The 55,734-nt window shown below is 71.7% G+C and carries 50 protein-coding genes and 2 riboswitches (1 of these 52 only partly in view); of the genes, 26 read left to right on the forward strand and 24 right to left on the reverse strand.

Going from position 1 to position 55,734, the window contains the following annotated elements:
- From V4F39_RS26435 to V4F39_RS26465, 7 genes are all read right to left on the reverse strand, one after another.
- Window positions 1–564 (reverse strand): T6SS effector phospholipase Tle3 domain-containing protein (locus tag V4F39_RS26435; protein WP_425606893.1); only part of this gene is annotated, 564 nt, incomplete at its 3' end.
- Window positions 561–1,277: a T6SS immunity protein Tli3 family protein gene (locus tag V4F39_RS26440; RefSeq protein WP_332293236.1), complete on the reverse strand. Its 717-nt coding sequence runs from the start codon at window positions 1,275–1,277 to the stop codon at window positions 561–563. The genes V4F39_RS26435 and V4F39_RS26440, both read right to left, overlap by 4 nt.
- Window positions 1,274–1,984, reverse strand: coding sequence for a T6SS immunity protein Tli3 family protein (locus V4F39_RS26445; protein ID WP_332293237.1), 711 nt, complete (start codon window positions 1,982–1,984; stop codon window positions 1,274–1,276). The genes V4F39_RS26440 and V4F39_RS26445 overlap by 4 nt, the downstream gene beginning before the upstream one ends.
- A complete protein-coding gene (locus V4F39_RS26450; RefSeq protein ID WP_332293238.1) occupies window positions 1,981–2,694 on the reverse strand; it encodes a T6SS immunity protein Tli3 family protein in 714 nt (237 codons plus the stop codon). The genes V4F39_RS26445 and V4F39_RS26450 overlap by 4 nt, the downstream gene beginning before the upstream one ends.
- 3 nt (window positions 2,695–2,697) lie before the next feature.
- Window positions 2,698–5,265: a type VI secretion system Vgr family protein gene (locus tag V4F39_RS26455; RefSeq protein WP_332293239.1), complete on the reverse strand. Its 2,568-nt coding sequence runs from the start codon at window positions 5,263–5,265 to the stop codon at window positions 2,698–2,700.
- 161 nt (window positions 5,266–5,426) lie between these two features.
- Window positions 5,427–6,818 (reverse strand): L-serine ammonia-lyase, encoded by a 1,392-nt coding sequence (locus tag V4F39_RS26460; protein WP_332293240.1) that lies wholly within the window; start codon window positions 6,816–6,818, stop codon window positions 5,427–5,429.
- A 53-nt stretch (window positions 6,819–6,871) separates the two neighbouring features.
- Window positions 6,872–8,161: a carbohydrate porin gene (locus V4F39_RS26465; protein WP_332293241.1), complete on the reverse strand. Its 1,290-nt coding sequence runs from the start codon at window positions 8,159–8,161 to the stop codon at window positions 6,872–6,874.
- 134 nt (window positions 8,162–8,295) lie between these two features.
- On the opposite strand from V4F39_RS26465, the gene V4F39_RS26470 reads away from it, so the two are divergent.
- Both V4F39_RS26470 and V4F39_RS26475 read left to right on the forward strand, forming a co-directional pair.
- Window positions 8,296–8,961, forward strand: a complete 666-nt coding sequence (locus tag V4F39_RS26470) for a response regulator transcription factor (RefSeq protein WP_332293242.1) — start codon at window positions 8,296–8,298, stop codon at window positions 8,959–8,961.
- Window positions 8,958–10,325 carry an ATP-binding protein gene (locus V4F39_RS26475; protein ID WP_332293243.1) on the forward strand — a complete coding sequence of 456 codons (1,368 nt, stop codon included), beginning with the start codon at window positions 8,958–8,960 and terminating at the stop codon, window positions 10,323–10,325. The genes V4F39_RS26470 and V4F39_RS26475 overlap by 4 nt, the downstream gene beginning before the upstream one ends.
- Window positions 10,326–10,337: 12 nt before the next feature.
- Here the strand turns inward: V4F39_RS26475 and V4F39_RS26480 are convergent, their stop codons facing one another.
- From V4F39_RS26480 to gcvT, 4 genes are all read right to left on the reverse strand, one after another.
- Entirely contained in the window at window positions 10,338–11,186 is an 849-nt protein-coding gene (locus tag V4F39_RS26480; protein ID WP_332293244.1) for a MipA/OmpV family protein, read from the reverse strand.
- Between the two features lie 116 nt (window positions 11,187–11,302).
- On the reverse strand, window positions 11,303–14,191 hold the full coding sequence (gene gcvP, locus V4F39_RS26485) for an aminomethyl-transferring glycine dehydrogenase (RefSeq protein ID WP_332293245.1): 2,889 nt from the start codon (window positions 14,189–14,191) through the stop codon (window positions 11,303–11,305).
- 18 nt (window positions 14,192–14,209) lie between these two features.
- Window positions 14,210–14,584: a glycine cleavage system protein GcvH gene (gene gcvH, locus V4F39_RS26490; protein WP_332293246.1), complete on the reverse strand. Its 375-nt coding sequence runs from the start codon at window positions 14,582–14,584 to the stop codon at window positions 14,210–14,212.
- Window positions 14,585–14,639: 55 nt separating this feature from the next.
- Entirely contained in the window at window positions 14,640–15,752 is a 1,113-nt protein-coding gene (gene gcvT / locus V4F39_RS26495) for a glycine cleavage system aminomethyltransferase GcvT (protein ID WP_332293247.1), read from the reverse strand.
- A 72-nt stretch (window positions 15,753–15,824) separates the two neighbouring features.
- Window positions 15,825–15,938: riboswitch (glycine riboswitch) on the reverse strand.
- 9 nt (window positions 15,939–15,947) lie between these two features.
- Window positions 15,948–16,050, reverse strand: a riboswitch (glycine riboswitch).
- Between the two features lie 101 nt (window positions 16,051–16,151).
- On the opposite strand from gcvT, the gene V4F39_RS26500 reads away from it, so the two are divergent.
- Both V4F39_RS26500 and V4F39_RS26505 read left to right on the forward strand, forming a co-directional pair.
- Window positions 16,152–17,798, forward strand: coding sequence for an acyl-CoA synthetase (locus tag V4F39_RS26500; RefSeq protein ID WP_332293248.1), 1,647 nt, complete (start codon window positions 16,152–16,154; stop codon window positions 17,796–17,798).
- Window positions 17,799–17,836: 38 nt separating this feature from the next.
- Window positions 17,837–18,622, forward strand: coding sequence for an enoyl-CoA hydratase (locus V4F39_RS26505; protein ID WP_332293249.1), 786 nt, complete (start codon window positions 17,837–17,839; stop codon window positions 18,620–18,622).
- A gap of 7 nt (window positions 18,623–18,629) precedes the next feature.
- On the opposite strand, the gene V4F39_RS26510 is transcribed toward V4F39_RS26505, so the two are convergent.
- Window positions 18,630–18,797 (reverse strand): hypothetical protein, encoded by a 168-nt coding sequence (locus tag V4F39_RS26510; RefSeq protein WP_332293250.1) that lies wholly within the window; start codon window positions 18,795–18,797, stop codon window positions 18,630–18,632.
- A 72-nt stretch (window positions 18,798–18,869) separates the two neighbouring features.
- Between V4F39_RS26510 and V4F39_RS26515 the strand changes: the two genes are divergently transcribed.
- Complete coding sequence (locus tag V4F39_RS26515; protein ID WP_332293251.1) at window positions 18,870–19,505, forward strand: nucleoside/nucleotide kinase family protein; 636 nt, start codon at window positions 18,870–18,872, stop codon at window positions 19,503–19,505.
- 32 nt (window positions 19,506–19,537) lie between these two features.
- Here the strand turns inward: V4F39_RS26515 and V4F39_RS26520 are convergent, their stop codons facing one another.
- From V4F39_RS26520 to V4F39_RS26530, 3 genes are read right to left on the reverse strand one after another with little or no spacing between them, the layout of a single operon-like run.
- Window positions 19,538–21,013: a GTPase gene (locus V4F39_RS26520; protein WP_332293252.1), complete on the reverse strand. Its 1,476-nt coding sequence runs from the start codon at window positions 21,011–21,013 to the stop codon at window positions 19,538–19,540.
- A gap of 10 nt (window positions 21,014–21,023) precedes the next feature.
- On the reverse strand, window positions 21,024–22,400 hold the full coding sequence (locus V4F39_RS26525; protein ID WP_332293253.1) for a DUF2868 domain-containing protein: 1,377 nt from the start codon (window positions 22,398–22,400) through the stop codon (window positions 21,024–21,026).
- Window positions 22,401–22,415: 15 nt separating this feature from the next.
- Window positions 22,416–24,101, reverse strand: coding sequence for an electron transfer flavoprotein-ubiquinone oxidoreductase (locus V4F39_RS26530; protein ID WP_332293254.1), 1,686 nt, complete (start codon window positions 24,099–24,101; stop codon window positions 22,416–22,418).
- Between the two features lie 168 nt (window positions 24,102–24,269).
- Between V4F39_RS26530 and V4F39_RS26535 the strand changes: the two genes are divergently transcribed.
- The 11 genes from V4F39_RS26535 to V4F39_RS26585 all read left to right on the forward strand — a co-directional run bounded on the left by V4F39_RS26535 (window position 24,270) and on the right by V4F39_RS26585 (window position 34,298).
- Window positions 24,270–25,052, forward strand: coding sequence for an SDR family oxidoreductase (locus tag V4F39_RS26535; protein WP_332293255.1), 783 nt, complete (start codon window positions 24,270–24,272; stop codon window positions 25,050–25,052).
- Between the two features lie 4 nt (window positions 25,053–25,056).
- Complete coding sequence (locus V4F39_RS26540; RefSeq protein WP_332293256.1) at window positions 25,057–25,704, forward strand: YceH family protein; 648 nt, start codon at window positions 25,057–25,059, stop codon at window positions 25,702–25,704.
- A gap of 36 nt (window positions 25,705–25,740) precedes the next feature.
- On the forward strand, window positions 25,741–26,649 hold the full coding sequence (locus V4F39_RS26545) for a LysR family transcriptional regulator (protein ID WP_332293257.1): 909 nt from the start codon (window positions 25,741–25,743) through the stop codon (window positions 26,647–26,649).
- Window positions 26,650–26,781: 132 nt separating this feature from the next.
- Window positions 26,782–28,053, forward strand: a complete 1,272-nt coding sequence (locus V4F39_RS26550; protein WP_332293258.1) for an SLC13 family permease — start codon at window positions 26,782–26,784, stop codon at window positions 28,051–28,053.
- 35 nt (window positions 28,054–28,088) lie between these two features.
- Complete coding sequence (gene mdcA / locus V4F39_RS26555; RefSeq protein WP_332293259.1) at window positions 28,089–29,771, forward strand: malonate decarboxylase subunit alpha; 1,683 nt, start codon at window positions 28,089–28,091, stop codon at window positions 29,769–29,771.
- Window positions 29,772–29,893: 122 nt separating this feature from the next.
- Window positions 29,894–30,226, forward strand: a complete 333-nt coding sequence (gene mdcC, locus V4F39_RS26560; RefSeq protein WP_332293260.1) for a malonate decarboxylase acyl carrier protein — start codon at window positions 29,894–29,896, stop codon at window positions 30,224–30,226.
- Complete coding sequence (locus tag V4F39_RS26565) at window positions 30,223–31,104, forward strand: biotin-independent malonate decarboxylase subunit beta (RefSeq protein WP_332293261.1); 882 nt, start codon at window positions 30,223–30,225, stop codon at window positions 31,102–31,104. The genes mdcC and V4F39_RS26565 overlap by 4 nt, the downstream gene beginning before the upstream one ends.
- 11 nt (window positions 31,105–31,115) lie before the next feature.
- On the forward strand, window positions 31,116–31,817 hold the full coding sequence (locus V4F39_RS26570) for a biotin-independent malonate decarboxylase subunit gamma (protein WP_332293262.1): 702 nt from the start codon (window positions 31,116–31,118) through the stop codon (window positions 31,815–31,817).
- An 11-nt stretch (window positions 31,818–31,828) separates the two neighbouring features.
- On the forward strand, window positions 31,829–32,512 hold the full coding sequence (gene mdcG / locus V4F39_RS26575) for a malonate decarboxylase holo-[acyl-carrier-protein] synthase (RefSeq protein ID WP_332293263.1): 684 nt from the start codon (window positions 31,829–31,831) through the stop codon (window positions 32,510–32,512).
- On the forward strand, window positions 32,503–33,396 hold the full coding sequence (gene mdcB / locus V4F39_RS26580) for a triphosphoribosyl-dephospho-CoA synthase MdcB (protein ID WP_332293264.1): 894 nt from the start codon (window positions 32,503–32,505) through the stop codon (window positions 33,394–33,396). Before mdcG ends, mdcB begins: the two co-directional genes overlap by 10 nt.
- The gene (locus V4F39_RS26585; protein ID WP_332293265.1) at window positions 33,393–34,298 is read left to right on the forward strand and encodes an acyltransferase domain-containing protein; all 906 of its coding nucleotides are present in this window, start codon (window positions 33,393–33,395) and stop codon (window positions 34,296–34,298) included. Before mdcB ends, V4F39_RS26585 begins: the two co-directional genes overlap by 4 nt.
- Before the next feature lie 18 nt (window positions 34,299–34,316).
- Here the strand turns inward: V4F39_RS26585 and V4F39_RS26590 are convergent, their stop codons facing one another.
- Window positions 34,317–34,661, reverse strand: a complete 345-nt coding sequence (locus V4F39_RS26590) for a hypothetical protein (protein ID WP_332293266.1) — start codon at window positions 34,659–34,661, stop codon at window positions 34,317–34,319.
- 340 nt (window positions 34,662–35,001) lie between these two features.
- Here V4F39_RS26590 and V4F39_RS26595 point away from each other — a divergent pair, with 340 nt between their 5' ends.
- The 5 genes from V4F39_RS26595 to V4F39_RS26615 are packed head-to-tail and all read left to right on the forward strand — an operon-like array spanning window position 35,002 to window position 43,413.
- Window positions 35,002–36,318, forward strand: coding sequence for a surface lipoprotein assembly modifier (locus V4F39_RS26595; RefSeq protein WP_332293267.1), 1,317 nt, complete (start codon window positions 35,002–35,004; stop codon window positions 36,316–36,318).
- On the forward strand, window positions 36,315–38,183 hold the full coding sequence (locus V4F39_RS26600; protein WP_332293268.1) for a FecR family protein: 1,869 nt from the start codon (window positions 36,315–36,317) through the stop codon (window positions 38,181–38,183). The genes V4F39_RS26595 and V4F39_RS26600 overlap by 4 nt, the downstream gene beginning before the upstream one ends.
- Before the next feature lie 5 nt (window positions 38,184–38,188).
- Window positions 38,189–40,411 (forward strand): HD domain-containing phosphohydrolase, encoded by a 2,223-nt coding sequence (locus tag V4F39_RS26605; protein WP_332293269.1) that lies wholly within the window; start codon window positions 38,189–38,191, stop codon window positions 40,409–40,411.
- A 7-nt stretch (window positions 40,412–40,418) separates the two neighbouring features.
- The gene (locus V4F39_RS26610) at window positions 40,419–41,291 is read left to right on the forward strand and encodes an HD domain-containing protein (RefSeq protein ID WP_332293270.1); all 873 of its coding nucleotides are present in this window, start codon (window positions 40,419–40,421) and stop codon (window positions 41,289–41,291) included.
- A complete protein-coding gene (locus tag V4F39_RS26615) occupies window positions 41,278–43,413 on the forward strand; it encodes a CHASE2 domain-containing protein (protein ID WP_332293271.1) in 2,136 nt (711 codons plus the stop codon). The genes V4F39_RS26610 and V4F39_RS26615 overlap by 14 nt, the downstream gene beginning before the upstream one ends.
- 30 nt (window positions 43,414–43,443) lie before the next feature.
- On the opposite strand, the gene V4F39_RS26620 is transcribed toward V4F39_RS26615, so the two are convergent.
- Window positions 43,444–44,832, reverse strand: a complete 1,389-nt coding sequence (locus V4F39_RS26620) for an MFS transporter (protein WP_332293272.1) — start codon at window positions 44,830–44,832, stop codon at window positions 43,444–43,446.
- Window positions 44,833–44,978: 146 nt separating this feature from the next.
- Between V4F39_RS26620 and V4F39_RS26625 the strand changes: the two genes are divergently transcribed.
- On the forward strand, window positions 44,979–45,917 hold the full coding sequence (locus V4F39_RS26625; protein ID WP_332293273.1) for a LysR family transcriptional regulator: 939 nt from the start codon (window positions 44,979–44,981) through the stop codon (window positions 45,915–45,917).
- Here the strand turns inward: V4F39_RS26625 and V4F39_RS26630 are convergent.
- From V4F39_RS26630 to V4F39_RS26645, 4 genes are read right to left on the reverse strand one after another with little or no spacing between them, the layout of a single operon-like run.
- Window positions 45,904–46,209, reverse strand: a complete 306-nt coding sequence (locus V4F39_RS26630) for a hypothetical protein (RefSeq protein WP_332293274.1) — start codon at window positions 46,207–46,209, stop codon at window positions 45,904–45,906. The two genes, V4F39_RS26625 and V4F39_RS26630, sit on opposite strands and share 14 nt — an antisense overlap.
- On the reverse strand, window positions 46,206–48,806 hold the full coding sequence (locus V4F39_RS26635) for a cbb3-type cytochrome c oxidase subunit I (RefSeq protein WP_332293275.1): 2,601 nt from the start codon (window positions 48,804–48,806) through the stop codon (window positions 46,206–46,208). Before V4F39_RS26635 ends, V4F39_RS26630 begins: the two co-directional genes overlap by 4 nt.
- Window positions 48,803–49,786 carry a cytochrome c oxidase subunit II gene (locus tag V4F39_RS26640; RefSeq protein WP_332293276.1) on the reverse strand — a complete coding sequence of 328 codons (984 nt, stop codon included), beginning with the start codon at window positions 49,784–49,786 and terminating at the stop codon, window positions 48,803–48,805. The genes V4F39_RS26635 and V4F39_RS26640 overlap by 4 nt, the downstream gene beginning before the upstream one ends.
- Window positions 49,749–50,099, reverse strand: coding sequence for a c-type cytochrome (locus V4F39_RS26645; RefSeq protein ID WP_332293277.1), 351 nt, complete (start codon window positions 50,097–50,099; stop codon window positions 49,749–49,751). Before V4F39_RS26645 ends, V4F39_RS26640 begins: the two co-directional genes overlap by 38 nt.
- A gap of 37 nt (window positions 50,100–50,136) precedes the next feature.
- Here V4F39_RS26645 and V4F39_RS26650 point away from each other — a divergent pair, with 37 nt between their 5' ends.
- Window positions 50,137–50,823, forward strand: a complete 687-nt coding sequence (locus V4F39_RS26650; RefSeq protein WP_332293278.1) for a c-type cytochrome — start codon at window positions 50,137–50,139, stop codon at window positions 50,821–50,823.
- On the opposite strand, the gene V4F39_RS26655 is transcribed toward V4F39_RS26650, so the two are convergent.
- The 3 genes from V4F39_RS26655 to V4F39_RS26665 all read right to left on the reverse strand — a co-directional run bounded on the left by V4F39_RS26655 (window position 50,747) and on the right by V4F39_RS26665 (window position 52,807).
- Window positions 50,747–51,409 carry a cytochrome b gene (locus V4F39_RS26655; RefSeq protein WP_332293279.1) on the reverse strand — a complete coding sequence of 221 codons (663 nt, stop codon included), beginning with the start codon at window positions 51,407–51,409 and terminating at the stop codon, window positions 50,747–50,749. The genes V4F39_RS26650 and V4F39_RS26655 overlap by 77 nt on opposite strands.
- Window positions 51,406–52,170 carry a cytochrome c oxidase assembly protein gene (locus V4F39_RS26660; protein ID WP_332293280.1) on the reverse strand — a complete coding sequence of 255 codons (765 nt, stop codon included), beginning with the start codon at window positions 52,168–52,170 and terminating at the stop codon, window positions 51,406–51,408. The genes V4F39_RS26655 and V4F39_RS26660 overlap by 4 nt, the downstream gene beginning before the upstream one ends.
- 148 nt (window positions 52,171–52,318) lie before the next feature.
- The gene (locus tag V4F39_RS26665) at window positions 52,319–52,807 is read right to left on the reverse strand and encodes a GNAT family N-acetyltransferase (protein WP_332293281.1); all 489 of its coding nucleotides are present in this window, start codon (window positions 52,805–52,807) and stop codon (window positions 52,319–52,321) included.
- Between the two features lie 74 nt (window positions 52,808–52,881).
- Between V4F39_RS26665 and V4F39_RS26670 the strand changes: the two genes are divergently transcribed.
- The 3 genes from V4F39_RS26670 to V4F39_RS26680 form a co-directional block, all read left to right on the forward strand.
- Window positions 52,882–53,703 carry an AraC family transcriptional regulator gene (locus V4F39_RS26670; RefSeq protein ID WP_332293282.1) on the forward strand — a complete coding sequence of 274 codons (822 nt, stop codon included), beginning with the start codon at window positions 52,882–52,884 and terminating at the stop codon, window positions 53,701–53,703.
- 161 nt (window positions 53,704–53,864) lie between these two features.
- Complete coding sequence (locus tag V4F39_RS26675) at window positions 53,865–54,428, forward strand: PEP-CTERM sorting domain-containing protein (protein ID WP_332293283.1); 564 nt, start codon at window positions 53,865–53,867, stop codon at window positions 54,426–54,428.
- A 44-nt stretch (window positions 54,429–54,472) separates the two neighbouring features.
- On the forward strand, window positions 54,473–55,734 hold the 5' portion of the coding sequence (locus V4F39_RS26680; protein ID WP_332293284.1) for a PhoX family protein. Its footprint extends 229 nt past the window's final position; only the first 1,262 of its 1,491 coding nucleotides appear in the window; its start codon is at window positions 54,473–54,475; the stop codon falls past the right edge of the window.

Raw genomic sequence — 55,734 nt, forward strand, 5'->3', positions numbered from 1 at the left:
GCTGGTGCCGTTCTGGAACGGCCCGCCCCCCCAGGCATCGTCCTCGTCGAGCGCGACGGGGAAGCGGCGCAGCGCGGTGGTGCGCCGGGCCTTCGGGTCGGCCTCGTCGAGGTAGGACGGCTTGAGGAAGTCGCCCTGGGGGGCTTTGTAGCCCCAGTAGAAGCGGATGACGGGGGAGTGGAAGTTCGCGACGTAGGGGTCGGCGGCGGCGTCCTGAGTGGGGTCGAAGCGGGGGCGGTGGTTTTTGAGGACTTGGCTGCCCCCGCTGACGCTGGGGTACTCATACGGTCCGGGTTTGACGCTGCGCAGGGCGTAGCGTGTGCCATGCCGATCCAGCCTGTCATTGAGACCGCTGCACAGCAAGTCCTCTGCGGCGTTGTACCACTCGCCTTCGCTGTTGACCCCGTGCACGAAGATGATGGTGCACGGCGTCGGGTTATGCACGATGCAGGCCATCTGCCCCTGATCGGTGGTGCCGTAGCGTGTCGGGGAATACTTGTGCAGCAGCTCGACCGGGATCACCGCATCGGCCTTCTCGGCAAAACGGCGGATCGTCGGCTTCATGGCTGCCGTCCCGGCTGCTGTGGCTGCATCTCGCGCTCCCGCTTGACGGAGGGGCGCCAGGGCAGGTCGCCGCGGCAGACGAATTCGATGCTGCCCGCGCCGGCCTTGGACAGCTCGGCCTCCGCAATACGCTTCGCGATAACCGCTGAGTGTCCGGACGCCCGAACATCGACCAGCTCGAAACGGAGGTTGGACAGGACGACGACTTCGCGGCGGCCGTTGGTCGGATCGAAGTCGTAGCTTTCCCAGTCGCCGTACCAGCCGCTGTACAACGTCGAGCCGACCACGACGATGTCGCCGCTGGGTGGCACATTGAGCACTGCGAACGTCCGCCCCTGGTCCAGGGAGATCTTGACGGCCTTGTCGCTGCGCACGACGACGTAGGGCGAGTCGACCTTGAAGCGGTGACGCGGGTTGCCCTGGGTGTTGACGGAGAAGTAGGTGCGGATGCCCAGCTTCTCGTCGACGTAGTACAGCTCGCCCCGACAGCCGCCGACGACCTCGCCACTCGGATCGTTCTCGATGTAGCGGTGCTCGTCGAACCGGTAGACGATCTGCTTCGGTGCCCGCGGGAAGGTGTCCCAGTCCGGCAGGTTCTGCAGCTCGCCGTGGCCCAGCAAGGCACAGCCCTGCAACAGGGCGGCGATGAGCGCAAAGGCCAGCGCGACGCCTCGCCTGCGAGCTTGCAGATCGGCACTGCCACGAACGTTCATCGCCGCGCCCCTGGCTGCTGCATCTCGCGCTCCCGCTTGACGGAGGGGCGCCAGGGCAGGTCGTCGCGGCAGACGAATTCGATGCTGCCCGGACCGGCCTTGGACAGCTCGGCCTCCGCAATACGCTTCGCGACAGCCGCGGAGAGTCCGGACGCCCGAGCATCGACCAGCTCGAAACGGAGGTTGGTCAGGACGACGACTTCGCGGCGGCCGTTGGACGGATCGAACTCGTAGCTTTCCCAGTCGCCGTACCAGCCGCTGTACAACGTCGAGCCGACCACGACGATGTCGCCGCTGGGTGGCACATTGAGCACCGCAAACGTCCGCCCCTGGTCCAGGGAGATCTTGACGGCCTTGTCGCTGCGCACGACGACGTAGGGGGAGTCGACCTTGAAGCGGTGGCGCGGGTTGCCTTGGGTGTTGACCGAGAAGTAGGTGCGGATGCCCAGCGTCTCGTCGACGTAGTACAGCTCGCCCTGGCACGGGGAGACAAAGCCGCCAGCCGGATCGTTCTCGATGTAGCGGTGCTCGTCGAACCGGTAGACGACCTGCTTTGGCGCGCGGGGATGGGTGTCCCAGTCCGGCAGGTTCTGCAGCTCGCCGTGGACTAGCATGGCGCAGCCCTGCAACAGGGCGGCGATGAGCGCAAAGGCCAGCGCGACGCCTCGCCTGCGAGTTTGCAGTTCGGCAATGCCACGAACGTTCATCGCTGTCCTCCTGGCTGCTGCATCTCGCGCTCCCGCTTGACGGAGGGGCGCCAGGGCAAGTCGCCGCGGCAGATGAACTCGGCACTGCCTGGCCCAGGCTCCATGAGCTTGGCGGTGGCGATAGCCTTTGCTGCTTCCGGGCTGATCGACATGTTGCGCACGGTCTGCACAAAGTCGTAGGTGAGGCCCGGGGTGGGCGTCACCCGCTTGCTCAGAGGCTCGAAGTCGTAGACGTACCAGAGCCAACTGTTCAAGACATAGACCCTGGTGTTGATCACGACCGTGTCGCCGCCATACCCGACGCTCGCCAGCACGGCAAACGTCCTGCCCTGGTCGAAAGAGATCTTGAGGATCTTGTCGCTGCGCACGACGACGTAGGGGGAGTCGACCTTGAATCGGCCGCCAGGGTTGCCCTGGGTGTTGACGGAGAAGTAGGTGCGGATGCCCAGCGTCTTGTCGACGTAGTACAGCTCGCCCTGGCACGGAGAGACAAAGCCGCCAGCGGGATCGTTCTCGATGTAGCGGTGCTCGTCGAACCGGTAGACGACCTGCTTCGGCGCGCGGGGATGGGTGTCCCAGTCCGGCAGGTTCTGCAACTCGCCGTGGCCCAGCATGGCGCAGCCCTGCAACAAGGTGGCCATGAACGCGAAGGCCACGCCACGCCGGCGCGCTGGCGTTGCACGATCCCGAGGGGCCTCATCGGCAGGCATCGCTCACGTCTCCTTCTTCTTCATCCACCGCACGACGATCGGCATGGCACTGTCGATGTCGTCGATGTAGCCCGACCGCACCGTGCAGGCGCGGTCCTCGCCGCGCGGATCGACATAGGCGGGCCGGTCGTCCAAGAGGGTGGATCGCAAGCCGTCCATGACCGGCATGCGCTGCTTGTCGTTGACCCTCATCTTCCCGAAGTACCCCAACCCCCCAGCCACTCCCGCGTCCGTCGCCGGCTCCGCGGCCACCGCCCCCCCCGCCGCGCCGCCGTTGAACTCGATGCGCGCGCCTGCCCGCGTGCGGATCTCGCGGGCGTTGGTCCGGAAGCCCTCCGGCCCCACCTCCACGAAATACCGCCCTTCGCGGCTCTGCAGCCGCACCACGCCCTGCTTGCTTTCCAGGTGCACGTCCTGCGCGGCCCGCACGTTGAAGTCGCCGTCCTGCACGTGCACGGTGTGGTCGCCGCGGGACGTCACGTGCCGGATGCCGCCCTGCTCGGCGTGCAGCCTCAGCCCCTTCTTGGCTGTCAGGCCCAGCGGCTGCGTGCTGGCCAGCGCGATCGGGCCTTGTGCATGCCAGCCTTGGGTGCGCTCGCTGCCGAACGTGAGGGTGCCGCGCGCCGCCCACGCCAGCCCGGCCGGGCTGTGGTGCACCTGCAGCGGCGCCTGCAGCCGGCCGGCGGGCAGGCCTTGCAGGAGCTGCGTCGCCATCTGCAGGTCAGCCGCCTCCAGCCCCACCTGCTGCGCCGCCTGGCTGCGCCGCTCCGCCCACGGAAGGATGCGCTGCACGTGTTCCTTCGCCGCCAGCGCATCCGCCTGGTGCCCGCGGCCCTGCGGGTCGGCGTCGGGGTTCGCCGGCTCGGTCGTCAGCAACTGGCCGCCCGGGCTGCGCAGCGCCCCGCAGAGGTCGGTGCGCAGCTCGAAGCCCCGGCCGCGTTCGGCCCGCGCGTGGTTGACGACGTGGCCGAGGTGGAGCTGCGTCACGCCATGCTCGGTGGCGAGCTTGATGTGCTCCCGGCCGCTGGCGTCTTCCAGGCGCAGCTTGTTGTTGGCCCAGGTTCGCAGCACGTGGCGCGTGGCGTTGGCCGCGGTGACGGGGTTGGGGTGGCGGCTGTCGTGCGCCACGCCCAGCAGCACGGGGCGGTCGGGGTCGCCGTGCATGTGGGCGCCCAAGGCCTCGACGCCGGCGTGCACCGGAAAGTGCTGCCCGTAGTCCGCGCCGGCAAGGTCGCGCGCCAGGCGCAGCGGCGCCGAGCCCGTGCCGCCCGGGGCCTGGCGGTGTTCTGCATGGCGCCAGGCGAGGTAGCGGCCGTGCGCATCGAGCCTCGCATAGGGGTTGGCACCGTCGGTGGTGTCGACGCGCAGGTGCTGGAAGCCGGCGAGCGGCGGCGGCCCGTTGTGCGCAGGCCGCCAGGCCACCGGCTCCGGCTGGGCCTCGAACCGGTTGCGGTACGGCTGCACACGGTCGCCTTCATGGACGACGGCGACCACCACCCAGCGCCCCGCCAGGCCTTCGGGCACGCCCGGCGCGGGCTGCACGCCGAAACACTGGCCCGGCGACAGCGCGGTGAGGGTGGACGATGCGTGCAGCCGGTCGGCGCCCTGCCGCCCGTGTTCGCGGGCCTGCCGCGCGCGCAGCCCGGCTTCCTCCGCCGTCTTGAGGTGCAGGCCGTGCAGATGGACCGTGCCCCCCGACGCCTGCGGGCCTTCCGCAGCGGCCTGCAGCATCAGCGCTGGCAGGCGGTAGTTGCGGTCGGTGACCCGGGCTTCGGTGGGCACCACCCGGGCCACCCGCTCGAAGTCGGTGATCACCTGCTGCCATCCGGTGCCGGGCAGGCCGGCGTCGGGCGGCGTCGCCAGGCCGGCGGGCGCAACGAAGCGCACGGCGGACCAGTGCGGCGGCCGGGCCCAGCCGCCGGCGTCGTCGCCGACGACCATCACCTCGCGTTCGGGTGTCTGCTCGAAGCGGTACCACAGGCCTTCGGCCTGCAGCAGCCGGTGCACGAACACGAGATCGGATTCGCCGGACTGCTGGCGGTAGCGGCGCGCGGGCAGGGGCGTGCCCTGCACGAAGCGCACGTCGGCGGCAGTGAGCCCGTGCTCCGCCAGCACGGCGCGCACGGTGTCCTCGGTCGACTGGCGCTGGAAGTGGCGATGCCGGCCGCCGAGGCCGGCCCACCACAGGCGAGGCCGCAGCACGAGGCTCAGCGGCAGGGCGTCGGCGTTCGGGTGCGGGAGGGCGGGAGCGTCCAGCAGGGCCGACAGCGGATCGGCGGCGTCGTCGTCGGGCGCCCATCCGCCGAAGGCGGCCTCGGCCACCCGGCCGTGGAAGGGCTCGAAGCTGTGGGCCTGGGATTGCAGGAAGAACGTGGCGCGGCGGCCCACGGGCTCGCGCAGCGCTTGCAAAAGCGCGGGATCGGCCTGCAGCCACAGGCGCACGGTGTAGGGCGCGTCCAGCCGCGCCTCGATGCGGTGGCGCACGACGGCCAGCGTGCCCGGCGGCAGCCCTTCGAGATCGAGGCGGAACGGCGCCGCAAAGGCGCCCGCGGGGCGATCGGATAGCAACATGGCGGCGGCCCCGGCAGCAGGGCGGGTCGGATCGGCAAGGGCGAGGTACTGCCTGGCGACGGACTGCTACTGCGATCGAGGCCGCGCCGCCAAACCCGGAGGCGGGGGGCGCTGTTTCGAGTGGGTTGAGCTTGCACAGGCCCGCTGTGCCGGTCAAGTGGTCAGCACTCGACGATGTTCACCGCCAGCCCGCCGCGGGCGGTTTCCTTGTACTTGGTCTGCATGTCGGCGCCCGTCTCGCGCATGGTCTTGATGACCTTGTCGAGGCTCACGTGGTGCGTGCCGTCGCCGCGCAGCGCCATGCGCGCGGCGTTGATGGCCTTCACCGAGGCGATCGCGTTGCGCTCGATGCACGGGATCTGCACCAGCCCGCCCACGGGGTCGCAGGTCAGGCCCAGGTGGTGCTCCATGCCGATCTCGGCGGCGTTCTCGGCCTGCTCGGGCGTGCCGCCCATCACCGCGCACAGCGCCCCCGCGGCCATCGAGCAGGCCACGCCCACCTCGCCCTGGCAGCCGACCTCGGCGCCGCTGATCGAGGCGTTTTCCTTGTAGAGGATGCCGATGGCCGCGGCGGTGAGCAGGAAGTCGACGATGCCGGCGCTGCCCGCGCCGTGCACGAAGCGTGCGTAGTAGTGCAGCACCGCCGGCACGATGCCGGCTGCGCCGTTGGTGGGCGCCGTCACCACGCGCCCGCCGGCGGCGTTCTCCTCGTTGACGGCCAGCGCGTAGAGGTTCACCCAGTCGAGCACCTGCAGCGGATCGCGCAGCGCGGCTTCGGGGTTGGCGGTGAGTGCGCGGTACAGGCCGGGCGCGCGGCGCCGCACCTTGAAGCCGCCGGGCAGCACGCCTTCGCTGCGCAGGCCGCGCTGCACGCACTGCTGCATCACCTGCCAGATGCGCAGCAGGCCGGCGTCGATCTCCGTGTCGGTGCGCCAGTGGCGCTCGTTCGCGCGCATCACCTGCGCGATGCTCAGGCCTTCGCGCGCGCACACGGCCAGCAGTTCGGCGCCGCTGGTGAAGGGCAGCGGCAGCACCGTGGCGTCGGGCGCGATGGCCTTCTGCCGGGAGCCGTCGGCGGCCACCTCGTCGCTGACGACGAAGCCGCCGCCGACCGAGTAGTACACGCGGTTGGCGAGCCCGGCACCCTGGCCGTCGAAGGCCTCGAAGCGCATGCCGTTGGCGTGGAAGGGCAGGCTCTCGCGGCGGTGGAAGTGCAGGTCGGTCGCTGCGTCGAAAGCGATGGTGTGCTCGCCGTGCAGCGCGACCGAGCCGGCGGCGGCGATGGCCTGCAGCAGCGACGGCACGGCATCCACGTCGACCGTGTCGGGCTCGTGCCCGGCCAGGCCGAGCAGCACGGCCTTGTCGCTGCCGTGGCCCTTGCCGGTGGCGCCGAGCGAGCCGTAGAGCTGGGCATGGACACGCGCCGTGCGTTCGAGCAGGCCGTCGTGCTTCAACCGCAGCGTGAAGAGCCGCGCCGCGCGCATCGGCCCCACCGTGTGCGAACTGCTGGGCCCGATGCCGATCTTGAAGAGGTCGAACGCGGAGACGGCCATGTCGGTGTCGCGATGGGAGACCAGGTGGGGTGCAGGTTACGCCAGGCCGGCCGCTACCACCAGGCCTCCACCTGCGCCCCCACGGTGCTGCCGCGGCGCCGGCCGTCGAGCCCGAAGCCCTCGGCGTGGGCATCGGCGGCAGCGCGGTTCCAGCGCGCATGCGTGGCATAGAAGCGCAACTCGGGGCGTGCCCAGAACGTGGTGGCCGGTGCGAAGGCGACCGCGATCGTGCCCTTGTCCAGCCGCCGTGCGCGCTCGCCCCGGACCTTGCGCTGCGTGATGCCGATCTCCGCGAGCAGCTTGGTGTACGGGGCCAGGGCGTACGCCACGCGGCCTCCGAGGCTGAAGTCCTTCACTGCGGGTTCGCCGGCCGCCTCCAGGGTCTGGTAGCCGGCCATCGCCTGGCCACCCCAGCGCTGGAACTGGAAGTTGATCACGTCGAGCACGCGGCGCTGCCGTGCGCCCGGCTGCGCGCCATCCCCGCCGTCGAGGCCGTGGAACTTGCCGCTGATCGACGCATGGCCGTTCGAGGCCTGCAGGAAGAACGAATTGTCCAGGCCGGCCACGAGGAAGTTTTTCTGGTGGTGCAGCAGGCCGAGCGAGCCGCCGTCGCTGCCGCGCGCGAACCGGCCCGAGACCAGCGCGCCCGTCAGCGTCAGCGTGCCGCCGGCGTTGGCCGGGATGTTGCGCCACTGCAGGTTCAGGCGCCGGGCGCGGTTCGGGTTGGGGGCGTGGTCGTCGATCGCATCGGCGGTGTACAGCGCGATGTTCATCGTGCCGAGGCGGCTGCCGAGCGGGAGGTCGTCGATGCCCACGCCGTGGTGGTCGCCGTCCTCCATCACCCAGTGGTCGACGATGTGCACGTCCTGGATGCGGTGGTAGCGCTGGCCGGCCCACACCGTCGCGCCGTTGCCGAACAGGCCGCGCAGCGAGGTGTAGAGCTGTGCCGTGCCGCTGCTGCCGTTGTAGTTCTTCGGCATGTAGAACACGCCCCACTCCCTGCCGGCGCCCACCTCGATGCGCTTGCCGATGCCGAACTCGACGAAGTTGTCGCCCTCGTTGCCGAGGCGGTACTTCTGCAGGTCGCCGCCGAGCGTGTAGTTCCCGCGCAAGCGGCCACGCTGCCGGTGGCCATCGTAGAAGCCGGCGCGCGCGTAGCCCCAGAACTCGAGGCCCGTGGCCTCGCTGGCGCGCCGGACGAAGGCCTGGGTGGGATCGGCCTGCTGGGCGCGGGCGGGCGGCGTGCCCAGCAGCAAGGCGGCGGCTGCCGCGGCGGCGAGCCGGCCGAGGGGAGGCTGTTGCCATCGAGGCGAGAAAGGGTGGGGGCGGTGGGGCGTCTGCATCGTTTCGCGTTTCCTTTCGGGATCGATGGGAAAACGTTTCTGAGCCCGTCAGGGCCGCGCGGTTCAACGCGTTGTTAATCGAAAACTCATCCGTGCCGGGCAAGATGTCGGGTGCAACCGAAGCCCTGATCCCGATGCACCTGCTGCTGGTCGAAGACGATGACATGCTGGCCGACGCGGTCTGCGACGCCGCGCGCCAGAACGGCTGGCGCATCGACCGCGTCGGGGAGGCCGCGGGCGCGCGCGTGGCGCTGGTCGACCATGCGTATTCCGCGGTGCTGCTGGACCTGAGCCTGCCCGGCGATTCGGGCCTGGCGGTGCTCAAGGGCATGCGCGGCCGCTACGACGTGACGCCGGTGCTGATCCTCACCGCGCGGACGCTGTTGAGCGAACGCATTGCGGGCCTCGACGCCGGTGCCGATGACTACCTCGTCAAGCCCTTCCAGCTCGACGAGCTGTGGGCGCGCGTGCGCGCCGTGGTGCGGCGCAGCCAGGGGCGCGTGGTGCCGGTGGTGAGCTACAAGGACATCCAGCTCGACCGCAACAAGCGGCTGGTCACGCGCGGCGGCGAACGCGTCACGCTCAGCAGCCACGAATACCGCACGCTGTTGGCGCTGCTCGAGCGGCCCGGCCACGTGGTGACGCGCGACCACCTGGAGGACGTGGTGTACGGCCACGCCAGCACCATCGAGAGCAACACCATCGCCGTCTTCATCCACCAGCTGCGCAAGAAGCTCGGCGACGGCGTGATCACCACGGTGCACGGCCACGGCTACATGATCGGCGAGGCCGGCGCGTGACCTCGCTGCGCAGCCGCATCATGCGGGCTGCCGGCGGCACCATCGTGCTGTGCTGGGCGATCGCCCTGGGCGCACTGGGTGCCTACTTCGCGCAGAGCCAGAGCAGCATCGCCGACAACGAGCTGCGCACGATGGCGATCAAGATCCTGATGGCGATCCCGCAGAAGGAAGACTGGTCGTGGCGCGACGTCCGCCCGCGCCTGCAGTTGCGCGCCGACGCACAGGGCAACGAGGAACAGCTGGCGTTCCAGGTGTGGATAGACAAGTCCAGCTTGGCGGTGCGCACGCCGGGCGCGCCCGGCACGCCGCTGCGCGCCGACTTCGCCGAGGGCTTCGCCAGCACGGTGGTCGACGGCCAGCGCTGGCGGGTCGTCTCGGTGTCCGACCGCGCCGGCCGCATCTACGTGCAGGTGGGCAACCTGCACAGCGCGATCGATGCCGAACTGCGGCACAACGCGCTGGTCGCCCTGGGGGTGGCCACGGTGGTGCTGATGCTGGTGGGGGCCTTCATGTGGTGCGTGGTGCACAAGGCGTTGAAGCCCGTGGCCGACCTGGAGGCCGCGCTGCACCGGCGCCGCAGGCTCGACCTGACGCCGCTCCCGGCGCAGGCCTTGCCGACCGAGCTGCGCCCGCTCGTCGGGGCCTTCAACCACGTGCTGCAGCAGTTGGATGAAGCCGTGGAGGGCGAACGCCGCTTCATCGGCGATGCCGCCCACGAGCTGCGCACGCCGCTGGCCGCGCTGCAGGCGCAGGCCCAGGTCGCGGTGCGCGCGAGCACGCCGGCCGAAAAGGACGCGGCGCTCGGCAAGCTGCTGGCCGTGGCCGAGCGCAGCACACGCCTGTCGGAGCAACTGCTCGACCTGGCACGCCTGAACGCGGACGCCCACGCGCCGCGGCGATCGGCGGCCGAGCTCAACGAACTGGCGGTGCACGTGAGCCGCGAGTTCGATATGCAGGCGCACCAGCAGCGGCGCAGGCTGGTGCTGGCCCTGCAGCCCTGCACCATCGAGTGCGATGTCGACGAGGTCGGCATCCTGCTGCGCAACCTGGTCGACAACGCGCTGCGCTACACCGCACCCGGCGGCAGCGTGCGCGTGGCCTGCGGGCCGTGCGATACCGCTGCCGGCCCGCGCGCCTGCCTGGAGGTGGCCGACGACGGCCCCGGGGTGCCGGCGTCCGAGCGCGAGGCGATCTTCCAGCGCTTCCACCGCGTGGCCGGCAGCACCGTGCGCGGCAGCGGCATCGGGCTGTCGCTGGTGGCCGGCATCGCGCAGTTGCACGGTGCCGCCATCGAGACCGGGCCGGGCCTGGAGGGGCGGGGCTTCAGCGTGCGGGTGCTGTTCCCGCCGGCCGGGCCGGCCTGATCGTCTCGATCGTCAGAAGCGGTAGAAGTAGCCGATGCGCACGCCGCTCGTGCTGGAGCGGTCGACCAGCGGGCTGTCCTTGATGCCGCTGCCCAGGCGGGTGGTGCTCACGTCCAGGAACACGCTCTGCTTCGGCGTGATGCCGTAGCCGATGCGCAGGCCGGCTTCCACGTTGACGGTGGCGTCGCCTTCGTACACCGAGCGACCGAGGCGGACTTCCGATGACCTCACGCCGTAGTAGTAGTCGACATACTTGCTGTCGACCCACTGGGCGGCCAGGCGCGGCGTCAGGTCGAACGCACCCGCCTGGAAGCGGCGTTCGGCCTGCAGCTTGAATCTTTGCCCCTTGCTGTGGCCCGACGCGTCGCCCAGCCACTCGGCCGACACGTTGGCGATCTCGTTGCGCCACGTCGCCGCGCCGCCGAGCCAGAAGCTGCTCTTGCGTTTGTCCATGCCCCGCAGGTAGGGCGAGTCGTCGTCCTCGTAGCCGTCACCGCTGTAGGCGGCGCGCAGGCGGAACGACACCGGGCCGGCCGAGGGGAGCTTCAGGTCGATCCGCGGGCCGAAGATGCTGACCCAGCGGTTCTCGTAGACCAGCAGCGGCAGCGCCTGCGCCTTGTCGTCGAAGTCGCGGTAGGGCTGGCGGTCATAGGCGACGCCGAGGCCCAGGCCCCATGGGGACGCGGGGCCCGTGCCGGCTTCCGGCGCGGGGGCCTGCGCCCAGGCTGCCGGGCCGATCAGTGCGCCGAGGGCTGCCGCGGCAACGGCGGAACGAAAGGGGCGCCGCCCGCTTGGGCGGGCGGGGGTGCGGGCGGATGCGGGGACAAGGGCGGAGGCAGGAGCGGGAACGCGGTTGGCCATCGGGTCTGTTTCCATTCACGTCTGCGCGAGGCACCGTGCCTGCGCGCGTGAACGGGATCTTGGCGACCCGGCTTTAACAAGTTCTTAGGCGGATTAAGAACCGATTAACGGGCCCCTCAGCCCTCTGCGTACTCGCTCATCGGCACGCAGCTGCAGAACAGGTTGCGGTCGCCGTACACGTTGTCGACCCGGCCCACCGGGCTCCAGTACTTCGCGCGCCGCAGCGCGGGCACCGGGTAGGCGGCTTCCTCGCGGCTGTAGGCGTGCGGCCAGTCGGCGGCCAGCAGCGCCTCGGCGGTGTGCGGCGCGTTCTTCAGCGGCTGGTCGTCGCGCGGCCAGGCGCCTTGCTCGATCTTCGCGATCTCGCCGCGGATGGCGATCATCGCGTCGCAGAAGCGGTCGAGCTCCACCAGCGGCTCGCTCTCGGTGGGTTCCACCATCAGCGTGCCGGCCACCGGGAAGCTCAGCGTCGGCGCGTGGAAGCCGTAGTCGATCAGGCGCTTGGCCACGTCTTCGGCGCTCACGCCGGCGATGTCCTTCAGCGGGCGCAGGTCGAGGATGCACTCGTGCGCCACGCCGCCGCCCTGGATGCCGTCGAGGTTGCCGCTGAAGTGGATGTCGTAATGGTCGGCCAGCCGCGCGGCGATGTAGTTGGCACTGAGGATGGCGGTCTCGGTGGCCGCGGTCAGACCCTCGGTGCCCATCATGCGGATGTACATCCAGGTGATCGGCAGCACCGCCGCATTGCCCAGCGGCGCGGCCGAGACCGGGCCCACGCCGTGCGCCTTGGCGCTGCCGCCCGGCAGGAACGGCACCAGGTCGGCCGCCACGCACACCGGCCCCACGCCGGGGCCGCCGCCGCCATGCGGGATGCAGAAGGTCTTGTGCAGGTTGAGGTGGCTCACGTCGCCGCCGAACTCGCCCGGCGCGGCCACCCCGACCAGCGCGTTCATGTTCGCGCCGTCGACGTACACCCGCCCGCCGTGGCGGTGCACCAGCGCGCACAGCTCCTTGACGCGGGGCTCGAACACGCCGTAGGTCGACGGGTAGGTGATCATCACCGCGGCCAGCTGCGCCGCGTGCTTCACGCACTTGGCTTCCAGGTCGGCCAGGTCGACGTTGCCCATCGCGTCGCACTTCACGCCCACCACCTGCATGCCCACCATCTGCGCGCTGGCTGGGTTGGTGCCGTGCGCGGATTCGGGGATCAGGCAGACCGTGCGCTGCCCGTCGCCGCGCGACAGGTGCCAGCCGCGGATGGCCAGCAGCCCGGCGTATTCACCCTGCGAGCCCGCGTTGGGCTGCAGGCTCACGCCCGCGTAGCCGGTGGCCTGCACCAGCCAGGCGCAGAGCTGCTCGTTCAGCAGCGCGTAGCCCTGCTGCTGGTCGGCGGGCGCATAGGGGTGCATGTGCGCGAACTCCGGCCAGGTGATGGGGATCATCTCGCTGGTGGCGTTCAGCTTCATCGTGCACGAGCCGAGCGGGATCATCGTGCGGTCGAGCGCCAGGTCCTTGTCGGAGAGGCTGCGGATGTAGCGCAGCATCTCCGTCTCGCTGTGGTGCGTGTTGAACACCGGATGCGTGAGGTAGGCGCTGCTGCGCAGCAGGTGCGGCGCGATCAGCGGGGCGATGCCGGCTTCGTGGCGGTCGAACGCGGGCGCGCCTTCTCGGCCGGCGAACACGCACCACAGCGCGGTGAGGTCGGCGCGCGTGGTGGTTTCGTCGAGCGTGATGCCCAGGCTGGTCACGCTGGCGCGGCGCAGGTTCATGCCGGCGGCTTCGGCGGCGGCCAGCAGCGCGCCGGTGTGGTCGCCGGTGGCGACTTCCAGTGTGTCGAAGGCTTCGCCATGCACGAGCGTGAAGCCCAGCTGCTTCAGCTCCTCGGCCAGCAGCGCGGTGTAGCTCGCCACGCGGCGGGCGATGCGCCGCAGCCCTTCGGCACCGTGGTAGACGGCGTACATGCTGGCCACCACGGCCGGCAGCACCTGGGCGGTGCAGATGTTGGAGGTGGCCTTCTCGCGGCGGATGTGCTGCTCGCGCGTCTGCAGCGCCAGCCGGTAGGCCGGGTGGCCGTGTGCATCGACACTGACGCCCACCAGCCGGCCGGGCAGCGAGCGCTTGAACTCGTCGCGCGTGGCCATGTAGGCGGCGTGCGGGCCGCCGCAGCCCATCGGCATGCCGAAGCGCTGCGTGTTGCCGACGACGATGTCGGCGCCTTGCTCGCCCGGCGGCACCAGCAGCGCCAGCGACAGCAGGTCGGCGGCCACCACGGCCAGCCCGCCCCGCGCATGCACCGCGTCGATCAGCGGCTGCAGGTCGCGCACGCGGCCGGTGACGCCGGGGTATTGCAGCAGCGCCGCGAAGGCGTCGGCCTGGCCGGCGTCTTCCGCGGCGCCCACCTGCACGGTGATGCCCAGCGGCTCGGCGCGCGTGCGCACCACGGCCAGCGTCTGCGGCAGCACGTCGTCGGCCACGAAGAAGGTGGTGGACTTGCTCTTGCCCACGCGCAGCGCCAGCGTCATGGCCTCGGCGGCGGCGGTCGCCTCGTCGAGCATCGACGCGTTGGCGATGGCCATGCCGGTGAGGTCGGTCACCATGGTCTGGAAGTTCAGCAGCGCTTCCATCCGGCCCTGCGAGATCTCGGCCTGGTAGGGCGTGTAGGCCGTGTACCAGGCGGGGTTCTCGAGCACGTTGCGCAGGATGACGGCCGGCGTCAGCGTGCCGTGGTAGCCCTGCCCGATGAAGCTCTTCAGCAGCCGGTTGCGGCCGGCCAGCGCCTTCAGCTCGGCCAGCGCCTGCGCTTCGGTGAGCGGCGCGGGCAGCTGCATCGGGGCGCTGCGCGCGATGCTGCGCGGCACGATGGCGTCGATCAGCGCGCGGCGCGAGGCCGCGCCGATGACCGAGAGCATCCGTGCCTCCTCGGCGGCGTCGGGGCCGATGTGGCGGGTGGCGAACTCGCCTTCGTGTTCAAGGGTGGCCAACGGCTGGAGGGCGGGCATGAGCATGGGCAGGGCAGGGGTGGATCAGAGCGTCTTCAGCAGGGCCTGGTAGTCGGGGTCGTCCATCAGCTGGTCGAAGTCGGCCATGTCGGTGACGTGCACCTTGAAGAACCAGCCTTCGCCCATCGGGTCGGAGTTGGCGAGCGAGGGGTTGTCGCGCAGCGCCTCGTTGACCTCGACGATCTCGCCGGTGACGGGCATGTAGAGGTCGGCGGCAGCCTTGACCGACTCGACGACGCCAGCCACTTCGCCCTTCTTGAAGCTCTTGCCCACCTCGGGCAGGTCGACGAAGACCACGTCGCCCAGCGCGTCCTGCGCGTGCAGCGTGATGCCGACGACGGCGGCCTCGTGGTCCTCGATGTTGATCCACTCGTGGTCGGCGGTGAACTTGGTCGTCATGGGCGTTCTCCTGGTTCGGTTCTGTTGGAGGGTGATTCGTTGGGCGGGGGGCGGCTCAGCGCTGATAGCGGTGAGGTGCAAACGGCATGCCGGCGATGCGCATCGGCAGGCGCTTGCCGCGCACGTCGGCGTACACCTCGTTGGCCGGGTGCGCGTGGTTCACGGCCAGGTAGGCCATCGCGATAGGCTTGTCGACAGTGGGCGACAGCGTGCCGCTGGTCACGTGGCCCAGCTTGTGGCCCTTGACGTCGTGCAGCGTGGCGCCTTCGCGCACCGGGATGCGCTCGAGGCCCACCAGGCCCACGCGCTTGATCACGGCGCCGGAAGCGAGCTGCCGTTCGATCGTCGCGGCGCCCGGGTAGTGGCCGGCACGCGCGCCGCCGTGGCGCCGCACCTTCTGGATCGACCACGCCAAGCCCGCTTCGATCGGGGTGGTGGTGGTGTTGATGTCGTGGCCGTAGAGGCACAGGCCCGCTTCCAGCCGCAGCGTGTCGCGGGCGCCCAGGCCGGCGGGCTTCACCTCGGGCTGCTCCAGCAGCTGGCGGGCGATGGCGGTGGCTTCTTCGGCGGGCATCGAGATCTCGAAGCCGTCTTCGCCGGTGTAGCCCGAGCGGGTGATGAAGCACTCGACGCCGTTGATCGGGAAGCTGCCGCCGGTCATGAAGGTGAGCCTGGCGACGTCGGCGTTGAGCCGGGCCAGCGCCTGCACCGCCTTCGGGCCCTGCAGGGCCAGCAACCCGCGGTCGGGCAGCGGCACGATCTGGCAGCGGTGGCCGATGTGCGTCATCAGGTGGCGCGTGTCGTCCGTCTTGCAGGCGGCATTGACGACGAGGAAGAGGTCGCTCTCGCGCCGCGTCACCATCAGGTCGTCGAGGATGCCGCCCGACGTGTTGGTGAGCTGCGTGTAGCGCTGCTTGCCGACGCCCAGGTCGACGATGTCGGCCGGCACCAGGCTCTCCAGGGCCGCCGAGGCATCGGCGCCCAGCAGGCGCAGCTGCCCCATGTGGGAGACGTCGAACAGCGCCGCCGATGTGCGGCAGTGCCGGTGCTCGGCGATGATGCCGCCGGGGTAGTTGACCGGCATCTCGTAGCCGGCGAACGGCACCATCTTGGCGCCGAGTTCCACATGCAGCGCGTGCAGCGGGGTCTGGAGCAGGTCAGCGGACATGCGTGTCTCCCAACAGGGTCGAGGGCCGTCGATCGCCCACCATAACCGCCCGGAAACGATTTGGGTGGGGGAGAAGCCCTCGCTGTCCGCTTTACCTGAGAGATTGGCGGTGCGCCGTTGCCGGTGCTGCCGCTTGCCCCTTCGGTGGGCGGACTCGAAGGTCCGCCTCTCTCCAGTGAGGAGCGCCCTTGCGGGGCGCCTTGCCAGTCCTTTTGCCTGAGCGTTCGAGGTCGTCGACCCCTGCGCCTTCGGCGGCCGCCGCGACAACACCGCGCCGGCTCTCTCCTGTGCCGGATCAGTGTAGCCCAGGCGATGCGTCCGGCCCGGCATTTGACCTGGCGCATTGACGTCCCGCCGGCGCCGGGCGTACAACGCCCCGGCCCCCGCAGGAGACTTCCAGTGACGCACATCTATCGGCAAGGCCTCGACAAGACGGCCGCCAACCACACCGCGCTCACCCCGGTGAGCTTCGTCGAACGCACGGCCGGGGTCTTCGGCGACCTGCCCTCGGTGATCCATGGCCGCCGCCGCTACACCTGGGCGCAGACGCGCGAGCGCTCGGCGCGCCTGGCCGCGGCGCTGCAGGCGCTGGGCGTCGGCCCCGGCAGCACGGTGAGCGTGATGCTGCCCAACACGCCGGAGATGGTGGAGGCGCACTACGCGGTGCCGGCGCTCGGCGCGGTGCTCAACACGCTGAACACGCGGCTCGACGCGCCGCTGCTGGCCTGGCAGATGAACCATTGCGAAGCCGCGGTGCTCATCACCGACAGCGAATACGGCGGGCTGATGGCCGATGCGCTGCGCCGCCTGCGCGGCGAGCATGGCCGGCAGCCGGTGGTGATCGACGTCTGCGACAGCGAACACGCCGGCCCAGCCGAGCGCGTGGGCACGCACGAGTACGAGGCGCTGCTCGCCGCGCATGCGCCGCTGCCGCGGCTGGAGGGCCCGGCCGACGAGTGGGATGCGATCGCGGTGAGCTACACCTCCGGCACCACCGGCGACCCGAAGGGCGTGGTCACCCACCACCGCGGCGCCTACCTCAATGCGGTGTGCAACGCGGTGACCTGGACGCTGCCGCAGTTCCCGGTCTACCTCTGGACGCTGCCGATGTTCCACTGCAACGGCTGGTGCTTCCCGTGGACGGTGGCGATGCAGGCCGGCACGCACGTGTGCCTGCGCCGCGTGGAGCCGGCGGCGATCCTGAACGCGATGCGCGAGCACGGGGTGACGCACTACTGCGCCGCACCCATCGTGCACGGCCTGATCATCAACGCCGACCCGGCGCTGCGCGAAGGCTTGGCGGGCGTGCGCGGCATGGTGGCCGGCGCGGCGCCGCCGGCCGCGATGATCGAGGGCATGGCCAAGATCGGCTTCGACATCACGCACGTCTACGGCCTGACGGAGGTGTATGGCCCGGCCAGCGTGGCCGCCAAGCGCGCCGGCTGGGCGGCCGAAGATCTCTCGGAGCAGACGCGGCTCAACGGTCGCCAGGGCGTGCGCTACGCGCTGCAGGAAGGCATGACCGTGCTCGACCCGCAGACGATGGCCGAGGTGCCGGCCGACGGCCAGACGATGGGCGAGATCATGTTCCGCGGCAACATCGTGATGAAGGGCTACCTGAAGAACCCCTCCGCCACCGCGCAGGCCTTCGCCGGCGGCTGGTTCCACACCGGCGACCTGGCCGTGCTGGAGCCCGACCGCTACGTGAAGATCAAGGACCGCAGCAAGGACGTCATCATCTCCGGCGGCGAGAACATCAGCTCGCTGGAGGTGGAGGACGCGCTGTACCGCCACCCCGCCGTGGTCGCCTGCGCGGTGGTGGCCCGGCCCGATCCGAAGTGGGGCGAGACGCCGGTGGCCTTCGTCGAGCTGAAGCCAGGCGCGGAGGTCGACGCGGCCGCGCTGATCGCCCACTGCAAGGGGCTGCTGGCGGGCTACAAGGTGCCGCGGGAGATCCGCTTCGAGCCGATCCCCAAGACCTCGACCGGCAAGATCCAGAAGTTCCAGCTGCGCGAGCGCGCGCGTTCGGCGAGTGCGATCGAATGAGGGGACCGGCCGATGCACTCAGTGGACGAAGGGCAGTCATGACTCACCCCCCTAAGGATGCGGGCGCGCCGCTGGTGCTGCGCACGACCGACGCCCGCGGCATCGCGACCCTCACGCTGAACCGGCCGCAGGCCTTCAACGCGCTCAGCGAAGACCTGCTCACCACGCTGCAGCATGAGCTGGATGCGCTGGCGGCCGACACGGAGGTGCGCGTGGTGGTGCTGGCCGCCGCAGGAAAGGCCTTCTGCGCCGGGCACGATCTGAAAGAAATGCGAGCACTGCCCTCGCAGGGCTACTACGAGCGCCTTTTTGCGCAGTGCGGCCGGATGATGATGAGCGTTCAGCGGCTGCCGGTGCCGGTCATCGCGCAGGTGCAGGGCCTGGCCACGGCGGCCGGCTGCCAGCTGGTGGCGATGTGCGACCTGGCGGTGGCCGCGCAGAGCGCGCGCTTCGCGGTCAGCGGCGTGAACCTGGGCCTTTTCTGCTCGACGCCGGCGGTGGCGTTGTCGCGCAACGTGGGCCGCAAGGCGGCGTTCGAGATGCTGGTGACCGGCGACTTCATCGGCGCCGAGGAGGCCCGGGAGCGGGGCCTCGTCAACCGCGTGGTGCCGGACGACCGGCTCGCCGGCGAGGTGCAGGCGCTGGCCGCGCGCATCGTCGAGAAGCCGCGGGTGGCCGTCGCGATGGGCAAGGCCCTGTTCTACCGGCAGCTGGAGGTGGGGATCGAGGCCGCCTACGCGGACGCGGCGGCCACGATGGCCTGCAACATGATGGACGCCGCGGCCCTGGACGGCGTGCAGGCGTTCATCGACAAGCGTAAATGACGGCGGATCAGCGGCGCTGGTCCATGCGCAGTTCATGCGCCATGCTGCGGCGGTCCCGGCCCAGAGCGGGGATGAAGAAGGGCTCGAACTTCTGGCCCTTGTCGGTGGGAGGGTCCAGCCGGTCGCTGCGGCGGCCGGCGGGTTGCACGGGATGAGCGGATTTCTGGATCATCATGCTGTTCGGATCGCGGCTGGATGGCGCCGCGCCGACCCCTAACGGCGTGGTATGGCGATCGGATGACAAGTGATGTCGAGCAGTCGTAACCGGGTTTCCCCTGAGGTGCTGGTGCGGGCGGAGCGCCTGCTGGCCGCCGGCGGGCGGGTGCTGCTGGGCCTGGCGGGGGCGCCCGGCGCGGGCAAATCGACGCTCGCCCAGGGGCTGGCCGAGGCGTTCGGCGGCCGCGCCGTTGTCGTGCCGATGGACGGTTTCCACCTCGCCAACACCGAACTGGCGCGGCTCGGCCGGGCAGGGCGCAAGGGCGCGCCGGATACGTTCGATGCGGCCGGTTACGTGTCGCTGCTGGGCCGGCTGCGGGCGGCGCGGGCGGGCGAGACCGTCCATGCCCCCGAGTACCGCCGCGAGATCGAGGACGCGGTGGCCGGCGCGATCGGCGTGCCGGCCGAGGTGCCGCTGGTCATCACCGAGGGCAATTACCTGCTGCTCGACGACGGCCCCTGGGCCGAGGTGCGGGGCCTGCTGACCGAATGCTGGTACGTCGAGGGCGACGATGCGGTGCGGCGCGCACGGCTGGCCGCCCGCCACGAACGCTTCGGCCGCTCGCCCGAGGCGGCGCGCGCCTGGGTGCAGTCCACCGACGAACCGAACGCGCGGCGCATCGAGGCGACGCGTGCCCGTGCCGACTGGGTGGTGCGCATCGACTGACCCCCTGCGGGGACGGGCGCGCGGGCGGTTGCTCAGCGCAGCAGCGCCGCGTGCTGGGGGTAGAGCGAGGCCAGCAGGTCCTGGGACGCGGTGAGCAGCCACTGCCGCAACGCCGGCTGCAGGGCCGATGCCGGCTCGTCGCGCCGCGCCCAGGCCGCATGCAGCGCTTCGCGGTGCCGCGCCACCACCTCGGCCACGCGGTCGTTCCAGAACACCGGGTGCTCGGTGGCCTGCCAGTCGCCGCGGCCGCGGCCGTAGTGCGCCACCGTCAGGTAACCCAGCAGCGCGCCGTGCGCGAGTTCGTCGAGCGCCGGCTCCGACCAAGCGAGGCTCGCGCTGTCCACGCCGCGCATCAGGTTGAAGCCGCGGGCGAGCCCCGCCGCGCCGAGCGCGCCGATCAGGCCGCCGGCCAGCATGCCGCCGCCCAGCGTCAGGCCGCCGGAGAGCAGGTCGGCCTTCAGCCCGGCCAGCGCGCCCGTCACGGCGCCGCCCCAGAGCGCGGCGCGCCCTTCGTCGACCGGCCCGCGCAGCGCGAACTGCTCCGCCACCCGCGCCAGCACCGTATCGGTCGCGCGGCCGTCCAGGCCGTGCAGCGCGATCAGCCGGTCGGTCGATTGGCGCAGCGCGTCCGCCGCGCGCTGCGCGAGCGCGCTCATCGCCTGCTGCTGCGGGCCGTCCTGCGTGTCGGCCGCGAGGCCGAGCGAGCGGCCGACCGCGCTGCCCAGCGACTTGAGCCGCCCGCCCCAGCCCGCCGCCGGCAGGGGCTCCCGGTCGGTGGCGGCCTGTGCGAGCCGGTGCGCCAGCTCGTCCATCGACGCCTGCCACACGCCGCAGCTGCGCGCCTCCCAGGCCCGGCGCAGGCGCTCGAACGCCGCGCGCCGCCCTTCGGGCAGCGCAGCCGCCACCGCGTCGAGCAATGCGCCTTCCTGCACCCAGCAGCGGGCGAAGGCGTCGAGCGGCAGCACCGGCCGGCCCACCCGCTGCTGCCAGGCGCTGCGCTGGGCTTCCTCCTGCGCGCGCGGCTGCGGCGGGCCGAGCTGGTTCAGCAGCACGACCACCGGCTTGCCCAGCAGTTGCAGCACCTTCAGCTCGGCATCGAGGTAGCCGGCGTCGGCCGGTGACTCGGAGGCGTTGACGAGGTAGAGCACCACGTCGGCCCGTTCCAGCACGTTGCGCATCGCCCGCTGGGCCGACCAGAACGGCCGGTGGCGGAAGCGGTCCCAGACCTCGGCGAGGAACCAGCCGATCGGGTTGCCCGCCTGCTCCAGGCGGCGCGCGAGCCGCACGCTGTCGCCGAAGCCCGGCGTGTCCCACAGCTCCAGCCGGTCGCCCTCGGGCGACTCGGCCATCGCGTGCCCCTCGGCTTCCTGCGTGACGTGGGCCTCGTCGCGCACCTCGCCGATGTCGCGGCCCAGCAGCGTGCGGGCGAGCGTCGTCTTGCCGACGTTGGTGTGCGAGACGAGGCTGAGCCCGATGGTGGCGGGGGCGGCGGAGGCGGGCGGCGTCATGGCGGTCGGTTCATCCGCGCTGCAGCGCGGCGTCGGTGGCCGCCAGGTCCGGCGCGGCGAGGTCGATGAAGATCGGCGTGCGCTGCAGGCCGGCGAGCATGCGTGTCCAGGCCTCGCGCCGCTGCGCCGTGCGCGTGGCGCCGAAGCGCTGCGCGAAGCCCGACTCGTCGACCAGCAGCCGCGCACCGGGCAGTGCCTCGGCGACGGCGCCGTGGGTCTCGCGCTCCGGCGTGGCGCTGAGCGCAAACAGCACAAAACCCGGCGCGGCGCCCGTGCCGGGCACATCGGCCAGCCGCTCCTCGTCGCCCTGGCGCATCGGCGCATCGACCTGCACCTCGGTGCGCGGCCCGAAGCTGTGCGCCATCACGCTGCGCAGCCCGTCCAGCGCTTGCGCCGTCGGCTGGTAGCTGTAGGGCAGCACGCGCACCGCGGCCGCATCGCCCCGGTGGCTGCGCAGCAGGCGCTGCGCATAGGCGTCGTCGAGCGCCAGCGGGAAACGCCGGGCCAGGCGGCGCGCGCGCCACGCCGCCGACACAGCCAGCAGCGCGCGCGGCAGCAGCACCACCAGCGCCGCGGTGATGGCGTGCAGGTGGATCCAGCGCGCCGCGTTTTCGCCGGGCCCGGCCGAGAAGCGCAGGCGCGCCAGTTCGTCGGCCGAGGGCAGGGCGATGCCGCTGAGCGCGGAGGCCGGGCCGAGCACCGCCGAGAGCAGCGCCCGCACGGCCTCGGCCGAGAGGAAGGTGCTGTCCCAGCCCGCGCGGTATTCGAAAGCCAGCCCGCGCAGGTACATGGCCCCCAGCAGGCCGGCCACCAGCGCCGCCGCCGCGGCATGCAGCCAGCAGGCCGCGCGGGCCGACCACAGCGGCGCGGCGCGCCGCGACCAGTCGGCCAGGAAGCGCGCGGCGGGCGTGGCGGAGGCGCCCGGGGCTGCGCCGCCCACCCGCGCCGGCACGCCGGCCAGCCATCGGCGCAGCGCGCCGGGCGGGGCGTCGCGGCGCAGCGCGGCGGCCGCGATGGCGGCATAGACCAGCAGGTTCCAGCACAGCAGCGCCAGCAGCGGCGGCGCCAGCAGGTTCAGCTGCTTCGACGGCCCGAGCACGGGGCTGGCCAGGCCGATGGCCAGCGCCAGCGCCACGAGCGCCGCACCGATCCAGCGGGGCCGGCCGGTCGCCTGCAGGGCACGGCCCGCGGCGGGTTCACGCGGCAGCAGCCGGGCTGTGCCTTCGGCGGCACGGGCGGCCAGGAAGCGCTCGGCGCCCCCCTGCTCGCCGACGGACCGCGCCGCCGCCTCCGTGGCGGCCAGGGCATCGGCGTCCGTCCAGGGCGGCGCGAGCGGCGCCTCGTAGGCGCGCAGCAGCAGGAACCTGCGGGCGTCGTCCTCGGTCACCGGCGCTGCGGGGGCTTACATGCCCGCGTAGTTCGGCCCGCCGCCGCCTTCGGGCGTCACCCAGACGATGTTCTGCGTCGGGTCCTTGATGTCGCAGGTCTTGCAATGCACGCAGTTCTGCGCGTTGATCTGGAGGCGATCGGTGTTGTCATCGTTCTTCACGAATTCGTACACGCCCGCCGGGCAGTAGCGGCTCTCGGGGCCCGCGAACTGCGCGAGGTTGATGTTCACCGGCACGCTGGCGTTCTTCAGCGTCAGGTGCGCGGGCTGGTTCTCGGCGTGGTTGGTGTTACTGATGAACACCGATGAGAGCCGGTCGAACGTGAGCTTGCCGTCGGGCTTGGGGTAGGCGATCGGCGTGCTGCTGGCGGCCGGCTTGAGCGTTTCGTTGTCGCGCTTGGTGCCGTGCAGCGTCCAGGGCGGGTTCTTGATGCCCAGCTTGGGCAGCAGCCATTGCTCGATGCCGGTCATCACGTTGCCGACCAGCTTGCCCTTCTTGAACCAGAGCTTGAAGTTGCGCGTCTGCTGCAGCTCCTCGTGGAGCCAGCTCGCTTCGAAGGCGGCGGGGTAGGCGCCGAGCTCGTCCTGCGCGCGGCCGGCGCCCAGGGCGTCGACCATCGCCTCGGCGCACAGCATGCCGGACTTGATCGCCGCATGGCTGCCCTTGATGCGCGCGGCGTTCAGGTAGCCGGCGTCGCAGCCGATCAGCGCGCCGCCCGGGAACACCGTCTTGGGCAGCGCCTGCGGGGTGCCGTTGTTGATGGCGCGCGCGCCGTAGCCGATGCGCTTGCCGCCCTCGATGTGCGCGCGGATCGCGGGGTGCGTCTTCCAGCGCTGCATCTCCTCGAAGGGGCTCATGAAGGGGTTCTGGTAGTCCAGGCCGACCACGAAGCCCAGCGTCACCAGGTTGCCTTCGAGGTGGTACAGGAAGCCGCCGCCGAAGGTGTCGTCCACCATCGGCCAGCCGGCGGTGTGCACCACCAGGCCGGGCTTCGCCTTGTCGGCCGGGATCTCCCACAGCTCCTTGATGCCGATGGCGTAGGTCTGCGGGTCCTTGCCGGCGTCGAGCTTGAACTGGGCGATGAGCTGCTTGCCCAGGTGGCCGCGGGCGCCTTCGGCGAACACGGTGTACTTGCCCAGCAGCTCCATGCCGAGCTGGAAGTCGGCCGTGGGCTCGCCGTCCTTGCCGATGCCCATGTTGCCGGTGGCCACGCCCTTCACCCGGCCCTCGCCGTCGTACAGCACCTCGGCGGCGGCGAAGCCGGGGAAGATCTCGACGCCCAGGCCCTCGGCCTGCTGCGCCATCCACTTCACCACGTTCGACAGCGACACCACGTAGCAGCCGTCGTTGTGGAAGTTGCCGGGCACCAGCCAGTCGGGCGTGCGGGTGCTGCCGGTCTCCGACAGGAAGAGGATGTCGTCGCCGGTGACGGGCTGGTTGAGCGGGGCGCCCAGTTCCTTCCAGTTGGGGAACAGCTCGGTGATGGCGCGCGGGTCCATCACCGCGCCCGACAGGATGTGCGCGCCGGGCTCGCTGCCCTTCTCGAGCACGACCACCGAGATCTCCTTGCCCTGCTCGGCCGCGAGCTGCTTCAGGCGGATCGCGGTGGCCAGGCCGCCGGGGCCGGCGCCGACGATCACCACGTCGTATTCCATGGCCTCGCGGGGGCCGAACTGTTCAAGAATCTCCTGCGGGGTCATCCGGCGTTCCTTGTCTCGAGGGTTCGTGGCTTCAGCGGTCAGCCTGCGATTCTAAGTGGCCGGCCCCGGTGGCTCGTGGGAGCCCCCCGGCCCTGCCGCCGGGGCGGCGCCTGCGTGCTATCGTCATTCGGTCCGAATGAAGCAGGCCTCGTTGGAGGAGCCCACCGCATGAGCTACAAGATCGATTTGTCGGGCCGCGTGGCCCTGGTCACCGGTGCGTCGAGCGGGCTCGGCTGCCACTTCGCGCGCGTGCTGGCCGAAGCCGGTGCCGCCGTGGTGCTGAGCGCGCGCCGCCTCGATCGGCTGAAGACGCTGCGGGCGGAGATCGAAGGCGCCGGCGGCGACGCGCACGTGGTCGGCATGGACGTCACCGACCCCACCAGCATCCGCGCCGGCATCGCCCATGCCGAGACGGAAGTGGGCGCGATCGACATCCTGGTCAACAACTCCGGCGTGAGCCACACGGCCAAGCTCACCGACGTCACGCCCGAGAACTACGACCACGTGATGAACACCAACATCCGCGGCGCGTTCTTCGTTGCGCAGGAGGTGGCCAAGCGCATGATCGCGCGCGCCAACGGCGCCGCCCCCGGCACCTACACCGGCGGGCGCATCGTCAACATCGCGTCGATGGCCGGCCTGCGGCCGCTGTCCAAGATCGGCGTGTACGCGATAAGCAAGGCGGCCGTGGTGCACATGACCAAGGCGATGGCGCTGGAGTGGGGCCGCTACGGCATCAATGTCAACGCGCTGTGCCCCGGCTACATCGACACCGAGATCAACCACCACCACTGGTCCACCGAGGCCGGCCAGAAGCTGGTGGGCATGATGCCGCGCAAGCGGGTCGGCCAGCCGAAGGACCTCGATGCCGCGCTGATGATGCTGTGCGCCAACGAGAGCCACTTTGTCAACGGCGCGGTCATCGCCGCCGACGACGGCTTCAGCCTGTGAGCCGATGAGCCAACGCGATCTGACCCTGGCCGAGGCGCGGGTGCTGGGCGTGCTGATGGAGAAGCAGGCCACGGTGCCCGACACCTACCCGTTGTCGCTCAACGCGCTGACGGCCGGCTGCAACCAGAAGACCGCGCGCGACCCGGTGATGAACCTCAGCGAGCAGGACGTGCTGGCCGCGCTGGAGGGCCTGCGCGAGCTGCACCTGATCAACGAGGTGAGCGGCAACCGCGTCACACGCTACCAGCACAACGCGCCGCGCGGCCTGGGCGTGCCCGGCGCCGCGGCCGCGCTGCTGGCGGTGCTGGCGCTGCGCGGCCCCCAGACCGCGGCCGAGCTGCGCGCCAACGCCGAGCGGCTGCACCGCTTCGCCGACACCTCGTCGGTCGACGCCTTCCTCGACGAGCTGGCCGGCAAGACGCCGCCGCGGGTGCTCAAGCTGGCGCGCTCGCCGGGCGAGCGCGAGGCCCGTTGGGCGCACCTGCTGTGCGGCGAGGCCGCCGTGCCGGCGGTGACGGCCCGTGCCGCGTCGCCCGCCGCGGCGGCCGGGGGCGTCGATGCCGAGGCCTTCGCCGCCCTGCAGGCCGAGGTCGCCACGCTGCGCGCGCAGGTCCAGCGGCTGGCGTCCGAACTGGGCGTCGACCTGGCGTAGCGCGGCGGCACGCAGCGAACCGCCCGCGGGCCCGGCATGCGCGTCGACGAAGAGATCACCTTCCGCAAGCTCGAGATCCTGCTGGAGTTCATGGAGGCGGGCACGCTGGCCCGTGCGGCCGACCGGCTCGGCATCAGCACCGTCAGCGTGCACCGCGCGCTGCATTCGCTGGAAGCCAGCCTGCGTTGCGCGCTGTTCCGCCAGGAGGGCCGCAACCTGCACCCGACGGAGGCGGCGCACGCGCTGGCCGATGTGGCGCGCGACCTGCTGCAGACCCTGTCGCACGGCATCCGCGCCACGCGCGAGGTGGCCGGCTACGGCGCCGACCGCATCCGCATCGGCTCGCTCTACTCGCTCACCATCGAGGCCGTGCCCAAGCTCGTCGTCGGCATGAAGGTGCGCAAGCCCGAGCTGGAGACCGAGCTGGTGCTCGGCTCCAACCTCGACCTGCTGCGCAAGCTGCGCGACGGCAGCGTCGACGCCGCGCTGATGGCCCTTCCCGAGGGCGCGCCCGACGTGGAATCGGAGCCGCTGTTCCAGGACGCCATCCACTTCGCCGCGCCCGCAGGCTCCCGTTATGCCGGCATGGCCGAGATCGACCTCGGTGCCTGCGTCGACGAGCGCTTCGTCAGCCTCACCGAAGGCTTCGCCACCTACGACGGCTTCGTCGATGCGTTCCGCGTCGCCGGCTTCACGCCCAACGTGGTGATGAAGACCGGCGACATCTTCTCGCTGATGAACCTCGTCAGCGGCGGGCTGGGCTGCACGCTGCTGCCGGGCCGGGTGCGCGACGTGTTCTCGCAGAAGGTGCAGCTCATCCCGCTGCAGCCGAAGTACCTGATGCGCCAGACCATCGGCCTGAACTTCCTGCGCACGCGCGAGCGCGACCCCAACCTGCTGGCCCTGCTGGCCGTCTGCCGCGCCTCGCGCGCCGACCTGGGTTAACCCCCAATCGTTACGGCCGCCGTAAAGGTCGGCCGCCGGCCTTCATTGATCGCCTCCCGGCGGCTGGCTACCGTTCGCTCCAGCAAGACACGGTGCCGCGTGCACCGGACGACAAGCCTGGAGACGCCCACGATGAGTGCCCACTGGATTTCGATCTGCGCCCTGGCCGGCATGTTCGTGCTGGCCACCGCGCTGCCCATCAACATGGGCGTGATCGCCTTCGTCGGCGCGTTCCTGGTCGGCACGCTGGTGGCCGGCATGAACGCCAAGGCGATCCTGGGCGGCTTTCCGGCCGACCTGTTCCTGACGCTGGTGGGCATCACCTACCTCTTCGCGCTGGCGCAGAACAACGGCACGATCGACTGGCTCGTGCGGCTGGCCGTGCGTGCGGTGCGCGGCCGCATCGCGGCCATCCCCTGGATCATGTTCCTGATGGCGGCGCTGCTCACCTCGGTGGGCGCGGTGAGCCCGGCGGCGGTCGCCATCATCGCCCCCATCGCGCTCGGCTTCGCCGCCCGCTACGGCATCAACCCGCTGCTGATGGGCTTGATGGTGGTGCACGGCGCGCAGGGCGGCGGCTTCTCGCCGATCAGCATCTACGGCGGCATCACCAACAAGATCGTCGCCAATGCCGGGCTGCCGCTCAGCGAGATGGCGACGATGATGGCGAGCCTGGGCGTCAACCTCGCCGTGTCGGCGCTGCTGTTCGTCACGATGGGCGGCATGAAGCTGTTCCGCCAGCAGGCCGACGCCGCGGGCCCGCGCGGCGCCGCGGCGCCGGGCGCGGCGCCGTCGGAGGCTGCCGCCGCCGGCTCGCGCGCCTACCAGGCCGCCACCGTCGCCGGCCTGCTGGCGCTGGCGGTGCTCACGCTCTTCTTCAAGCTGGACATCGGCTTCGTCTCCATCACCATCGGGCTGCTGCTGACGCTGATGGCGCCCGACCTGCAGAAGGGCGCGCTGTCGCAGGTCTCGTGGCCCGAGATCATGCTGATCGTCGGCGTCAGCACCTACGTGGGCGTGATGGACAAGATGGGCACGATCGACTTCGTCGGCCACAGCGTCGCCGGCCTCACCTCGCCGCTGATGGCCGCGCTGCTGCTGTGCTTCGTCGGCGCGGTGGTGTCGGCCTTCGCCTCGTCCACCGCCGTGCTGGGCTCGCTCATTCCGCTGGCCGTGCCCTTCCTGCAGGGCGACGGCGGGGTCGGGGCGATCGGCTTCATCGCGGCGATGGCGGTGTCTTCCACCATCGTCGACGTGAGCCCGTTCTCGACCAACGGCGCGCTGGTGCTCGCCAACGCCCGGGGCATCGACCGCAACGTCTTCTTCCGCCAGCTCATGGTGTACGGCGCGGTCGTCACCGTGGTCGCGCCGGTGCTCGTGTGGCTGCTGTTCGTCGTGATCTGACCTTCCTTCCCAACCCTCCTGACCGGCATGAACCCATGAACGCCAACACCTGGACCACCAAGGCCGACAACCGCGCCGCGCGCCTGGCGCGGGCCCACGGCGCACTGGGCGCCCGGCTGGCCGGCAAGCGCGTCGACGCGCAGGCCATCGGCACGCTGCTCGAAGCCGTGATCGAGCCCGGCGACCGCGTGTGCCTCGAGGGCAACAACCAGAAGCAGGCCGACTTCCTCGCCCAGGCGCTGGTCCAGGTCGACCCCGCGCGTGTGCACGGCCTGCACATGGTGCAGTCGGTGCTGGCGCTGCCCGAGCACCTGGACCTCTTCGAGAACGGCGTGGCCGCGCGGCTCGACTTCAGCTTCTCCGGCCCGCAGGGCGCGCGGCTGGCCCAGCTCGTGCAGGCCGGCCGCATCGAGATCGGCGCGATCCACACCTACCTGGAGCTGTTCGCGCGCTACTTCATCGACCTCACGCCGCGCGTGGCGCTGGTGGCCGCGCAGGCCGCCGATGCCGAGGGCAACCTCTACACCGGCCCCAACACCGAGGACACGCCCGCCATCGTCGAGGCCACCGCCTTTTCCGGCGGCATCGTCATCGCGCAGGTCAACGAGCTGGTCGACGGCCGCAGCACCACGCTGCCGCGCATCGACATCCCGGCCGGCTGGGTGAGCTTCGTCGTCCAGGCGCCGCGGCCCAACGTCATCGAGCCCCTCTTCACCCGCGACCCGGCGCAGATCAGCGAGATCCAGGTGCTGATGGCGATGATGGCGATCAAGGGCATCTACGCCGAGTACGGCGTGCAGCGGCTCAACCACGGCATCGGCTTCGACACCGCGGCGATCGAGCTGCTGCTGCCCACGTACGGCGAGTCGCTGGGCCTCAAGGGCAAGATCTGCCGGCACTGGGCGCTCAACCCGCACCCGGCGCTGATCCCGGCGATCGAGGCGGGCTGGGTCGAGTCGGTGCACTCGTTCGGCTCCGAGCTGGGCATGGAGGACTACATCCGGGCCCGCTCCGACGTCTTCTTCACCGGCCCCGACGGCTCGCTGCGCAGCAACCGCGCGATGTGCCAGGCCGCGGGCCACTACGCCTGCGACCTGTTCATCGGCTCGACGCTGCAGATGGACCTCGACGGCAACAGCTCCACCGCGACGCTGGGCCGCATCGCCGGCTTTGGCGGCGCACCCAACATGGGCGCCGATGCGCGCGGCCGCCGGCACAGCAGCCCGGCCTGGCTGAAGGCCGGGCAGCAGGCGCGCAACGGCCGCCGCGGCGCCGCCGGCACGCCGCGCGGCCAGAAGCTGGTGGTGCAGATGGTGGAGACCTTCCGCGAGCACATGCAGCCCGCCTTCGTCGAGCGGCTCGATGCCTGGCAGCTCGCCGAGCAGTCGGGCATGGCGTTGCCGCCGATCATGATCTACGGCGACGACGTGAGCCACGTGCTGACCGAGGAGGGCATCGCCAACCTGCTGCTGTGCCGCGACGATGCCGAGCGCGAGCAGGCGATCCGCGGCGTGGCTGGCTACACCGCGGTGGGCCTCGGCCGCGACCGGCGCGTGGTGGAGAACCTGCGCGACCGCGGCGTGATCCGCCGGCCGCAGGACCTGGGCATCGACCCGCGCGACGCCACGCGCAACCTGCTGGCCGCGCGCAGCATGCGCGACCTCGTCAGGGCCTCCGGCGGGCTGTACCAGCCGCCGCGGCGATTCAGGAACTGGTAGGAGCGAAACAACATGAGCCATTCCGTGTCGAACCATTCGCGGGCCGCGCGCCGGGCCGCTCCCAAGCCGGCCCGCATCCCCCCGGGGGATCGGCCGGCGTATTCGTCGGACGAGGGGCGGTCATGAGCCTTACAGCGGGTCTGGAGACCCTCGACTTCTCATTTCCCGGGCAGCAGGCCGCGGGGTCCTTCGCGCCCGTGCTGGTCGGCGTGGTCGGCTCGGGCAACCTGGAGGTGATGCTCGAAGCCGTGCCCGGCGATGCGTGCAACGTGCGTGTCGAGACCTCGGCACGCGGCTTCGGGCCGATCTGGCAGGCGGTGCTGGGCGATTTCCATGCGCGCCATCCGTACGGCGGCCTGCGCATCTCGATCAACGACATGGGCGCCACGCCCGCCGTGGTGAGCCTGCGGCTCGACCAGGCCGTGGCCGACCTGCAGCAAGGAGCCACCCCATGACCACCAGCTACGCCGAATGCCCGGCGCGCGAGCGCCTCGCGCGGCTGTTCGATCCCGGCAGCTTCCACGAGTGGCTGCCGCCGGCCGAGCGGCTGACCAGCCCGCACCTCGCGCAGCTCGGCGTGCCCTCGTCGTTCGACGACGGCGTGGCCATCGGCCGCGCGCGGCTCGGCGGCCGGCCGGTGTTCGTCGCCGCGCAGGAGGGCGCGTTCATGGGCGGCGGCGTCGGCGAGGTGCACGGCGCCAAGCTCACGGGCCTGCTGCGGCGTGCGCTGCGCGACCGGCCGGACGCCGTGCTGCTGCTGGCCGAATCGGGCGGCGTTCGGCTGCACGAGGCCAATGCCGGGCTCATCGCGGTGTCGGAGGTGATGCGCGCGGTGCTCGACGTGCGGGCCGCCGGCATCCCGGTGATCGTGCTGATCGGCGGCGCCAACGGCTGCTTCGGCGGCATGGGCATCGTCGCGCGCTGCGCGGACCACATCGTGATGAGCGACATGGGCCGGCTGGCGATGTCCGGCCCCGAGGTCATCGAGGCCTCGCACGGCGTCGAGGAGTTCGATGCGCGCGACCGCGCCCTCGTGTGGCGCACCACCGGCGGCAAGCACCGCTGGCTCACCGGCGACTGCGACACGCTGGTCGAAGACGGCGTGCAGGCTTTCCGCGAGGCCGCCCTCGCGGCGTTGGACGGTGGCCGGCCTGTGACGCTGGACACGCTGGAGCAGGAGCACGCGCTGCTCGCCGAGCGACTGCAGGCGCTGCCGCCGCCGCAGGAGGACCGCGACGATGCCGTGGCCGTGTGGGAGCGCCTGGGCGTGCCCGACGCGGCCCGCGTGCCCGACCTGGACGTGGCCGCGCTGCATGCGCTGCGCGCCGCCTGAGGAGCAACGCCATGGAATGGAACACCCTTGCCACCCGCCTCTTCGGAGCCGGCCACGGCATCCGTGCCGACGGCGATTTCCTGCACGGCACCGCCGTGTTCGACGGCCAGACCATCGCCGTCGCCGGCACCACGAACCACGCCCCCATCGGTGTGGCGCTGGCCCTGGCGCAGGCCCGCGTGGTGCTCGACACCGTGCGCCTGCATCCCGGCCGGCCGCTGCTGCTGCTGATCGACACGCAAGGCCAGCAGCTGCGGCGGCGCGACGAGCTGCTGGGCATCAACCGCGCGATGGCGCACCTGGGCACCGCCATCGACCTGGCGCGCCGGCGGGGCCACCGCGTGCTCGGCCTGGTGTACGACCAGGCCTTGTCCGGCGGCTTCATCACCTCGGGGTTGATCGCCGATGCCTGCTACGCGCTGCCCGAGGCCGAGATCCGCGTGATGCGCATCCCCGCGATGGCGCGCGTGACCAAGCTGCCCGAGGCGATGCTGGCCACGCTGTCGCAGGCGAACCCGGTGTTCGCGCCCGGCGTCGGCAACTATGTCGCGATGGGCGGGGTGCGTGCGCTGTGGGAGGGCGACCTGCCTGCCGCGCTGCGGCAGGCACTGGCCGACACGCCCACCGAGGACCGCCGTGCGCAGGACGGCGCCGAGCGCGGCGGACGCCGGCTCGCTGCGGCGGTGGCGCAGCGCGTGCTCGACGCCGCCTGAGGGACGGGGCGATGACGCCGTTGCGACGCCACCAACTGGCCTACCTGTCGGCGGCCGGCTGGGCCGCGCTGCGGACGCTCGACGACACCCTGCAGGCCCAGGACTGCCTGGCGCACTGGCGCACGCAGCGGCTGCCGCTCGTGGTGGCGCGGCAGCCGGGGGCGCTGGACGCGGCCGGGGGGCGCATCACGCTCGGCCTGCCCGCGCCGCTCGCGTGGGGCCGCCGGCGCATCGGCGTGCAGGTGCCGCGCTCTGCGATCTGCTACTTCGACGAGTTCCCGCGTGCCGCCGATGTGGTGCGCCAGCTGCCGCGCACCGCGGCGCCGGCCTGGCGGCGGCTGGCGGCCGCGCTGGACGAAGGCGGGGCCCCGGCCCGCGTGTACGGCAGCCACGGCTGGCAGCGGCTGACGGGCCTGCCCTACCTGCGCCCCGGCTCCGACATCGACCTGTGGGTCGCGGTCCGCGGCGCCCGCCAGGCCGACGAGGCCGCGGCGCAGCTGCAGCGGTCCGCGGCGCAGGGGCTGCGGCTGGACGGCGAACTCGTCTTCGGCGACGGCGGCGCGGTGCAGTGGCGCGAATGGGCGGCCTGGCGTGCCGGCGAGGTCCGTGCCGTGCTGGTCAAGCGGCTGGCGGGTGCCGAGCTGGTCCACGATGCTTGCCGCTTCGAGGCCGAGGCGGAGGCCGCATGGGCCTGAGCCTGCCTCGTCGCACCGGCCTGCGCCGCGCGGTGCAGGCGCCGCGCACGGTGCTGCCCGGTCCGCAGCGCATCGGCCGCGCCGCCACGCTGGCGCTGCACGACGAACTCGCGCTCGCGCCCAAGCCGGGCCTGGTGTCCTTCGTCGACAGCGGCAGCCACGACGACATGGATGCCCACACCTTCATGCGCAGCCTGTTCGCGCTGCGGCACTACTTCGTGCAGATCGCCGCGCTGGGCGGGCAGGGGGCGCCGTTCGAAGCCCTGCAGCGTGCCGGCATCGAGGCCGAGGCGCGCATGGCGGCCGCCACCGGCGGCATCAACACGCACCGCGGCGCGATCTTCACGCTCGGCCTGCTGTGCGCTGCGGCCGGCGCGGCGGCACGCGCCGGCGATGCGTTGCAGCCGTCCACGCTGCGGGCCACGCTGCGGCAGCACTGGGGCGATGCGCTGCAGGCCCGCTGCCGGCGCACGCCGACGCTGCCCGGCGGCCTGGCCGCGCGCCGCCATGGGCTGCGCAGCGCCTCCCAGGAGGCGGCGCTCGGCTTCCCCGTGCTTTTCGAGACCGCCGTGCCGGCGCTGGCCGGCGGCCTGCGGCGCGGCCTGGGCGTACAACAGGCGCGTGTCGATGCGCTGTTTTCGGTGATGGCGGTGCTGGACGACTGCAACCTCGCGCACCGCGGCGGCATGGCCGGCCTGCGCCATGCGCAGCAGGCGGCGCGCGGCTTCCTGGCGCAGGGTGGGGCGGGGCGGCCGGGCGGGCTGGAGGCGGCGCAGGCGATCCACCGCGACTTCGTCGCGCGGCGCCTGTCGCCCGGCGGCGCCGCCGACATGCTGGCCGCTGCCTGCTGGGTGCTGCGCGTCGGCGCGGCAGGGCTGCGGTGAGCTACGCGCTGCTGTTCGCAGGGCAGGGACTGCAGCATCCCGGCATGCTGCCGTGGCTGGTGGAGGACGACGCCGTACGCCGTGTGCAGGCCGTGGTCGGTGCCGACTGGCGCACGCGCCTGGCCGATCGCGCCTGGGCGGGCCGCAACGCCCACGCGCAGCCGCTGCTCACCGGCCTGTCATTGGCCGCCTGGGCGCAGCTCGCGCCGCTGCTGCCCGCCGCCCCCGCCGCGATGGCGGGCTACAGCGTCGGCGAGCTGGCCGCCTTCGCGGCGGCCGGGGCTTTCGATGCCGCGACCGCGCTCGCGTTGTCGATCGAGCGTGCCGCGTGGATGGACCGGTGCGCCGCGTCGCAGTCCACGGGCCTGCTGGGCGTCAGCGGCTGGAGCGGCCCGGCCTTCGAGGCGTGGCTCCAGCGCTTCGGCCTGGTGGTGGCGATCCGCAACGGTGTCGACAGCGTGGTGGCCGGCGGACTGCAGTCCGTGCTGCCCGCCGCGGCCGAAGCGGCGCAGCAGCAGGGGGCGCACTGCACGCTGCTCAACGTGCAGGTGGCCTCGCACACACCGTGGATGGCCGAGGCTGCGCGCGGCTTTGCCAGGCTGATCGCGCCGATGGCCTTCAGCCCCGTGCGGGGCTGGCTGTTCAGCAACGCGGCGGGGCGGGTCGCCTCCGTGCCGCAGCTCAAGCAGGCGCTGGCCACGCAGATCGACCACACGGTGCGCTGGGACGAGTGCATGGATGCGATCGCCGGCCGCCAGGTGGCGTGCGTGCTCGAAGTCGGTCCGGGCCAAGCCCTGGCCCGGTTGTGGAGCCAGCGCCATCCCGGCATTCCGGCCCGCTCGGCCGATGACTTCCGCAGCGCACGCGCCGTCGCGGACTGGATCGCGCGGCACGGCGGTTGAACGCCGCCGGGCCGCCGGTCACGCCGGTTGAAGCTCGACCGCCTCGCTGGCAGGGGCCTGCGACGCCACGCGCCACAGCATGTTCGCAATGGCGGCAGGCATCATCGTCAGCCGCCGCGCGAAGGCGGCCTCGCCGGCCACGGCGCGCAACCGGCTTCCGGCGATGTAGAGGCGCTGGAGTTCCGCGGGCGAGGGCGACTGGATGCAGCCGTCCAGATGCACGAGCTTGCGGCCGATGGGTGCCAGCGCACTGTTGAACTCGGAGAAGGCGGCCAGCCGGGCGCACCGCGACATACCGTCGTCGGCCGCCACGTCGGGTACCGCACGGACGGGGGAGATGAGCTGGAGCGGACGGGTCGACATGGCTTTGAGCATAGCCACCGACCCAGCCCCGTGTTGTAGGACGAGGCCGCTGTTTGACTCGCTGCACCGAGACCTGCTGTTACACGTGGAATGCCGTTCTTTTCCCCGTTTTTGTAACCCGACAGGGGTCCGTTCGAGGTCCGAAGAAAGATGTTTTCGCAAGGGACTCTTGCTCGTCAAGTTCCCTAGACAAGCGTCGATACCGCAGCAGCCGCCAGAGCCCTGACGGAGCATGCCGGCATTGAGGCCGGTGCGAAAGGTAGCCTTGATACATCTCTCTGCGGCCCTTGCAGTGCGCCGCCTGATAGCGCTTCCCCTTCCTTCGACGCCTCCCTTCGCTGTGAAGCGCGCCTTGGCAGCCGCGCTGGGGCTTCTCACAGCGGCTGCCGGTGCTTCGGCACAGGACGCAGCCCGCGATGCCAGCCGCGGGCCGCTGCAGGATCAAAGGGCCGATGCCACCTTCCGGCAGCTTGCCGACCAGGAGCCGGCGCGCGCGGGCGACGTGGACTTCGACCTGGCCCTGGGCGTCGCGGCGCTCGATGCAGGGCAGGTCAGCCGCGCGATCTTCGCGCTCGAACGGGTCGTGGCAGCGGCACCGGACAACGGACCCGCCCGGGCCGAGCTGGCACGGGCCTACCTGGCAGCGGGCGAGGTGGACCGGGGCCGTGCGGAGCTGTTGAGGGTGCGCCGTGGCGAGCTGCCGCCGGAGGCCGCGAGGGCCATCGACCGGGTGCTCGGGGCGCTGGACCAGGCGGCGGACTCGGCACGCCGCACACGCATCAACGGCTACCTCGAGTTGGCCGCCGGCGACGACAGCAACGTCAACAGCGCGACGAACGTCGGGCAGTTCGCCCTGCCGGCCTTCGGCGGGCTGCTCTTCACCATGGCGCGCGAGACGCGTCGCCAGCACGACGCCTTCGCCACCGCGGCTGGCGGCCTTTCCGTGCAGCGGCCCCTGACCTCGACCTGGGACCTGGTCGCCGGCGCGAACCTGCGGACGACCGCGCCGCACCGCGTGCACGACATGAACACCACGGTGGCCGACGCGATGGTGGGCGCTGCCCGCAACGGCGCGACGAGCGTGCAGACGATCGCGCTGCAGGCCTCCGGCGCATGGGTGTCGTCCAGCCTGTACCGCACCGCGAACGGCGTGATGGCGCAGTGGCAGCAGCAGCTGGGGCCGGCCTCGCAGGCGAGCGGCTTCGCGCAGTTCTCGCGGCAGGAGTACGCCGGCCAGCACGAGCGCAACACCGATCGCACGGTGCTCGGCGCGGCCTTCGCCCGGGCCTTCCAGGACGGCGCCCGGCTGGCCTACGGCAGCGTGTACCACGTTGCCGAACATGCGCGTGCGGACGGCTTCGACGACGTCGGCCACCGGGGCTTCGGTGCGCGGCTGGGCGCCGAGCAGCTGGCCGGCTCGACCGTCCTCTTCGCCGAATGGCAGTTCGAGCGGCGCCGCTATGGCGGCAGGGAGCCGCTGTTCGACGTCAGCCGCAGCGACCACCAGAGCGACCTGCTCGCAGGCCTGCGCTGGACGTTCGCGCCGCACTGGCAGCTGGTGCCTCAGGTCCGGCGCACTGTCGCGCGCTCGAACGTCGTGCTCTACGACTACCACAAGACGGTGGTGCAGATCGCCCTGCGCCGGGAGTTCCCATGATGTCTCGATCCATCCTGCGCCGCCGCGGCGCCCCCATGCCCCTGTCGGCCGTCGCGTTGGCGGCCGGCCTGCTGCTCCCCGGCGCGCTGCGGGCCGAGCCCGCTGCCACGGTGCTGTTCGCTTCCGGTGAGGCACGCATCAGGTCGTCTCAGGGCGAGCTTCGCCAGCCCGCCAAGGGAGGGCTCGTGGATTCCGGCGACACCATCGAGACCGGTCGCGGCCGTGTGCAGCTGCGCATGATCGACGGCGCCATGATGTCCCTGAACGAGGAGACCGTGCTGCGGCTGGACGACTACCGCGCCGCCGGCACGGCGGGCGACGATGAACGCGGCTTCATGAGTCTCGTCAAGGGCGGGCTGAGGACGATCAGCGGCAGCATCGGCAAGGCGCGGCCCGAGCGCTACAAGCTCGATACCCCGGCGGGCACCATCGGCATCCGCGGCACCGAGTACTCGGCCGCCGTCGACCAGGGGCTGCACGTCAGCGTCTTCGGCGGCAGGGTGGCCGTGTGCAACGACGGCGGCTGCATCGACGTGCCGAAGGGCTTCGGTGCGTTCACGCCCGGCCGCGACATCCGGCCCGCTGTCAGCGCCAGGCTCGCGGTCGTGGTACCGCCGGCCTCGTCGTCGCAGGAGCAGGCATCGTCCTCCGGCGAGGCCGAGGCGGGCGGTCCGCCCACGGCCGCAGCAGCAGCGGCGGCGGCACCGGCCGCGCCGTCGACGGTCCCGGCCACCGCCGTGGCGCCGATCGAGGGCGAGCGCATCGCCCGTTATGTCGCCACGCTGCTGAGCCAGGGGCCGGAGGCCGTGCCGGCGCCTGACTCGCCGGCCGGCGACGACGTGCTGCCGGGCCTCGGCGGCGGTGCAGGCCAGCCTGTCAAGCCGCCCGGCAGCGGTGCGCCGGTGACGATCACGCCTGCACCACTGCCCGCGCCTGCGCCTGCGCCCCCCGCGGACCCGCCGTCGCCCAGCCCCGCGCCGGATGCTTCGCCGGCGCCATCACCCGCACCCGCTCCTGCACCCATCCCGGCGCCGGCGCCGTCTCCAACACCGGGGCCTTCGCCGTCCCCGGCGCCGGCGCCCCAGCCGTCCCCGCCGCCCGGGCCCCTCCCTCCACCGCCGCCGAAGCCATCACCTGCACCGGCCCCCACGCGCGCGCCGCTGCCCAACGGCGTGGGCGCCGTGGCGCTCGTGTGGACGACCGACAAGGGCGAGCTCGGCTCCGGCCTCACGTCGGGCGACCGCCGGTTCGGACCCGACACCGGCCTGACCGAGCTGGACGAAGCGGCCAAGCACAAGAAGATCATCGAGAAGGGCGTCGTGGCGGACCCGGGTGCGGACGGCATCGTCGCCTGGGGCCGGTGGATCGACGGGCAGTCCAAGGTCAACGACGCGGGCGGCAAGGGCAAGGGCAACCTGTCGTCGCTGCACTACGTCGCCTTCGTCGGGCAACCGAGCCTGCCGGCGATCGGTTCGTTCACGTCGTTCGCCTCGACCGCCCCGACCGTCGCTTCCGGCGGCCGGGTCGTCGCGACCGGCGTGGCCAACGCCGCGGGCGGCCGGGTGAACATCGCGCTGGCGGCTCCGCTCGGCGGCACGGCCACCTACAGCCTCACGGTCCCCGTCGCGGGGCAGACCTTCTCCTTGACCGGCACCGCGCTCCAGACCTCGACCTTCGGCTTCTCCGGCATCTCCCTGATCACCAGCAGCGGCTCCGGCTGCGCCAGCGGGTGCACCGGCACGCTCGGCAACGGCGTCTCGGTCCGAGGCATCGTCGGCGGGGCGGGCAACAGCCGCCTCGGTGTGACCTACGGCTTCGACAGCCGGCTCGGGGACGTCACGGGCGCCATCGTCTTCAAGCCCTGACGCCGATGAAGCCGTCCGAAGCGTTCCTTGCCGGGGCCGGCGCTGCAAGCGCCGGCCGCCATCCCGTGCCCGGCGCCTTGCAGGGCCGGGTGCTGCTGTTGAGCGACGGGCCGGTCGCCACGTCCGAACGGTTGATCCAGGGCCTGCGGCGGCACTGCTTCGTCGTCAGGCAGGGCCGCTTCGACGAGGCGCTCGCCTCGATCGAGGACGGGGCGTACGACGTCGCGCTGGTCCATGCCGAACATGCCGCTGCGGATGCCATGGCGTTCCTGCAGCAGTTGCAGCACCGCCGCCTGCCCGCCGGGCTGCCGTTGGTGCTGGTCGGGACGCAGGCGGTCACCGGCCGGTGCGCATCAATGCAGCTCGCCGGGGTCGACGAGTCGGTGGCGCTGCCCGCCGACGTGGCGGACCTGGCCGCCAAGCTCGGCCGGCTGGCCGCGCTGCACCGGTTGCGCCGGCTTCCCACGAGCTGGACCCCGCCAGGCGAAAGCCTGCTCGACGCCTTGATCGACACCGGGCTGAAGCTCGCGATGGAGCGCGACCGGGGCAAGCTGCTGCGCCACCTGCTGACGGAGGGCCAGAAGCTCCTGCACTGCGACGGCGCGACCATGTACATGGTCACCGAGGAGCGCACGCTGCGCTTCGAGATGCGCACCCGCGACGACGCGTTGCCGAGCCTGCAGATTCCGCTGCACGACCCGCTCACCGGCCAGCCGAACGAGAACTACGTGTCGGTCTACACGGCGATCCACAACCGCTCGGTGGTGATCGACGACGTCTATGCCGAGACCCGCTTCGACCTGAGCGGGACCCGGGCTTTCGACTGCCAGAGCGACTACCGCACCGTCTCCATGCTCACCGTGCCGATCTCGCCGCGGGGAGGCGAGGCGGTGGGGGTCCTGCAGTTCTTCAACGCGCTCGATCGCCAGTCCGGTGCGATCGTGCCGTTCGACGCAGGCATCGTGCACCTCGTGGAAGCGCTGGCCGCGCAGGCGGCGGTGGCGCTCGACAACCTCCAGCTCGTGGAGTCGCAGAGGCTGCTGATGGAGAGCCTCATCCGCCTGCTGGCGAACGCCATCGACGCGAAGAGCCCCTACACCGGCCGCCACTGCGAGCGTGTCCCGGAGCTCGGCATGATGCTGGCGCAGGCGGCCTGCGACGCGACCGAAGGGCCGCTGGGCGACTTCCGCTTCCGCAGCGAGGAGGAGTGGCAGGAGTTCCGTATCGGCGCCTGGCTGCATGACTGCGGCAAGGTGACGACGCCCGAGTACGTCATCGACAAGGCCACCAAGCTCGAGACCCTCTACAACCGCATCCACGAGGTGCGCATGCGCTTCGAAGTGCTGTGGCGCGACCTGGAGATCGAGCGGCTGCAGGCGTGCGCAGTGCGGCCGCTCGAGGCCTGCGAAGAAGCAACGTTCGAAGCGCGCCGCCGAGCGCTGCAGGATGATTTCGCCTTCATCGCCGCATGCAACATCGGCGGCGAAGCGATGCAGCCCGCCGATCTCGACCGGCTGCACCGGCTGGCCGGCATCAAGTGGACACGCCACTTCGACGACCGGCTGGGCCTGTCGGCCGCCGAACTCGACCGCCGCCGCGGCGTCCCGCAGGCCCCGCTGCCGGCGGTCGAGCGCCTGCTCGCCGACCGGCCGCACGACATCGTGCCGCGGCCCGCCGACCAGCAGCTCGATCCCGCCTTCGGCTTCCGCATGGACGTGCCCGAGCACCTTTATCACCACGGCGAGCTGCACAACCTCGGCGTGCACCGCGGCACGCTCACGCCGGAGGAGCGCTACAAGATCAACGAGCACATGGTGCACACGATCATGATGCTGGAACGCATGCCGTTTCCGAAGGAGCTTCGGCGCGTGCCCGAATACGCCGGCACGCACCATGAGCGCATGGACGGCAAGGGCTATCCGCGGGGGCTCGCCGCAGCGCAGCTGTCGGTGCCGTCGAGGATCATGGCCGTGGCCGATGTGTTCGAGGCGCTCACCGCATCCGACCGCCCCTACAAGAAGGCCAAGACGCTCTCCGAGGCGCTGAACGTGCTGCGCAGCATGGCCGGCGACCACATCGACCCCCACGTGTTCAACCTCTTCCTCACCTCGGGCGTGTTCCTCCGGTTCGCCCGCAAGCACCTGAAGCCCGCGCAGATCGACGTTGCCGACGGCACGCCGTTCCTGGTTCCCGTCTCCCACCGGGCCGAAGACCATGCGATCGCCTGAGGCTGCGATGGCCGTGTTGCCACGGCCGGTGCTCGTGCTGTTGCGGGCGCCGCTGAATCGGCCCTGCGAGGCGGTGGCAGCGGACCTGGTCGACGCCTTCGATGCGCTGTCCGCCACGCGGCTCAAGCTGCAGCTCGCATGGCGGGCGCTGAATGAGCCGCTGCACGGTGTCGCCGGCTGGTCTTGCGCACTGCATGCGGCGGGCGAAGCCCTGGCCGCATGGGCCGACGCGAACGCCCCCTACGTCGACCGGCATCCGTATCACAACCGCCAGCACCTGGCCGAGGTGCTCCTCACCGCGAGCCTCCTGGCGAGGCAGCACCGGCTGCCCACCTTCGCGGTCCAGCTTCTGCTGGTCGCGGCGCTGATGCACGACCTTGACCACGACGGTGCGCCGGCACGGGGCTTCGTGGCGGAACGGCGCAGCATGGCCTTCGCCCGGCCGTTCCTCGACGCCGCCGGCGTCAGCCCTGCGCAGTGCGCCCAGCTGGACGCGCTGGTGCTCGCCACCGAGCCGGCCGAGGGTGTCCGCACGGCGCTGGCGAGCGCCTCGCGGCGCACGCCGGCGGCCGTCAACCCTGCGCCGCCGCCCGCGGCGCCTGAGCTGCAGAGGCTGAACCACGATCCGCTGCTCGCGCTGCTGGCCCGCCTGCTGTGCGAAGCGGACGTGCTGCCCTCCATCGGGCTGACCCTCGCGCACGGCTTGCGCCTGCAGGCCCTGCTGGCCCAGGAGTGGGGCCGCCCCCTCGGCCCGACGGACAAGCTGCGCTTCATCGACGAATCCCTCTCCCTGGGCGTCGTCGGGGCGTTCTTCGAGCCCAACGTGCAGCGCCTGCGCAAGCTGCTGCTGGCCTCGCTCGACGACCATGCCGTCGCCTAGCAGGCTGGGCGCGCGCTGGACCTGGTGGGTCCCGCTGCTGGCCTGGGCGACGGTGTCGCTGCTGGCCTGGTGCGATCCCGGCCCCTTGCGCGGGCTGCGGCACGCCGTCTTCGACCAGTACCAGCGATGGTCGCCGCGGCCCTACGAGCCGGCACCGGTGCTGATCGTGGACATCGACGACGAGAGCCTGCGGCGGCACGGCCAATGGCCCTGGCCGCGCACGCGGGTGGCGGAGCTGCTGGTGCGGCTGCAGCGTTCGGAGCCGGCGGCGGTCGCGCTGGACATCGTCTTCGCAGAACCCGACCGGACGTCGCCCCGCGCGCTGCTGGCCCACACGGCGATGCCCCAGGCCGCGGCGCAGTGGCTGCAGGCGCTGCCGGACCATGACGATGCGCTGGCCGAGGTCCTCTCGCGCGGGCGGGTCGCGCTGGGCTTCGCGTTGACCGATGCCGCTGGCGCCGACGCAGGCGGGTGCGGCTCGCCGGCGCGGTTCGTGGTGGTCGGTGGACCGCCCGAGCCGGCGATGCATCCCTTCACGGGCTGCGTGCCGAGCATGCCCGTCCTGCGTCAGGCGGCTGCGGGCCATGGTGGCCTCAGCTTCGTGCCGGACGACGACGGTGTCGTCCGGCGCCTGCCCCTGCTCTTCAACCTCGAGGGCCGGCCCGCACCGTCGCTGGCCGCGGAGGCGCTGCGCATCGCGCTGGACGCCCGCAACTACACCGTGCGGTCCGCGGCCGGCGGCGGGGTCATCGACGTCGGCGTCGGCCGCCTGCGCCTGCCCACGGCGGCCGATGGTTCCGTGTGGGTGCACTACACCCGCCACCGGCCGGAGCGCTACGTGCCGGCGTGGAAGGTACTGGCCGGCCTCGTGCCGGCGGACGACTTGCGCGGCCGGATCGTGCTGGTCGGCACGTCGGCGCAGGGCTTGCTCGACTTGCGCTTCGGCCCGCTCGGCGGGGTCATTCCGGGCGTGGAGGTCCACGCACAGGCGCTGGAGCAGATGCTGCTGGGCCGGCCGCTGCAGCGCCCGGGATGGGCGCCGGGGCTCGAGCTGCTCGTGCTGGCTTTGGGGGGCCTGGCCGTCGGCCTCATCGCCATGGTGGCGGGCGCGGCCAGCTCGGTGCTGGCCTTCGCGACCTTGGCCTCGCTGCTGGCAGGGGCCGCCTGGTGGGCGTTCTCCCGCCAGGGCCTGCTGCTGGACCCCGTCGTGCCGTGCGGGACCATGCTCGCCGTCTTCCTGCCGGCCACGGTGGTGCGTTACGTCGCGACGGAGCGCCGCCAGCGCTGGGTGCGGCAGGCGTTTGCGCGGTACGTGTCGCCCAACCTCGTGGACTACCTGATCTCGCGGCCCCAGGCGCTCGAGCTCGGTGGGCGGCGGCAACGCTGCAGCTTCGTGTTCTCCGACCTCGCCGGCTTCACCTCGGTGATGGAACGCATGGACCCCGCGGCCGCCGTGGCCGTGCTGAACGAGTACCTCGACCGGATGATCGCCATCGCCTTCGAGCACGAGGGCACGCTGGACCGCATCGTCGGCGACTCGGTCGCCATCGTGTTCTCGGCGCCCGTGGAGCAGCACGACCACGAGGCGCGTGCGCTGCGCTGCGCCCTCGCGATGCAGCGGTTCGCGGCCGACTACCTCGCCGCACGCCGCGCCGAGGGCGTCGAGTTCTGCGAGACCCGCATCGGCGTGCACACCGGCGAGGTGATCGTCGGCAACTTCGGCGGCCGCACCATCTTCGACTACCGGGCGCTCGGCGATCCCGTCAACACCGCGTCGCGCCTCGAAGGGGCGAACAAGTACCTCGGCACGCAGCTGTGCGTCTCGAAGGAGACGCTGGACGGCTGCCCGGGCGTGCCGGCGCGCCCGATCGGCCGCGTGAGGCTCGCCGGGCGCTCGGCGCCGGTCATGGTGTACCAGCCGCTGGACCCGCCGGACGGCCAGAGCATCCAGGACGAGGCCTACGCCCAGGCCTACGCCGCGATGGTCGGCGGGCGCAGCGATGCGCTGCCCGCCTTCGAGAGGCTGCGGCAGCAGCGGCCGGACGACGCGCTCGTGCGGCTGCACGCCACGAGGCTTCAGGCGGGGGCGACGGACGACCTGATCGAGTTGGCCGGCAAGTAGAGGACGAGCGCGGCGGGCGGGCGCATCCGCCTAGGTCCGGCATCGCGCTGCGGCACCGCCTGCAGCGACCATCAGCACCCCCGCCACCCCGAACGTCATGTGCATGCCGCCCGCCACCGCTGCTGCCGGGGCGGTGGCGACGTCGGCCGCCGCCGATGCACGCTCGAACACCGCGCCCATCACCGCGGCGCCGGTGATCAGGCCCAGGTTGCGCGACAGGCCCAGCAGCCCGGACAAGACGCCCCGCTCGTCCGGCCGCACGCCGGCCATCACGGCGGTGTTGTTGGCAGCCTGGAACAGCGCGTAGCCGGCCGTGATGACGACGATGGGGACCAGGTAGCCGGCGATGCCCAGCGTGGCCGGCAGCATCGACAGCGCCGCCGCGCCGGCGCCGATGGCCGCCAGCCCCGCCAGCGTCATGCCGGGTGCGCCGAAGCGGTCCGCCAGGCGGCCCGCCGGCACGCCGGCCGCTGCGGCCACCATCGGGCCGACCGACAGCACCAGCCCCACGCCGGCCGCGCCGAGGCCGAGCGTTCGGGACAGGTAGAAGGGGCCCACCACCAGCGTCGCCATCATCACCGTGGCCACCAGCGCGTTCGTGACGAGGCTCTTGCGCAGCAGCCGATCCCGGAACATCGACAAGCGGACGAGCGGCGAGGCCGCCCGGGCCTCGGCCCGCACGAACAGGGCTGCGCCGGCCGCCGCGGCCAACAGCAGCGCGATGGTGAGCGCCCCGGCACGGCCGCCCCCCAGCGTCATCGCCAGCGCGTAGGCCGCCAGCGTCGAGGCCAGCAGCAGCGTGCCCGTGGGGTCGAGGCCCTGCCGGCCCGCGTGCGGCGCCTGGGGGTCGGCCGGCAGGTGGCGGCGCAGCAGCCACCAGGCCAGCAGCCCCAGGGGCGCGATGGCGGCGAACAAGGCCCGCCATCCCGGCCCGGCGAGCAGCAGCCCGCCGAGCGACGGGCCGAGCGCGGTGCCGACCGCGGATGCGGTCCCCAGCAACCCCATCGCGCTGCCGGTGCGGGCCCGGGGCACCGCCTGCCCGACGAAGGCCATCGTCAGCGCCAACATCGCGGCGGCACCCGCACCCTGCGCCGCCCGCGCCGCGACCAGCCAGCCCAGCGTGGGCGCGGCGCTGCACAGCGCGGAGGCTGCGGTGAACACTGCGACGCCGGCCAGCAGCAACCGCCTGCGGCCGACCACATCGCCCAGCCGGCCGGCGCCCACCACCAGCGTGGTGAGGGCGAGCAGGTAGGCGATGAGCACCCACTGCACCTGCGGGAAGGGCGCACCGAACGCCAGCGCCAGGTGCGGCAGGCCCACGGGCACGATGCTGGTGGCGAGCGACGACAGCAGCATGGACAACGACAGGCCGGCGAGGGCGGCCGCCTCGTGGCGTGGTGCGGCGATGGGGTTTGGCATGGAGGTGCTTGCGGAGTGGGCGCCCGGTGCCGGGCTGTGCTTTCAGCGTAGGCGGGCGCCCGGCGCGGCGGAAGGCGCGCCGCTTGCACGGTGTCCTTGCGCCGAACGCCATGCCACGATGCATGCCGCCTTGGTATGGTGGCCGCATGGCGATGCCCGATCTCAACCTGCTGGTGACCCTGGACGTGCTGCTTGCCGAAGGCAGCGTGGCGGGTGCCGCGCGGCGGCTGCAACTCAGCCCTTCGGCGATGAGCCGGGCGCTGGCGCGGCTGCGCGAGGCGACGGGCGATCCGCTGCTCGTGCGGGCCGGCCGCGCGCTGGTGCCCACGCCGCGCGCGCTCGAACTCCGCGAGCGGATCGGCCCCCTGGTGGAGGAGGGCGCCGCCATGTTGCGTCCCGTGCAGCGGCTCGATCTGCCGTCGCTCGCGCGCACCTTCACGCTGCGCGCGAGCGACGGCTTCGTGGAGACCTTCGGCCCCGCCCTGCTCGCCGGCATCGCCGAGGAGGCGCCCGGCGTGCGGCTGCGCTTCGTGCACAAGCCCGACAAGGACAGCACGCCGATGCGCGAAGGCAGCGTCGACCTGGAGACCGGCGTGGTGGGCCACGCGATGGGACCGGAGGTGCGCGTGCAGGCGCTGTTCCGCGACCGCTTCATCGGCGCCGTGCGGCCGGGCCACCCGTTGGCCGAGGGCGGGATGACCCCCGCGCGTTATGCGGCCGGCCGGCACGTCGGCGTCTCGCGCCGGGGCCGGGAGACGGGGCCGATCGACGACGCGCTGGCGCCGCTGGGGCTCGTGCGTGACATCGCCACCTTCGTCGACGGCTTCTCGGCCGCGCTGGCGCTGGCGCGCGCCACCGACCTGATCGCCAGCGTGCCCGAGCGGCATACCGCGGGACTGCGCGAAGGGCTGCATTGCTTCGTGCTGCCCTTCGAGATGCCGGCGATCACCGTGTCGCTGTGCTGGCATCCGCGCTTCGACGCGGAGCCGGCGCATCGGTGGCTGAGGGGGGTGGTGGCGAGGGTGTGCCGGGCCGGGCACGCCGGCCCGTCGCCCGGCGGCCCCCACGCGCTCACGGAACGATGACGAGGGACGGGACCACGCTGAACACGATGGCCGCCCCGGCGATCGCGGTGGCGCCCTGCGCGAAGCGAAAGCTCCAGCCCGGGAGCCGGCCGGCCTGGTGGCTGGCAGCGATGCGCATGAAGTGCACGCCCACGGCCGCCAGCGCGACCGCGGTCGCCACCCAGGCCGTTGCGTTGGCGGGCCAGCGGTCGGACCATATCTCCGTCGCGACCCAGCACACCATGAAGTGCACGAACCAGATCGCGAAAGCGGTGATGATCGGCGCCCAGACGGACGGCCTCGAGTGCGTCACAGGCCCCCCCAGGGTATCAACCGCGGCAGCAGCAGGCCGGCCGCTCCCTCCAATGCCGCGTAGATGAACAGGATGCGAAGCGCTTCCAGCGTCTTGTTGGCGGGCCGGGGCGCCAGGCCCCGCATCCAGCGCAGCAGGTAGTAGAACGCCGACAACACGACCGCCAGCACGACGCTGCCGTGCCACGCCATCATGGCGTAGACGGTGGCCCCCTGGCCGCTGGCGTCGCCGCGCAGGCCGGCGTGCCGCCAATCGGAGAGGTCCGTGGCCAGGGCGCCCGCCAGGCACACGGCGCTCAGCGCTATCAGGACCGCACTGGCGCCGCTGCCGCGCTCGAAGTTCGCCATCACCGGCCGGGCCATGTAGGCGGTCGCCAGCGACGTGCCGAGGAGCAGCAGGCCCGGCACCAGGGCGCCGGAGGGCGCGGCGATCCGCCAGGCGTCGGGATGGGCACCGTAGAGGTACAGGTAGCCGAACATGGCCATCGAGAAGATCATCCCGAGGACGATGGTGAGCAGGACGGCAGCCCACCAGCCATGAGCCTGCGGACCGGTCACGTACGTCGGCAGCAGGATGCCGGCGCCGACGTCGACCTGCTTCTGCGGAATGTGGCGATCGTTGCCCCAGACCCACCGCATCAGGCAGAAGACGGTGAGGACGCCGCAGGCGGCGCTCAGTGCCAGCGCCTTGACGGTGAGCAGCAGGAAGCAGCCTGCGGTGAAGAGCGCCGCGAGCAGGGGCCACCACGAAGGCCCCGGCATGATCTGCAGGTACTGCGGTTCGGCGCGCGCCGCGCTGGTGACCAGCGTTTCGCGCTCGCCCGTGGCGGTGTTCGGCAGGAAGTAGCGCCCGGCCTCGACGTCGCTGGCCATCCGCGGGTCGGCCCACAGCGGTTCGAGGTCGTTGACCACGGGAATGGAGCGCACGCCGTAGTTGCCCGCCGACAGCCACTCCAACGTGCCTGCGCCGAACACGTTGCGGGCCTCGCCGCCGCCCCCGCCCTGGCGGGCGTAACAACGCACGGCATCGATCAGGAACAGCAGCACGCCTGCGGCCATGATGAAGGCGCCCACCGTGGAGATCAGGTTGGTCGTGTCCCACCCGCGGTCGGGCAGGTAGGTGTTCACCCGCCGCGGCATGCCCATGAGCCCGGTCAGGTGCATCGGCAGGAAGCTGACATGGACGCCGACGAAACAGAGCCAGAACACCCACCGTCCCACCGCTTCCGACAGCCGCTGGCCGTTCATCATCGGCGTCCAGTAGTAGAAGCCGGCGAGGAGCGGGAACACCATGCCGCCGATCAGCACGTAGTGGAAATGCGCGACCACGAAGTAGGTGTCGTGCGCCTGCCCGTCGAACGCGACCATGCCCACCATCACGCCGGTCAGGCCGCCCATCACGAAGATGAGAATGCCCCCGACGAGGAACAGCGACGGCACGTTGCGCTGCACCCTGCCTGCGGCCAGCGTGCAGATCCAGGCGAAGACCTGTGCACCCGCAGGGATCGCGACCGCCATGGACGCGGCGGAGAAGTAACCCGCCGAGAGCCCCGGCAGACCGACGGTGAACATGTGGTGGGCCCAGACCCCGAAGCTGATGAAGCCGGTGGCGATCATCGCCAGCACCACGAGCTCGTGGCCGACCAGCCGCTTCTGCGCGACCGTGACGATCATGGTCGACACCATGGCCGAGGCCGGTATGAAGATGATGTAGACGTCGGGGTGGCCGAAGAACCAGAACAGGTGCTGGTAGAGCAGCGGGTCTCCGCCCCGGGTGGCGTCGAACAGTGGCCAGTTGAAGGCGCGCTCGAGTTCCAGCAGGAACGTCACCATGATCATGGCCGGGAAGGCCAGGATGATCATCACGCCGAAGATCAGCACGGCCCAGGCGTAGACGGGCATCTTGGCCAGGGTCATGCCGGGCGCGCGCGTGCGCAACACGCCGACGATGAGCTCGATGGCGCCTGCGATCGCGCTGATCTCGATGAAGCCGATGCCGAGCAGCCAGAAGTCGGCGTTGATGCCCTTCGAGTACACGCCCGAACTCAGCGGCGGGTACATGAACCATCCGTCGGACGGCGCCAGGCTGAAGAAGATGGAGCAGAAGAAGACGACGCCGCCGATCAGGTAGGCCCAGTACGAGTAGGCGGACAGCCGGGGGAAGGGCAGGTCGCGCGCCGCCAGCATCTGGGGCAGCAGCAGCACCGCGATCGCCTCGATCGCCGGGACCGCGAAGAGGAACATCATCACCGAGCCGTGCATCGTGAACAGCTGGTTGTAGGTCTCCTGGGGCACGACCTCGGCGAGCGGCGCGGCGAGCTGCACGCGCATCACGAGGGACAGGATGCCCGCGGCGATGAAGAAGCCGAAGGCGGTGACGATGAAGAGGAAGCCGATGAAGTTGTTGTTGACGGCGCTGAAGCTGCGCCAGCCGGCCGGGGTTTCCCAGACCTTCTTCAGCGCCTCGAATTCGCCCGCCGGCCTGCCGCCTTGTGTGGGGAAGCGTTCGTAGAGCGTCGTGTCGAAGCCGGTCTCCGACGGCTGCGCCGCGGCGTCCTGCACGGCCCCCGCGACCCCTGGGCTGGCGCCACGCGTCACTTCAAGGCCTCCATGTAGCTGGCGAGCGCATGGAGCTCTTCGGCCTTGAGCGAACGATAGGCCGGCATGCGGTTGTTCGGCTTGATCGACTGGCTGTCGCCGATCCAGCCGATCAGCGTCGCGCGGCTGTTGGGGAGGATGCCGGCGCCGAGCGACTGCCGCGCACCGACGAAGGTCAGGTCCGGGCCCGACAAGCCTTGCGCATCGGTGCCGCCGACACGGTGGCAAGCCGCGCAGCCGATCTCGTTGAACAGCTGTTTGCCACGCTGCGCATCGATGTCGAGCGGCGCCGCCGCCGTGGCCCGCTCGATGCGCCCATCGAGCCAGCGCTGCCAAGCGTCCGGCTCGTGCGCCACGACGACGAAGCCCATCAGCGCATGGGCGCCTCCGCAGAACTCGGCGCATTGCCCGCCGTAGGTGCCGGCCTTGTCGGCCTGCAGCTTGAGCCGGTTGGTTCGGCCGGGGATCATGTCCATCTTGCCGCCGAGCTTGGGCACCCAGAAGCTGTGGATCACGTCCTCGGAGACCATGTCGACGACGACGGGGCGGCCGACGGGGATGTGCAACTCGTTGGCATCGGCCAGGACCTCCTTGCCCGCCGCATCGAGGTAGGAGACGCGCCACCAGTAGATGTTGCCGGACACGCGCATGCGCAGCTCGTCACCCTGGATGGTCGTCAGTCCCCGCACCAGCAGCATGCCGCCCACCAGCAGCAGGAACAGCACGCCGGCCGGCAGGATCAGCCCGAACCACTTGACGACGCGCTCCCCGCCGAGCTTGGCGCGCAGCGCGTCGTTGCCGTACAGCGCGACCCACAGCGCCGCGCAGACCAGCACGAAGATCACGGTGACGAGGGCGAGAAGCACCCAGGCGAGCGTGCTGACCGTGTTCGAGAACGGGCCGTGCGGGTCCAGCACGGGGGGTGGCCATCCGCTCAACGCCTCAGCGAGGTTGGAGCTGGAGGAGGTAGGCTGTGACATCGCGAGCTTCCTGATCGGTCATTGGGATGGCCGGCATCGCCGTGCCGGGCACCTGGGCGGGTGCATTGCGGACGAACTGCATCAACACGCCCGGCTGGTTCGGTAATTGCCCCGCGATCAGGCCTTGCCGCCCAAAATCCTCGAGCGAGGGGCCGAGCCTGCCGCGCGGCCACTTCACGTCGGGGAAGGTGTGGCAGGCGACGCAGCCCTTGTCCGAGACGAGCTGCCGGCCGCGCGACACGTCGGCGTCGCCCACCGTCGGCGTGCGGTCCGGTGGCCCGTCGCACGCCACGAGGCCGGCGAGGGCCAGCACGCACCACCACCGGGTTATCAACGATGATTCACGCACCATGCCCAAGAACCTGACGCTTCGGCGATCCGCCCGACTGAACCTCGCTGCCGCAGGGCTCGCCATGGCCGCAGCCGCGATGACGGCAGGCTGTACCGATCGCATGTCGGCCACCGAGGACCGCTGGGGCCGGGCCGGAGAGCTCATCGCCATGAGCGGCGGCGAGGGCGGGGCACGCTACGCGTGCGTGACCTGTCATGGCGCGCGCGGCGAAGGCAATGGCTTCGACGCGCCGCGCCTGGCCGGGCTGCCGGCGGGCTACCTCCAGAAGCAGATGGAAGACTATGCCGCGGGCCTGAGGCCGCACGAGGTGATGCAGGACGTGGCGAGGTTCCTCGACAGCCACGAACGTGTGCGGGTCGCCGCCTATTACGCCGCCTTGCCTCCCGATGGTGTGCCGTCTGCGGCGCGCGAGGCCGTCGACGCCGGCACCCCGGCGCTGTATGCAGCGGCCTGCCAGCAGTGCCACGGTGCCGCCGCGGCGGGCACGCCGAGCGGGCCGCCGTTGAACGCCCAGCCGGCCTTCTACCTGGCCCAGCAGCTGCAGGATTGGCAGGTTTCGAAGAGGCGCAACGACGGCGATCATGCGATGTTGAAGGTGGCGCGGCAGCTCACGTCCGAGCAGGTCCGCCAGCTGAGCCTGTACCTGGCGCAGATCCCACTACACCCGGCGCCTGGGGCCCGTTGAGGTCCAGCATCGAGGGCAGGACGCGGTCGCGTTTGACGAGGTAGTGCAGTACCGCTGCCCCGGCGTGCCCCGGTATGGCCAGCGCCGTGATCCACACGATCCAGACGTGCGCCTTCGCGGCCCCCTGCATCAGCCGGTGCTGCAGGGCCTCGGACAGCTGGTCGAAGGGCAGGTTGGGAAACGGGATGACGCCGGCGATCGACAGCGGCAGGTCGTTGGGCAACGTGGACCACATGACCCACCCGCTGATCGGCAGCGCGAAGAAGCTGAAGTAGAACCAGAGCTCCATCAGGTGGCTGGCCCGTCCCGACAGCGACGCTTCGTCGACGGTGTCGGGCGTGCCGATCTGGCTGCGCCACAGGAAGCGCAGCGTGCCCAGCAGCATGATGGTCAATCCGATCTCGGTGTGCGTCTGGTAGCCGATGTACTTGTCGCCGCCCACCGGCTGCCAGCCCAGGTACCAGCCATAGCCCAGCTGCACGACCATGAGCCCGGCCATCACCCAGTGGAAGGCGACCCCGATGGGCGAGTAGAGGCCGCGGCGATGGTGGCCCTCGGCCCATTCGATGGCGGTGACGAGGTTCATGCCGGCCGGGTGCGCAGGGCGTCCGCACGTTCGGACCGCAGCCAGCGCCAGCCGATGCACATCGCCGCGACCAGGTAGGCCATGCTGCCCGGCGCCCACATCAGGAGGCCGGCCAGCTGCTGGTCTTCGAGGGGCGAGATGCCCCAGCTCAGCATCGACGCGAAGTGCGGGGCGTACAACGCACGGGCGGCAAACATGATGAGCGCGCCCAGCAGTCCCATCTGCACGGTCGTCGCCAGGATGGCGCCCATGGCGGCCGTGGGCTGGGATTGCCGCACACCGAGCCAGAAGGCCACTGCGCTGATCAACAAGGTGAGTTGCATCACGGCGTAGAGCGCGTCCGACGACAGGGCGGCCGCGTAGGGGGCTGGCGCATGCCAGACCCAAAATACCACCGTGGCCGCGGCGGTGGCGGTCCACAGCGGCACCCGCGCCCCGCGCAGCCACGGCGCCATGCCATGGGCGAGCAGCGGCGCGACGAGCAGCACCAGCGCGATGTGGTGGACCACGCGGACGGTGAAGAAGGTGGAGCTCAGCGCGCACAGTGGCGAGACATAGAGCAGCACCGTCAGGGCCCAGGCGCCGCCGAGGCTGCGCCGGCGCACGGGCGGCAATGCCCTGGCGGCGGGCGAGTGCAGCAGGGCCACGGCTGCCAGCAAGAGGAAGGCGCCAAGCACCGGGTCGAAGTTCCAGCGGCTCAGCCAGGCCTCCGGGCCCGGGGCTTCTCCACAGTAAGGAACCCAACGCACCGGGTCATCCACGTCATTCTCCTCCGACCTCGCGCCACATTCGTCCAGGGGCCGGCTCGTCCAACGAGCGGCGGCCAGCCGTCGGCCCTGCGGCACGTGGCGTGCCCGCGTTTCGGAACGCCACGATTCTGCGCCCGTGGCCGCCCGCGGTGCGAGGGACTCAGTCCTGCCGGCTCGACCCCGGACGCAGGTCCAGCGCCATGAAGAGCACGCCTTCCAGCGGATTGAACACGTAGGGCGCCGTCGGCTGGAAGCCCATCGAGCGGTAGAGCGATACGGCTTCTGCCAGGCGGGGGAGGGTGTCGAGGCAGACGTGGCTGTAACCTGCGTCGCGCGCCTCGCCGCAGATGCGCTCGGCCAGCAGGCGGCCCAGGCGCAGGCCGCGCGCGGCGGGCCGCACGAACAGGCGCTTCATCTCGCTGCGGCCGTCGCCGAGGGGGCGCAGCGCCACGCAGCCCAGCACCTCGCTGCCACGCCAGGCGAGCAGCAGCCGGCCCTCGGGCGCGGCGTATTTGCCGGGCAGGGCGGCCAATTCGTCTTCGAAGCCCTGGAAGGAGATGTCGACACCCAGGCCCGCGGCGTATTCGCGGAACAGGGTGCGGACGACGGGCAGGTCTTCGGGCAGGCGGGCGGGGCGGATCTCGATCATGGCCGGCAGGTTAGGCGAGCCGCCGGGCAGCGTCTTGTAAGAACGTTGCAGCCCGGGCTGCAAGAATGCCGGTGATGCGCGCCAACGTCCGCTACTGGCTGCTGCCCGGGCTCAGCCCGGTGGAGATGCTCGCCGCCGACTATTTCAACCAGCGCTTCTCCGCGCACTGGCACCTGGGCTACGCGGTGGGCGTGGTCACGCGCGGGGCGCAGCGCTTCCGCGCCGACGGCCTGGCATGGAGCGCTGGCCCGGGCGACGTCGTCACGCTCAACCCCGGGCAGGTGCATGACGGCGAGGCGCTGACGCCGGGCGGCTGGTCGGTGCGCATGGCGTATTTCCCCGGGCCGGCGCTGGCGGCGCTGCTGGGGGTGGGCGAACCGGGCGCCTTCGGCTGCCCGGTGGCGCGGCAGCCGGCGCTGGCGTCGGCCTTCCTCGACTGGCACGACGCGATGGAAACGGAACACGACCCGGTGCGGGCGCTGGCGGCCACCCGGGCCTTCGCCGCGCTCCTGCGGCCGTCGCTGCTGCCCGGGACGAAGGCGGGGGCGGCCGAGGCGGCCTTGCAGGCCGAGCGCCAGCGGCTGGTCGGCCTGGCCGACGTGGGTGCCGCGGCCGTCTCGGCGCTGGCCGAGCCCCGGGCACTGTCGCGCTTCACCGTGTGGCGCCAGTGCAAATCGGGCCTGGGCATCGCCCCCAAGCCGTTGATGACGCACCTGCGGCTCATCGCCGTCAAGCGCCTGCTGGTCGAAGGCCACCCGGTCGCGGACGCGGCGCTGGCCTGCGGCTTCCACGACCAGAGCCACCTGACGCGGCAGTTCGCGTCGGCCTACGGCATCACGCCGGCGCAGTTCAGGCGCGTGGCGGGCGGCGCGGCCGTGCCGGCCGGCCCCGGGTGACACGCGACGCTTGAGGGACGGTCCGGCCCGTCGCCCGCAGGGGCGGCCGGCCGCTGTGATGGTCCGGACGGACCATGCCGGTTCCCGCCGCATTCAACGCGACGACTTGCGCGCTTCCTACGCTTGCTCCTCCATCACCACACTGAGCAGGAGCTTCTTACATGCGCTTGTTTCAACGTCTGACCGCCCTGGCGTGGTGCGCGCTGGCGGCCGGGGCCGTCCACGCCGCCCCGGTCGGCTACGCCGGCACGCTCGGCTCGGGCACCTTCGTCGGCACCGTCGCCGCGGAAAGCGGCCCCTGGGGCGGGGCCGAGAACTGGTCGTTCTGGCAGTTCACGGTGCCGTTCCTCACCGAGGCGACGATCACCGTCACGCCGACGGATGCGGCGTTCGATCCGGTCATCGCCGCCTGGTACGGCGCGGAGGGCGACACCGCGGCATACGCCAACCTGTTCAGCGGCAGCGCCAACGGCGTGCTCGTGGCCGCGGCCGACGGCATTGGCCCGTACCTGCCCGGCGGCGCCGGCGAGCCGGCCTCGATCAGCTTCCAGAACCTCTACGGCAACGGCAGCTTCGTGCTGGCCATCGCCGACTACGCCGACGGCGTGGGTGCCGGTCCGCTCGGCTACACGATCACCGCCGCCGTGCCCGAGCCCGAGACCTGCGCGCTGATGCTGGCCGGCATCGGCCTCGTCGCCGCGATGGGGCGCCGCCGCCGCGGCTGAGCACCTCCCCCTTCCCCAGCACATCAACGCCAGGAGAAACCCAGATGACTTCCCGTGACGAACACATCGACGTGATGCGTGCCTTCGCCAAGGCCGACACCGCCCAGGACATGGACCCGCACTGGTCCTACGGCCGCCGCGGCTTCCTGCGCAGCGGCGTGGCCGCCGCCGCGGCCGTCGGCATGCCCTTCGGCATGCTCGGCTCCGGCGCCGCCCATGCCGTGAAGCTGCCCTACAGCCCCGACTACGGCCCGCTGGCCCCGGTGGCCGACCAGGCGACCGGCCTGCCGCTGCTGCAGCTGCCCGCCGGCTTCACCTACTGGTCGTTCGGCTGGACGGGCGATGTGATGAGCGACGGCATCGCCACGCCGGGCGCGCACGACGGCATGGCGGTGGTGGCCTCCGACGCCGACAAGCTCGTGCTGGTGCGCAACCACGAGCAAGGCAGCCGCACCGCCGGCTCCTACGCCTCGCCCAAGGTCACCTACGACCCGACCTGCAACGGCGGCACCACGAACCTGGTGTTCGCGCCCAAGCAGAAGAAGTTCACCTCGGCGTGGGCCACGCTGTCCGGCACGATCCGCAACTGCGCCGGCGGCCCGACCCCGTGGAACACCTGGATCACCTGCGAGGAGACCTCCGACGGCGTGCACAACGGCGCCACCAGGCAGCACGGCTACTGCTTCGACGTCCCGGCTGCCGGCGCGGCCAACCCCGTGCCGCTGGTCGACATGGGCTGCTTCAGCCACGAGGCCGTGGCGGTCGATCCGGTCACCGGCATCATTTACGAGACCGAGGATTCGACGCCCAGCGGCTTCTACCGCTTCATCCCCAACGTGGCCGGCCAGCCCGCCCGGGGCGGCAAGCTGCAGATGATGCGGCTGAAGACGCCCACCAACGCGAGCATCAACTACCTTGGGCAGAGCGTCGCGTACTTCAACACCGGCGCCGGCTTTGCCGACGGCACGAGCTGGGACGTGGAGTGGGTCGACATCGCCGAGCCGAACAAGCCGTTCATCTCGGGCACGAGCTACGGCGGCGTGGTGGCGCAGGGCCTGCTGCAGGGCGGCGCGAGCCTTGTGCGCGGCGAAGGCTGCTGGTACGGCAACGGCGTGATCTACGTCTGCGCGACCAGCGGCGGCACCGTGCGGGCCGGCCAGATCTTCGCGTACGACCCGCGCCGCGAGACCTTCACGCTGGTGTACGAGTCGCGCCGCGCGTCCGACGTGCACATGCCCGACAACATCGCGTGGAGCCCGCGCGGCAGCCTGATCCTCTGCGAGGACGGCAGCAACAACCCGCAGTC

The sequence above is a fragment of the Aquincola agrisoli genome (assembly GCF_036621135.1).
Lineage (GTDB): Bacteria > Pseudomonadota > Gammaproteobacteria > Burkholderiales > Burkholderiaceae_C > Aquincola > Aquincola agrisoli.

Bases quoted from the DNA above. Each gene is read 5' to 3' on its own strand.
- V4F39_RS26440 (WP_332293236.1), bottom strand. From the start codon at position 1,277: ATGAACGTTCGTGGCAGTGCCGATCTGCAAGCTCGCAGGCGAGGCGTC.
- V4F39_RS26445 (WP_332293237.1), bottom strand. From the start codon at position 1,984: ATGAACGTTCGTGGCATTGCCGAACTGCAAACTCGCAGGCGAGGCGTC.
- V4F39_RS26450 (WP_332293238.1), bottom strand. From the start codon at position 2,694: ATGCCTGCCGATGAGGCCCCTCGGGATCGTGCAACGCCAGCGCGCCGG.
- V4F39_RS26455 (WP_332293239.1), bottom strand. From the start codon at position 5,265: ATGTTGCTATCCGATCGCCCCGCGGGCGCCTTTGCGGCGCCGTTCCGC.
- V4F39_RS26460 (WP_332293240.1), bottom strand. From the start codon at position 6,818: ATGGCCGTCTCCGCGTTCGACCTCTTCAAGATCGGCATCGGGCCCAGC.
- V4F39_RS26465 (WP_332293241.1), bottom strand. From the start codon at position 8,161: ATGCAGACGCCCCACCGCCCCCACCCTTTCTCGCCTCGATGGCAACAG.
- V4F39_RS26470 (WP_332293242.1), top strand. From the start codon at position 8,296: ATGCACCTGCTGCTGGTCGAAGACGATGACATGCTGGCCGACGCGGTC.
- V4F39_RS26480 (WP_332293244.1), bottom strand. From the start codon at position 11,186: ATGGCCAACCGCGTTCCCGCTCCTGCCTCCGCCCTTGTCCCCGCATCC.
- gcvP (WP_332293245.1), bottom strand. From the start codon at position 14,191: ATGCTCATGCCCGCCCTCCAGCCGTTGGCCACCCTTGAACACGAAGGC.
- gcvH (WP_332293246.1), bottom strand. From the start codon at position 14,584: ATGACGACCAAGTTCACCGCCGACCACGAGTGGATCAACATCGAGGAC.
- gcvT (WP_332293247.1), bottom strand. From the start codon at position 15,752: ATGTCCGCTGACCTGCTCCAGACCCCGCTGCACGCGCTGCATGTGGAA.
- V4F39_RS26505 (WP_332293249.1), top strand. From the start codon at position 17,837: ATGACTCACCCCCCTAAGGATGCGGGCGCGCCGCTGGTGCTGCGCACG.
- V4F39_RS26510 (WP_332293250.1), bottom strand. From the start codon at position 18,797: ATGATGATCCAGAAATCCGCTCATCCCGTGCAACCCGCCGGCCGCCGC.
- V4F39_RS26515 (WP_332293251.1), top strand. From the start codon at position 18,870: ATGTCGAGCAGTCGTAACCGGGTTTCCCCTGAGGTGCTGGTGCGGGCG.
- V4F39_RS26520 (WP_332293252.1), bottom strand. From the start codon at position 21,013: ATGACGCCGCCCGCCTCCGCCGCCCCCGCCACCATCGGGCTCAGCCTC.
- V4F39_RS26530 (WP_332293254.1), bottom strand. From the start codon at position 24,101: ATGACCCCGCAGGAGATTCTTGAACAGTTCGGCCCCCGCGAGGCCATG.
- V4F39_RS26535 (WP_332293255.1), top strand. From the start codon at position 24,270: ATGAGCTACAAGATCGATTTGTCGGGCCGCGTGGCCCTGGTCACCGGT.
- V4F39_RS26540 (WP_332293256.1), top strand. From the start codon at position 25,057: ATGAGCCAACGCGATCTGACCCTGGCCGAGGCGCGGGTGCTGGGCGTG.
- V4F39_RS26545 (WP_332293257.1), top strand. From the start codon at position 25,741: ATGCGCGTCGACGAAGAGATCACCTTCCGCAAGCTCGAGATCCTGCTG.
- V4F39_RS26550 (WP_332293258.1), top strand. From the start codon at position 26,782: ATGAGTGCCCACTGGATTTCGATCTGCGCCCTGGCCGGCATGTTCGTG.
- mdcA (WP_332293259.1), top strand. From the start codon at position 28,089: ATGAACGCCAACACCTGGACCACCAAGGCCGACAACCGCGCCGCGCGC.
- mdcC (WP_332293260.1), top strand. From the start codon at position 29,894: ATGAGCCTTACAGCGGGTCTGGAGACCCTCGACTTCTCATTTCCCGGG.
- V4F39_RS26565 (WP_332293261.1), top strand. From the start codon at position 30,223: ATGACCACCAGCTACGCCGAATGCCCGGCGCGCGAGCGCCTCGCGCGG.
- V4F39_RS26570 (WP_332293262.1), top strand. From the start codon at position 31,116: ATGGAATGGAACACCCTTGCCACCCGCCTCTTCGGAGCCGGCCACGGC.
- mdcG (WP_332293263.1), top strand. From the start codon at position 31,829: ATGACGCCGTTGCGACGCCACCAACTGGCCTACCTGTCGGCGGCCGGC.
- mdcB (WP_332293264.1), top strand. From the start codon at position 32,503: ATGGGCCTGAGCCTGCCTCGTCGCACCGGCCTGCGCCGCGCGGTGCAG.
- V4F39_RS26590 (WP_332293266.1), bottom strand. From the start codon at position 34,661: ATGTCGACCCGTCCGCTCCAGCTCATCTCCCCCGTCCGTGCGGTACCC.
- V4F39_RS26600 (WP_332293268.1), top strand. From the start codon at position 36,315: ATGATGTCTCGATCCATCCTGCGCCGCCGCGGCGCCCCCATGCCCCTG.
- V4F39_RS26605 (WP_332293269.1), top strand. From the start codon at position 38,189: ATGAAGCCGTCCGAAGCGTTCCTTGCCGGGGCCGGCGCTGCAAGCGCC.
- V4F39_RS26610 (WP_332293270.1), top strand. From the start codon at position 40,419: ATGGCCGTGTTGCCACGGCCGGTGCTCGTGCTGTTGCGGGCGCCGCTG.
- V4F39_RS26615 (WP_332293271.1), top strand. From the start codon at position 41,278: ATGCCGTCGCCTAGCAGGCTGGGCGCGCGCTGGACCTGGTGGGTCCCG.
- V4F39_RS26620 (WP_332293272.1), bottom strand. From the start codon at position 44,832: ATGCCAAACCCCATCGCCGCACCACGCCACGAGGCGGCCGCCCTCGCC.
- V4F39_RS26625 (WP_332293273.1), top strand. From the start codon at position 44,979: ATGGCGATGCCCGATCTCAACCTGCTGGTGACCCTGGACGTGCTGCTT.
- V4F39_RS26640 (WP_332293276.1), bottom strand. From the start codon at position 49,786: ATGTCACAGCCTACCTCCTCCAGCTCCAACCTCGCTGAGGCGTTGAGC.
- V4F39_RS26650 (WP_332293278.1), top strand. From the start codon at position 50,137: ATGCCCAAGAACCTGACGCTTCGGCGATCCGCCCGACTGAACCTCGCT.
- V4F39_RS26655 (WP_332293279.1), bottom strand. From the start codon at position 51,409: ATGAACCTCGTCACCGCCATCGAATGGGCCGAGGGCCACCATCGCCGC.
- V4F39_RS26665 (WP_332293281.1), bottom strand. From the start codon at position 52,807: ATGATCGAGATCCGCCCCGCCCGCCTGCCCGAAGACCTGCCCGTCGTC.
- V4F39_RS26670 (WP_332293282.1), top strand. From the start codon at position 52,882: ATGCGCGCCAACGTCCGCTACTGGCTGCTGCCCGGGCTCAGCCCGGTG.
- V4F39_RS26675 (WP_332293283.1), top strand. From the start codon at position 53,865: ATGCGCTTGTTTCAACGTCTGACCGCCCTGGCGTGGTGCGCGCTGGCG.